Source organism: Abyssisolibacter fermentans, from assembly GCF_001559865.1.
Lineage (GTDB): Bacteria > Bacillota > Clostridia > Tissierellales > MCWD3 > Abyssisolibacter > Abyssisolibacter fermentans.
In genome coordinates this window covers 1-57,671 of sequence record NZ_LOHE01000045.1, presented here as the reverse complement: position 1 = coordinate 57,671, position 57,671 = coordinate 1, and the positions used below count along the sequence as shown (strand labels likewise).

51 protein-coding genes are annotated in these 57,671 nt (G+C 28.5%); 9 read left to right on the top strand and 42 right to left on the bottom strand.

From position 1 onward, the window contains the following. Nucleotides 1-9: 9 nt before the first annotated feature. From AYC61_RS07190 to AYC61_RS07165, 6 genes are all read right to left on the bottom strand, one after another. The gene (locus AYC61_RS07190; protein WP_066498755.1) at nucleotides 10-225 is read right to left on the bottom strand and encodes a hypothetical protein; all 216 of its coding nucleotides are present in this window, start codon (nucleotides 223-225) and stop codon (nucleotides 10-12) included. A 281-nt stretch (nucleotides 226-506) separates the two neighbouring features. Then, a complete protein-coding gene (locus AYC61_RS07185) occupies nucleotides 507-1,169 on the bottom strand; it encodes a class I SAM-dependent methyltransferase (protein WP_066498745.1) in 663 nt (220 codons plus the stop codon). Between the two features lie 545 nt (nucleotides 1,170-1,714). After that, on the bottom strand, nucleotides 1,715-2,662 hold the full coding sequence (locus AYC61_RS07180; RefSeq protein ID WP_066498743.1) for a type I phosphomannose isomerase catalytic subunit: 948 nt from the start codon (nucleotides 2,660-2,662) through the stop codon (nucleotides 1,715-1,717). 233 nt (nucleotides 2,663-2,895) lie between these two features. Next, nucleotides 2,896-4,155: a YeeE/YedE family protein gene (locus AYC61_RS07175; protein WP_066498734.1), complete on the bottom strand. Its 1,260-nt coding sequence runs from the start codon at nucleotides 4,153-4,155 to the stop codon at nucleotides 2,896-2,898. Nucleotides 4,156-4,257: 102 nt separating this feature from the next. Next, nucleotides 4,258-5,952, bottom strand: a complete 1,695-nt coding sequence (locus tag AYC61_RS07170) for an FAD-dependent oxidoreductase (RefSeq protein ID WP_066498731.1) — start codon at nucleotides 5,950-5,952, stop codon at nucleotides 4,258-4,260. 21 nt (nucleotides 5,953-5,973) lie between these two features. After that, nucleotides 5,974-7,272 carry an alanine:cation symporter family protein gene (locus tag AYC61_RS07165; protein ID WP_242866761.1) on the bottom strand — a complete coding sequence of 433 codons (1,299 nt, stop codon included), beginning with the start codon at nucleotides 7,270-7,272 and terminating at the stop codon, nucleotides 5,974-5,976. Between the two features lie 382 nt (nucleotides 7,273-7,654). On the opposite strand from AYC61_RS07165, the gene AYC61_RS07160 reads away from it, so the two are divergent. Beyond that, nucleotides 7,655-8,545, top strand: coding sequence for a LysR family transcriptional regulator (locus tag AYC61_RS07160; protein WP_066498729.1), 891 nt, complete (start codon nucleotides 7,655-7,657; stop codon nucleotides 8,543-8,545). A 224-nt stretch (nucleotides 8,546-8,769) separates the two neighbouring features. On the opposite strand, the gene AYC61_RS07155 is transcribed toward AYC61_RS07160, so the two are convergent. The 4 genes from AYC61_RS07155 to AYC61_RS07140 all read right to left on the bottom strand — a co-directional run bounded on the left by AYC61_RS07155 (nucleotide 8,770) and on the right by AYC61_RS07140 (nucleotide 10,735). Then, nucleotides 8,770-9,294, bottom strand: coding sequence for a YeeE/YedE thiosulfate transporter family protein (locus AYC61_RS07155; RefSeq protein ID WP_066498728.1), 525 nt, complete (start codon nucleotides 9,292-9,294; stop codon nucleotides 8,770-8,772). Between the two features lie 10 nt (nucleotides 9,295-9,304). Then, nucleotides 9,305-9,538 (bottom strand): sulfurtransferase TusA family protein, encoded by a 234-nt coding sequence (locus tag AYC61_RS07150; RefSeq protein WP_066498726.1) that lies wholly within the window; start codon nucleotides 9,536-9,538, stop codon nucleotides 9,305-9,307. Nucleotides 9,539-9,552: 14 nt separating this feature from the next. Next, a complete protein-coding gene (locus AYC61_RS07145; RefSeq protein ID WP_066498724.1) occupies nucleotides 9,553-10,242 on the bottom strand; it encodes a YeeE/YedE thiosulfate transporter family protein in 690 nt (229 codons plus the stop codon). Nucleotides 10,243-10,477: 235 nt separating this feature from the next. Further along, on the bottom strand, nucleotides 10,478-10,735 hold the full coding sequence (locus AYC61_RS07140; protein ID WP_242866760.1) for a DUF1292 domain-containing protein: 258 nt from the start codon (nucleotides 10,733-10,735) through the stop codon (nucleotides 10,478-10,480). A gap of 410 nt (nucleotides 10,736-11,145) precedes the next feature. Between AYC61_RS07140 and AYC61_RS21125 the strand changes: the two genes are divergently transcribed. After that, on the top strand, nucleotides 11,146-11,298 hold the full coding sequence (locus tag AYC61_RS21125) for a hypothetical protein (RefSeq protein WP_156456377.1): 153 nt from the start codon (nucleotides 11,146-11,148) through the stop codon (nucleotides 11,296-11,298). A gap of 99 nt (nucleotides 11,299-11,397) precedes the next feature. Here the strand turns inward: AYC61_RS21125 and AYC61_RS07135 are convergent, their stop codons facing one another. The 4 genes from AYC61_RS07135 to AYC61_RS07120 all read right to left on the bottom strand — a co-directional run bounded on the left by AYC61_RS07135 (nucleotide 11,398) and on the right by AYC61_RS07120 (nucleotide 18,176). Beyond that, complete coding sequence (locus tag AYC61_RS07135; RefSeq protein ID WP_066498719.1) at nucleotides 11,398-13,968, bottom strand: hypothetical protein; 2,571 nt, start codon at nucleotides 13,966-13,968, stop codon at nucleotides 11,398-11,400. A 30-nt stretch (nucleotides 13,969-13,998) separates the two neighbouring features. Continuing rightward, complete coding sequence (locus tag AYC61_RS07130) at nucleotides 13,999-15,537, bottom strand: AXH domain-containing protein (RefSeq protein WP_066498717.1); 1,539 nt, start codon at nucleotides 15,535-15,537, stop codon at nucleotides 13,999-14,001. Nucleotides 15,538-15,632: 95 nt separating this feature from the next. Continuing rightward, entirely contained in the window at nucleotides 15,633-16,472 is an 840-nt protein-coding gene (locus AYC61_RS07125; RefSeq protein ID WP_066498715.1) for a hypothetical protein, read from the bottom strand. 183 nt (nucleotides 16,473-16,655) lie between these two features. Beyond that, nucleotides 16,656-18,176 carry a hypothetical protein gene (locus AYC61_RS07120; RefSeq protein ID WP_066498712.1) on the bottom strand — a complete coding sequence of 507 codons (1,521 nt, stop codon included), beginning with the start codon at nucleotides 18,174-18,176 and terminating at the stop codon, nucleotides 16,656-16,658. A gap of 239 nt (nucleotides 18,177-18,415) precedes the next feature. Here AYC61_RS07120 and AYC61_RS07115 point away from each other — a divergent pair, with 239 nt between their 5' ends. Continuing rightward, the gene (locus AYC61_RS07115) at nucleotides 18,416-19,018 is read left to right on the top strand and encodes a TetR/AcrR family transcriptional regulator (protein WP_066498711.1); all 603 of its coding nucleotides are present in this window, start codon (nucleotides 18,416-18,418) and stop codon (nucleotides 19,016-19,018) included. 6 nt (nucleotides 19,019-19,024) lie between these two features. Further along, on the top strand, nucleotides 19,025-19,879 hold the full coding sequence (locus tag AYC61_RS07110; RefSeq protein WP_066498708.1) for a GNAT family N-acetyltransferase: 855 nt from the start codon (nucleotides 19,025-19,027) through the stop codon (nucleotides 19,877-19,879). A gap of 226 nt (nucleotides 19,880-20,105) precedes the next feature. Here the strand turns inward: AYC61_RS07110 and AYC61_RS07105 are convergent, their stop codons facing one another. From AYC61_RS07105 to AYC61_RS07030, 16 genes are all read right to left on the bottom strand, one after another. Then, nucleotides 20,106-21,092: a D-cysteine desulfhydrase family protein gene (locus tag AYC61_RS07105; RefSeq protein ID WP_066498704.1), complete on the bottom strand. Its 987-nt coding sequence runs from the start codon at nucleotides 21,090-21,092 to the stop codon at nucleotides 20,106-20,108. A 218-nt stretch (nucleotides 21,093-21,310) separates the two neighbouring features. Further along, nucleotides 21,311-22,018 carry a permease gene (locus tag AYC61_RS07100; protein WP_066498697.1) on the bottom strand — a complete coding sequence of 236 codons (708 nt, stop codon included), beginning with the start codon at nucleotides 22,016-22,018 and terminating at the stop codon, nucleotides 21,311-21,313. Next, nucleotides 22,018-22,494 (bottom strand): permease, encoded by a 477-nt coding sequence (locus tag AYC61_RS07095; RefSeq protein WP_066498688.1) that lies wholly within the window; start codon nucleotides 22,492-22,494, stop codon nucleotides 22,018-22,020. Before AYC61_RS07095 ends, AYC61_RS07100 begins: the two co-directional genes overlap by 1 nt. A gap of 239 nt (nucleotides 22,495-22,733) precedes the next feature. Next, complete coding sequence (locus AYC61_RS07090) at nucleotides 22,734-23,414, bottom strand: Crp/Fnr family transcriptional regulator (protein WP_066498681.1); 681 nt, start codon at nucleotides 23,412-23,414, stop codon at nucleotides 22,734-22,736. A gap of 277 nt (nucleotides 23,415-23,691) precedes the next feature. Further along, nucleotides 23,692-24,981, bottom strand: a complete 1,290-nt coding sequence (locus AYC61_RS07085) for a TRAP transporter large permease (protein WP_242866759.1) — start codon at nucleotides 24,979-24,981, stop codon at nucleotides 23,692-23,694. After that, the gene (locus tag AYC61_RS07080; RefSeq protein ID WP_066498673.1) at nucleotides 24,953-25,477 is read right to left on the bottom strand and encodes a TRAP transporter small permease; all 525 of its coding nucleotides are present in this window, start codon (nucleotides 25,475-25,477) and stop codon (nucleotides 24,953-24,955) included. Before AYC61_RS07080 ends, AYC61_RS07085 begins: the two co-directional genes overlap by 29 nt. Before the next feature lie 120 nt (nucleotides 25,478-25,597). After that, a complete protein-coding gene (locus AYC61_RS07075; protein WP_066498665.1) occupies nucleotides 25,598-26,635 on the bottom strand; it encodes a TRAP transporter substrate-binding protein in 1,038 nt (345 codons plus the stop codon). Nucleotides 26,636-26,717: 82 nt separating this feature from the next. After that, entirely contained in the window at nucleotides 26,718-27,728 is a 1,011-nt protein-coding gene (locus tag AYC61_RS07070; protein WP_242866758.1) for a uroporphyrinogen decarboxylase family protein, read from the bottom strand. 13 nt (nucleotides 27,729-27,741) lie between these two features. Continuing rightward, nucleotides 27,742-29,043, bottom strand: coding sequence for an L-cysteine desulfidase family protein (locus tag AYC61_RS07065; protein ID WP_066498664.1), 1,302 nt, complete (start codon nucleotides 29,041-29,043; stop codon nucleotides 27,742-27,744). Nucleotides 29,044-29,367: 324 nt separating this feature from the next. Continuing rightward, nucleotides 29,368-31,170 (bottom strand): sigma-54 interaction domain-containing protein, encoded by a 1,803-nt coding sequence (locus tag AYC61_RS07060; protein ID WP_066498663.1) that lies wholly within the window; start codon nucleotides 31,168-31,170, stop codon nucleotides 29,368-29,370. Nucleotides 31,171-31,770: 600 nt separating this feature from the next. Continuing rightward, entirely contained in the window at nucleotides 31,771-32,937 is a 1,167-nt protein-coding gene (locus tag AYC61_RS07055) for an anti-sigma factor domain-containing protein (RefSeq protein ID WP_066498662.1), read from the bottom strand. Further along, on the bottom strand, nucleotides 32,927-33,664 hold the full coding sequence (gene sigI, locus AYC61_RS07050) for an RNA polymerase sigma-I factor (protein WP_066498660.1): 738 nt from the start codon (nucleotides 33,662-33,664) through the stop codon (nucleotides 32,927-32,929). Before sigI ends, AYC61_RS07055 begins: the two co-directional genes overlap by 11 nt. A gap of 164 nt (nucleotides 33,665-33,828) precedes the next feature. Continuing rightward, nucleotides 33,829-36,975 (bottom strand): S-layer homology domain-containing protein, encoded by a 3,147-nt coding sequence (locus AYC61_RS07045; protein ID WP_066498657.1) that lies wholly within the window; start codon nucleotides 36,973-36,975, stop codon nucleotides 33,829-33,831. 342 nt (nucleotides 36,976-37,317) lie between these two features. Beyond that, nucleotides 37,318-38,091, bottom strand: coding sequence for an ABC transporter permease (locus tag AYC61_RS07040; RefSeq protein WP_066498655.1), 774 nt, complete (start codon nucleotides 38,089-38,091; stop codon nucleotides 37,318-37,320). A gap of 4 nt (nucleotides 38,092-38,095) precedes the next feature. After that, nucleotides 38,096-38,710 (bottom strand): ABC transporter ATP-binding protein, encoded by a 615-nt coding sequence (locus AYC61_RS07035; RefSeq protein ID WP_066498653.1) that lies wholly within the window; start codon nucleotides 38,708-38,710, stop codon nucleotides 38,096-38,098. Continuing rightward, nucleotides 38,697-39,029: a PadR family transcriptional regulator gene (locus AYC61_RS07030; protein ID WP_066498651.1), complete on the bottom strand. Its 333-nt coding sequence runs from the start codon at nucleotides 39,027-39,029 to the stop codon at nucleotides 38,697-38,699. Before AYC61_RS07030 ends, AYC61_RS07035 begins: the two co-directional genes overlap by 14 nt. Before the next feature lie 300 nt (nucleotides 39,030-39,329). On the opposite strand from AYC61_RS07030, the gene AYC61_RS07025 reads away from it, so the two are divergent. The 3 genes from AYC61_RS07025 to AYC61_RS07015 are packed head-to-tail and all read left to right on the top strand — an operon-like array spanning nucleotide 39,330 to nucleotide 41,894. Next, complete coding sequence (locus AYC61_RS07025; RefSeq protein ID WP_066498644.1) at nucleotides 39,330-40,307, top strand: ABC transporter ATP-binding protein; 978 nt, start codon at nucleotides 39,330-39,332, stop codon at nucleotides 40,305-40,307. After that, nucleotides 40,304-41,107 (top strand): ABC transporter permease, encoded by an 804-nt coding sequence (locus AYC61_RS07020; RefSeq protein WP_066498643.1) that lies wholly within the window; start codon nucleotides 40,304-40,306, stop codon nucleotides 41,105-41,107. The genes AYC61_RS07025 and AYC61_RS07020 overlap by 4 nt, the downstream gene beginning before the upstream one ends. Before the next feature lie 4 nt (nucleotides 41,108-41,111). Continuing rightward, nucleotides 41,112-41,894 carry an ABC transporter permease gene (locus tag AYC61_RS07015; RefSeq protein ID WP_066498639.1) on the top strand — a complete coding sequence of 261 codons (783 nt, stop codon included), beginning with the start codon at nucleotides 41,112-41,114 and terminating at the stop codon, nucleotides 41,892-41,894. A gap of 88 nt (nucleotides 41,895-41,982) precedes the next feature. Here AYC61_RS07015 and AYC61_RS07010 read toward each other — a convergent pair whose 3' ends face one another. Next, on the bottom strand, nucleotides 41,983-43,356 hold the full coding sequence (locus tag AYC61_RS07010) for a copper amine oxidase N-terminal domain-containing protein (RefSeq protein ID WP_066498634.1): 1,374 nt from the start codon (nucleotides 43,354-43,356) through the stop codon (nucleotides 41,983-41,985). Nucleotides 43,357-43,629: 273 nt separating this feature from the next. Between AYC61_RS07010 and AYC61_RS07005 the strand changes: the two genes are divergently transcribed. Further along, entirely contained in the window at nucleotides 43,630-45,231 is a 1,602-nt protein-coding gene (locus tag AYC61_RS07005; RefSeq protein WP_066498625.1) for a peptide chain release factor 3, read from the top strand. Between the two features lie 66 nt (nucleotides 45,232-45,297). On the opposite strand, the gene AYC61_RS07000 is transcribed toward AYC61_RS07005, so the two are convergent. From AYC61_RS07000 to AYC61_RS06960, 11 genes are all read right to left on the bottom strand, one after another. Continuing rightward, nucleotides 45,298-46,488 (bottom strand): class I SAM-dependent rRNA methyltransferase, encoded by a 1,191-nt coding sequence (locus tag AYC61_RS07000; RefSeq protein ID WP_066498618.1) that lies wholly within the window; start codon nucleotides 46,486-46,488, stop codon nucleotides 45,298-45,300. A gap of 102 nt (nucleotides 46,489-46,590) precedes the next feature. After that, nucleotides 46,591-46,866, bottom strand: a complete 276-nt coding sequence (locus AYC61_RS06995) for a DUF2087 domain-containing protein (protein ID WP_066498610.1) — start codon at nucleotides 46,864-46,866, stop codon at nucleotides 46,591-46,593. A 3-nt stretch (nucleotides 46,867-46,869) separates the two neighbouring features. Then, entirely contained in the window at nucleotides 46,870-47,646 is a 777-nt protein-coding gene (locus AYC61_RS06990; RefSeq protein ID WP_156456376.1) for a DUF2087 domain-containing protein, read from the bottom strand. Between the two features lie 254 nt (nucleotides 47,647-47,900). Further along, nucleotides 47,901-48,077 (bottom strand): hypothetical protein, encoded by a 177-nt coding sequence (locus tag AYC61_RS21120; protein WP_156456375.1) that lies wholly within the window; start codon nucleotides 48,075-48,077, stop codon nucleotides 47,901-47,903. A gap of 204 nt (nucleotides 48,078-48,281) precedes the next feature. Further along, entirely contained in the window at nucleotides 48,282-48,908 is a 627-nt protein-coding gene (locus tag AYC61_RS06985) for a hypothetical protein (RefSeq protein ID WP_066498601.1), read from the bottom strand. Continuing rightward, a complete protein-coding gene (locus tag AYC61_RS06980; protein ID WP_066498595.1) occupies nucleotides 48,908-49,132 on the bottom strand; it encodes a helix-turn-helix transcriptional regulator in 225 nt (74 codons plus the stop codon). The genes AYC61_RS06985 and AYC61_RS06980 overlap by 1 nt, the downstream gene beginning before the upstream one ends. A 219-nt stretch (nucleotides 49,133-49,351) precedes the next feature. Beyond that, nucleotides 49,352-50,710, bottom strand: a complete 1,359-nt coding sequence (locus tag AYC61_RS06975; protein ID WP_066498593.1) for a radical SAM/SPASM domain-containing protein — start codon at nucleotides 50,708-50,710, stop codon at nucleotides 49,352-49,354. Nucleotides 50,711-50,823: 113 nt separating this feature from the next. Then, the gene (locus AYC61_RS06970; protein ID WP_066498591.1) at nucleotides 50,824-51,408 is read right to left on the bottom strand and encodes a TetR/AcrR family transcriptional regulator; all 585 of its coding nucleotides are present in this window, start codon (nucleotides 51,406-51,408) and stop codon (nucleotides 50,824-50,826) included. 485 nt (nucleotides 51,409-51,893) lie between these two features. After that, nucleotides 51,894-53,252 carry a radical SAM/SPASM domain-containing protein gene (locus AYC61_RS06965; RefSeq protein ID WP_066498589.1) on the bottom strand — a complete coding sequence of 453 codons (1,359 nt, stop codon included), beginning with the start codon at nucleotides 53,250-53,252 and terminating at the stop codon, nucleotides 51,894-51,896. A gap of 446 nt (nucleotides 53,253-53,698) precedes the next feature. Then, nucleotides 53,699-53,938, bottom strand: coding sequence for a sigma 54-interacting transcriptional regulator (locus AYC61_RS20640; protein WP_162265448.1), 240 nt, complete (start codon nucleotides 53,936-53,938; stop codon nucleotides 53,699-53,701). Nucleotides 53,939-54,555: 617 nt separating this feature from the next. After that, a complete protein-coding gene (locus AYC61_RS06960) occupies nucleotides 54,556-55,521 on the bottom strand; it encodes an alpha/beta fold hydrolase (RefSeq protein WP_162265447.1) in 966 nt (321 codons plus the stop codon). Nucleotides 55,522-55,760: 239 nt separating this feature from the next. On the opposite strand from AYC61_RS06960, the gene AYC61_RS06955 reads away from it, so the two are divergent. Then, nucleotides 55,761-57,083 carry a helix-turn-helix domain-containing protein gene (locus AYC61_RS06955; RefSeq protein ID WP_066498585.1) on the top strand — a complete coding sequence of 441 codons (1,323 nt, stop codon included), beginning with the start codon at nucleotides 55,761-55,763 and terminating at the stop codon, nucleotides 57,081-57,083. Nucleotides 57,084-57,671: the final 588 nt, after the last annotated feature.

The window sequence follows — 57,671 nt, the reverse complement described above, 5'->3', positions numbered from 1 at the left end:
CACAGTCATTTATTTATGATTCATTTTCGCAAGCTTTTCATTACCTCTCTTAAAATTACCTGTGATCTTAGCCATTATAAGCTGCGCGTGTTCTTCATTAGTTTTTTCTATACGTTTCATAAACTTGGTACTTTCTTTACCTTTGAGTATTTTTATCTGTTTATTGTACCAGAATATAAATACTTTGTTATCCTTAGTTATTTTATACGAAAAAATTTCTTCCATCTGTAACCCAGATTATTCATAGAAAATTAAATACTTTTTATAAATGAACCTCATTCTTCGAATGAAAAAGCGATTCACATAAAATCACAGATTTTAGTTCTCTGCTCATGATTAGAAGATGTCCATTAAATTCTCGACATACCAACTCGGTATGCCTTCTAATTCACTGAAATCTTCTAATTCAGAAACTTACAGCATATTATTCAAAGTTATACGAATAATCAGGGTTTAACACTCCCCTTTATTAAATGCAAGCTTATATTTATTATCAATATATTCAATTATTTATGAGCAACTAAAATTGCTTGATTCTCTTGTTTGAGTATAACCTTTATTTTCTTAAAACCTGCTTTTTTTAAAAGTTCTTTTTGTTTTTGTAGTGTAAATGGTATGTCAATATGATATAAATCTCTATTTTCTTCTTTTACTGTATTCATTAATTCCTGGTATATTTTTAAACATTCATTTTGCTCCTCATCACTAACTACATAATCCCCTTCTATATACAATCCATCTTCTTTTAATGACTTTCTAATTTTTTTATATATTTCTATCTTTGGCTCTTGCAAAAAATGATGCATTGTCATCGATGATACTATATAGTCATAATAGTTATCAGCTATATTACATATTAAATATGAATCTACTATAATTTTTATATTAGCTGCTTTAGCTTTGTACTTTTTCATCATCTTGTCTAACATTTCTTGTGACATATCTATACCTGTTATCTTTGCATTTGGAGCTTTATTAAAAATACCTTCTAACTCAATACCTGTTCCACAACCCATATCTAATATTTCAACTTCATCATTTGTTTGTTTTATTGGCTGTGATAATAAACTGTAATACTTGTCAAAATTTTCGACTGTTTCTCTCATATAATCATCATAAGTTTCTGCCCTCTTATTAAAAAAATCACTCATTTGTTCAATATTACTCATATTTATCCTCTCCTTTTCTGATTTATACGTATATTGAGACTACTTATTTTTATCAAAAAATAAAAAGGCATACGAACATATTGTTCAGTATACCCTTTAAAATTTATATGAAATCCTATGATTTCTCTGTAAAATATATTTAAAAACAAAATCTTATAACAACGGAAGCAATTACGTAGTAATTGCAACACACCGTTTCAACGAGGCGGGAGATATGCACACCGCACTAAATCTAATCGGTACCCGTCACCTATAGAGGTTGGGGGACATCTTTCGCCTTGTTATAATAATTTTGCAGATAGACTTTGTTAAAATATATAATCAAATTAAAAATATTATTCATTTATTAAAAGGGGTTTTACTGTTGTTCTAAACTTACATAAATCTAAAATTTGCACTACAAAAAAACAGTAGTTACTGCCTAAAAGTAGTCAAAATACGTATTCAAATTTTATTAGAATTTAAGATTTATAAGTATAAAACAACCTTTTTCATAAAGATTCTCCCTTTATAATAAATTATATTTACATTATAACATATAATTACTATTTTCCCAACTCTGGAACATAACTCTTTAATATCTGTAAATTTCCTTTTATTTTATACTTTCCTAATGTAGCAGGTATCAATATGCTATCTCCTTTAGCTAACTCTACAACACCTTTATCATATGCTATTTGCCCTTTACCTTCTATACATGTATAAATATAAAATCTTTCTACGTCACTTTCCTCTTCCATTTGCGAATGTATCTCGAATTTTTCTAAAACAAAATCTTTACACTTACATAACTCCGTTTTACAGAAACCATCATAACTGATTTTTTTACCTTCTACTCTTTGACCTTTTAAATCAAGATTTACAACCTCTAAGCCTTTTTTAATATGAATTTCTCTGCCTCTATTATAGTCATATAATCTATAAGTTGTATCGCTATTTTGTTGAATTTCTGCTATAACAACACCTTCTCCAATTGCATGAATAAGTCCGCTTTGTACAAAGTAAACGTCACCTTTTTTTACATATATCTTGTTAAGATGTTTTTCTAATTCACCTTTTTCTATTGCTTGTTTTAGATCATCTTTAGTACAACCTTCTTTAGTTCCTACTATCAAATTAGCACCCTCTAATGCTTCTATTACATACCATACTTCTGTTTTCCCAAGCTCACCTTCTACTCTGTGTGCATACTCATCATTTGGATGTACTTGGACTGATAGTTTATCCCTTGCATTTATTAATTTTACAAGCAATGGGAATTTATCAAGTGAGATTTTCGTTCCTACTAACGCTTCTTTCTTTTCTTTAATTAGAGCTTCTAAATTCATTCCTTTAAAGCTTCCATTAGCCACTACACTAGTTCCATTTTTATGACATGCAACGTCCCAACTCTCACCAATGTTACCTTGCTCGAAATTGTCTCTAAAAATCTCAAAATCCCTTCCGCCCCATATCTTAGGATAATACAAATTTTCAAACTTTAATGGGTACATTCTTCTTCATCCTTTCTAGTATAACTTTTATTGTCTTAAGACTAGCATACTCAGGTATTCAATTACTATGCTTAGTATATAATAATATATTTAAGCATAGCTTTAAATATCAATTTTGTCAAAATAATAGATATTTTCTGTATTATAAAAGAATAAAAATATACTAATAACAAATGTTTTAAATACATAAAAAAGCTGTAACAAAACTTTCAAGTTTCATTACAGCCTTATTTTTATATATTTATTTTTAGTTTTTGTACTAATTTAACTCCTAATATTCCCCCTAAAGTTAATGAAGGTAGGAATACCCATCCTGATAGAGACATGTTTGATAATCCTGAGTATAATGCTCCAACGTTACATCCTAAAGCAATTCTTGCACCATAACCCATTAATAAACCGCCAATTGCATAAAATATTATATCTTTAAAATTGAACTTGAATTTAAATGTAAAATGTCCAGCTAATAATGGTGCTAAAAATGCTCCTATAATTATACCCATATTTCTCATAGAACCAGGATCATTGAAGAAACCTGCTCTCATTGAATCCATTTTATTTGCAAACCATCCCCAGTCTGATACATCAACTACACCTATAGATTGATAAAACCAGCCTGCCCATTTAGCAAATATCGCTGTTACTCCCCAGCTTGTACCTGTTGTAACCAATATTGTTACAAACATTATCATTATAAATACTGCTCCTGTATAATAAGACCATCTTTTTACAAAGAATTTATGATATGTTTCTTTGCTAAATAATTTAAAATCTTTTTGCTCTGGTAATTCTTTTTCCCATTGATCGTATTCTTCAACTTTTAATGTATTTGCTTTTCTTCTACTACTTTCATATCTTTTAGCTATATAGTAAATTAACAAATAACCTGCTAATGATAATGCAACAGTTCCCATAAATCCAAATACATCTGGTAGATATAAACGTTTGTGGATTTTGAAGAATATACTCTGAGTCCACCAAGGCATATCATGAGCTCCCCATAATGCACCTGTACTAAAGAAGAATAATACTATCATACCTCTACCATATCCTTCACCTACATCAGTAAGTGTTCCTGAAGCACATCCACCACCAAGCATCATTCCTATACCAAATAATATACCACCTATTACAGTAGCTATATTTGCTGGTTCTACATAGTCAGATCCCGGTATAACTGCTGCTCCTGATTCAACTGCTCTATAGAATACATCTCCTCCATTTACATATGAACCATAGTGTATAGCAGCTGTTATTACTAAAGTTATTGAAAATAAAAACATAAGTCCTTTTGTTAAACTGCTATCTCCAGTTACATAGATCTTTTTTATTCCACCTGCAAAACCAAATCTTGATCTTTGCATAACATAACCTATAGTAAGTCCAATAATTAAATGTAATGCTAATCTATAATCTTTGCCATATTGATAAATTCCGAAAGCTATCATTGATGCTAATATAGCAAATCCTATATATACCTGATTTTTTTTCATATGTTTTATCACTCCTGTCAAATTATTAATGTTTCAAGTCCCCCCATAGGGGCGTTACAAAATGAGTAAAGTTCAAGGTTATTTACTCATTTTGTAACAATCTTAAAGGAAATTGTAATCTGTTACAATCGCTTCTCTATCTGTAGTTTGATCATTGAAATATTCATAGAAACATAATCCCATAAACCCACCAGAAATATTATAGACATTTTCAAATCCTAAGTGTTGTAACGCTAAAGTCATGTTATAGCTTCTTTGACCACTTCTACAATGAATGTAAATCGCTTTATCTTTAGGGAATTCGTCTAATCTTTGTCTAAATTGACTAAGTGGTATATTTTTAGCTCCTTTGATATGACTGTGATCATATTCATTTACTTCTCTTGCATCAACTATAAATGCTCCCTGCTCTAATAAACCTCTCACATCTTCAGCATGAACTTGCTTAAATGAACCGTTTAATAAATTAGATCCTACATAACCTGCAAAATTGACAACATCCTTAGCTGTTCCAAATGGTGGAGCATAACATAATTCTAAATCTCTTAAATCTTCAACTGTAGCACCAAACTTAATGGCAGTAGCTATTGCATCAACTCTCTTATCTACATTACCTCTACCTATAGCTTGAGCTCCTAATACTACACCTGTTGGTTTTTCGATTATTAGTTTAAAATGAACAGGTTCGCTTGCAGGCATTAATCCTACTTTGTCATTTGGTATGATTTTTACTACTTCATAGTCTAAGTTCATATTTTTTGCTTGTCCTTCTGTTAACCCTGTAGAAGCTCCATTATAATTAAAGCATTTGATAACTGATGAACCAATAAATCCAGTGTTTCTGATGTTTTTACCATTTATATGATCTGCTACTGATCTAGCTTGCTTTTGTGCTGGACCAGCTAAAGGTAATTTTATCATAGATTTTGTTAACGCATGGTAAACCTCTATTGCATCACCTACTGCATATATGTCTTTATCTTTTGTTCTATAGTTTTGGTCTACTTTTATAGCACCTGTAACTCCTAATTCTAATCCAGCATTTACTGCTAAATCAGTTTCTGGTGCAACACCTATTGCCATAACTACTGAGTTAGCAGATACTTTTTTACCTGATTCTAAAACTACAGTATTATTTTCAAATGATGCTACCTTGTCATTAACTATAAGATTTATTCCTTGGTCATGTAATTCCTTGTGAAGTATTTGAACCATATCATAATCAAATGGTCTCATTATTTGAGGCATAGCTTCTATCAAAGTTACATTGAAACCAGCTTCTTTTAAGTTTTCAGCAACCTCTACTCCAACAAATCCTCCACCTATTACTGATACATCTTTTGAATCCATATTTTTTACAAAAGAATTTAATTTTTTGATATCTACTACATTTCTTACTGAAAATACGTTTACTTTTTCAATTCCTGGTATGCTAGGTACTATCGCTTTTGCTCCAGGAGATAATATCAATTTATCATATGTCTCATTGTATTCTTCACCTGTCACGGTATTTTTAACTTTTACTTGCTTGTTTTCTCTATCAATTGATAATACCTCATTATTTACTCTTGCTTCTATTTTGTATTGTGATAAAAATTTCTCTGGGCACATTAAAACTAAATTATCTGATTTTTCTACTACCCCGCTTAAATGGTATGGTAAACAGCAATTAGAAAATGATACATGTGGTCCTCTTTCAAACATCACTATTTGGTCATCTTCACTAAGTCTTCTTAATCTAGCAGCTGCTGATGCTCCTCCTGCAACTCCACCTACAATTAATATTTTTCTTCCCATAACTAGTCCTCCTATTTTTCATTATTTAACCTTGAATTTTTTGATATTTTTAATAGTAAACATAAACATTGCTATTATATTTATGGAACTCACTATAAACATTAACAAATCTGATGCATCAAATATTACATTAAAATTTGAAATACTAAACATCCCTGATAAAGAGATTAATATTATATAAAATAAAATTCTTTTATTTTCACTAATCTGCATAGTTGTATTTATAAAGTGAAATGACCCTAAAATAGTTGTAAAACCTGATATTATGAAGAAAATCATAATTATTGCTCCACCTAAATAACCTGTTACTGCTTTCACACTTGTAAAATACCCTGTTATCCTTTGATACCCATTCTGAGTAAGCATTATATTAGGTAAATTATATCTCCCATATGAAAAAACATATGAGGTAATTATAACTGCAACAACCACTGTCAATATTGTAGAAATTGTTTGTAATAATGCCTCTCTTCTTGGTGAATTATTACCATCTGAACTTGCCAAAGCACTTGTCCCTAAACCAGTTTCACTAATTTGTATAATCCTTTGAAAGCCTATTACTAAACCTATAGGAATCCCTATTGAAGCTGATTTAAAATTGATAAAATCTTTCCACACTAGATATAAATATTTTGGCAAGAAATCTATTGTTTTAACTAAAAATATTAAAAAGAACAAACCATATAAAATAATTATTGTAGTAATCATAGATGCTAAGCAATTTATAAAAAGCTTATGGTTTTTAGTTATAACTATTAAAGACACTATCACAATTAATGGAACAATAATGAACAATAGAACATTTAACTTGGGAAAACTATACCCAATATTTTCTGTCATGAAATTTTTAACTACACTTTGTATTCCTGTAAGCTGAAAACCTACAAATCCAAATGTATATAAAATAACCAAACATACTGTATATATTGATCCAGCTTTTGAATTTAAATTGTAATCTATAAATTCTCTAGGTGTTTTTTCTGTAATTCGTGAAAACAATACCTCACAGTATGTTATTGGCACTAATATAAACATTCCCAGAAATATCCATAGAACTATGCCTTCACCACCTACTCCATTACTTGAGTTTTTAAACATGGCTGCTAAAACTCCAATAATGGCACCTGTACCAATTTTTGATGATAGTGAAATAGATATTGAATTTTTTATTTTTGACCATTCCCACTTGTTAGCATCTCTATAACTTATCATATTTCTATATCTAATTGTTTGATAAATCACAAACATACCTAATAAAATAACTAGCGGTAAAAAAATATCCCAAAGATAACTACTAGTCATATTGATAAGATTTCCCATTATATTAAGTATGATATCCTCTCCTATCTACTTACATTCTCACTTTCTTTGTTAATTTTATCTCAATTCCATTATAATTCATAAATATTCATTAGCATAATAAACAAGAGTTATGTACTATAACTATTTCTTATAATGCATAGAAAATTATAAATTTTTATAATCGTGATAAATTAAATTTCCATCTTTTAGCGGTTAAATTCTATATAAGATTAACTAAATTTATAACTTACACTACTGATAAACATGAACATTATAGGATAAACAATATATTTATGGGAAATAATAAATATATTGCTGTATCATTAAATTTAGTTTACTTTTATTTAATTTAATGATAAACTTTTGTCTAGAACTTTTTATCAATTGAGGATGTGAGGATATGAATCTTGAATATCTGCAATCATTTTATACAACTGTCAAATGTAATAGCATTTCAAAGGCTGCTAAAGAATTGCATTTAACTCAACCCGGTCTTAGTATACAGCTACAAAACTTAGAAAAAGAACTTAGTGCTAATCTTTTAATTCGCAGTAACAAGGGCGTTGAACTAACTGAAGAAGGAAAAGTTGTATTTGATTATGCGAGTACCTTGTTATCTATACAAGGGAATATTGAAAGAGATTTGAAAAATTTAAAGCAAGAAAGACCAAAATTAATAATTGGTTCATGCAAGAGTGTTGGTGAGTACGCACTACCTTGTAGTGTATATACCTTTAAAAAACTTCATGAAGAAGTGGATATAAATATGGAAGTAAACAATTCCAGTGAAGTAATAGAAAAATTAAGAAATCATACAATAAATATAGGCATTATTCAATATGATCCTGCTATTAATGATATTAAAACTGATAAAATAATCTCAGATGAACTCTTTTTAGTTGGTAATTGTATTGGAACTCCTAATGAAATAACTATAAATGAATTAAAGGATATACCATTAATTTTACGAGAAAAGGATTCTGGTACAAGGTATTTAATAGAAGAAACATTAAATGAAAAAGGAATTGCAATTGATGATTTAAATATTCTTTATGATTTAAATTCACCTGAAGCAATAAAGTCATCGATACTTTCAGGTAAGGGCTATTCTTTTTTGCCAAAACTTACTATTCAACAAGAATTAAAAGGATGTTGTATCCAAACAGTCAAGGTAAACGACTTAATCATACCTTTTAATTATTATATTGCTTCAAGAGAAAAATATAAGTTTAACGAGTACGAAAAATTATTTGTAGATTTTATAATTTCAAGTAAAAGGGGCTTTTGTTAACAACAAATGCCCCTAAATTATCTCTGATTATTCATATAACGCCCCATAATATGCTATGAACTTCTACAGTATAAGATATCCATGATCAGAGAACTAAAATCTGTGATATTAAGCAGAGAACTAAAATCTATGATTTTATGTGAATCGCTTACTCATTCTTGGAATGAGTTTCTGATTTACCGCTTACTCATACGAAGAATGAGCTTCAATTATATTTTCTATGATTAATCTGGGATTATATATTTAATTAATATTTTACAACCAACCCAAGCTCCGATTATTATAAATAGTGCAAACACCCAAGCGTGTAATGAAAATGATGGTATACCGCTAAACAATGTTCCAATATTGCATCCAACTGCTAACCTTGTTCCATAACCCATCATAATACCACCTAATAATCCAAATATCAGTTGCTTGCTATTTTTTATTTTTCTTATTTTAAATTGGGATGTTAATAACGTTGCAACAAGAGAGCCAATTATGACTCCTAGATTTAAAAGAGTATATTGATTAATAAATACGTTACCACTTTTTATTATAGGTTCATAATAATGATTAAAATAACTAAAATAAGCAAAATCAAACGGCTCAAGCCCAACCCATTGTAATATTCCAACAGCCCATAACAAAAAACCACTAGTTATTTGCCAGCTTATACCGCTAATTGCTAATAAAATAACATTCAATAATCCCAATAATATTCCGCCTATCCAGTAAGGCCAAGGTTTTTTAAACCATGTCGGCATAACATACCTCCTATTTATCCTTTTCTTTTTCTATATAAACTTCCCACTGTCCATTTTCTATTTCAACAATCTCTATAGCATGATTATTTTTCTCAGCCCATTCCTGCATACTAATTCCTACACAACTATGATCAGTATGCACAATTAAAATATCACCTTTATCCATACTTTTTAGTTCATTTATTGCTTTTATTATTGGTACTGGGCAAGCTTCGCACACGCAATCTATCTCTTTTACTGCCATTTTTACTTCCTCCATTATATGTCTTTGAAACGTCTATTTTCGTAATATATTGCAAATCTATACAATATTATTAATACTATTATTTGCAAAACCACAACTAATTTAAAATTAAGATACTCAGAGAAGTAGATAATCTTAGCTGAATGTATTATATGTTCATACCAAAAAGAATAATCTTTAGCTCCAAGTATAGTTCCTATTAAAAAACCAACCAAAACAACTATTTGAAGCATATGTCCTTCACCGATTCTCATTAAAACACCTGATGCACAACCACCTGCTATTACCATTCCTATCCCAAACATAAATGCTCCTATAGCCACATGTATTCCTACAGCACTAACCTCACCAGGAATAAAGTTATAATTAAAATCATTACTGTCTAGATAACCTGCTTGTATTACTGCAAAACCTACAGTACTTATTATTAATGCTAATATTACTCCTCTAATTAGCCTAGTATCTCCAATTAATATAGGATCTCTAAACGCAGCTGTAAAACAAAATCTAGAATATCTTAAAACTATACCAAATCCAATACCAATAATCCAGCATACAGCATTGTTTTTATTATTTGGTAATAAATAAAAAAAGATTATTAGTGTAAAGATAATTACTAAAATCCCATACAATGTTTGCTTCTTTTTTTTCTTAACCTGTCTTTTTCTGCTTTCAATTAATTTAGCCATCTCATTTGAAGGCATATTATCATCCTTTTTAATAGTGTATTTTGTTAAAATATTTACAAATCTAATTATTAATTTTTATCTTTATTATATCTTATACATATTTTATAATCAATAATATGTAAAGGGTTTTATATATACCAATTTGATTTCTCATGAAAGACTGATAAATACTAAATCACAGTTAACTATTAATATTTTCCATTTGATAGCATAAAAAATGCCGGTTTTGATTACCCGGCATTTTTGTATATTATTGTACTTCTTCTTCCCCATCACATAAATCTAAAAAAGCTTTAGATACTTTTTCGTATTCTTCATCCGACTCAATATGAGATAATACAGGTTCATTATCTTTCTCTTCATACCCATAGATATATACATCTTCAAGTTCATTTGGTAACAATGCTATATACTCTTTTTCTTCCACCTGAAATATTCCTAACATTTTACATTCTAGTTCATTTCCATCATCTAATACCAAATGAATTACTTCGTGCTCATTAATCATCATAATCCTCCAATCATCTATTTTGATATGTTTTTACAATTTAAAGTATACAGTAAATCAACATATTTTTAAAGTAATCTTCTTATTAAAACTTTATGTTTTAAAATATAGATGTTTTATAGTAACCTATAGCTTGATTATATGCAGTATTACACAAAATTATGATAAACTTTTATATAAAATGACACCTCCACATGACAAAAAATATATGGAATTATTATTAAAATAGTACGAAAATATCAATGATTATTTAGGTATCTTTGGACATTGAAATGTTGTTCCTGCAAAGGAGAGAATTAATAAAAATACAAAGAAAATCTACATCCACAGTTGCCCGCAATGAAAAAGATGTTTAAAAACTCCACCTTCATCAAAAGTTCGGCGAGCATATTATCCCATGTATTTCATATATGAATTCTGTATTGATTATAGTTTTCTTAGTGTTTTTAGAAGATGGTAAGCATTTTGTACAGAACGGTGAAGGTTTTGTAAGTATGAACCTTGGTACTCAATATGAACATATAGCTGAAGCTTGTAATAGAATAAAAAAATTTTTAACATAGTCCTTGGAAAACTTTTGTTCCTTTGTTTCACAATAGTAGGGGTGTTATAATACTACACCCCTATGATTTCTAATATTCCTTGCTTAATTCTTTTTATATCTAAGCAAATACCAAGCTTTTATTACCTCCTGACAAATGTTGATCTATTTTCTTTTGCTTTTCAAGCCATTCTTCACTTGGTAAATCCAAGTAATCTATAAATGACTTACTATACTTATCAATAAATTCCTCCTCTGGACTTGGTGGCGGATTGCGGTGAACAAACAATGCTACAATAGCTATAACAATACCTGCCACAGCTGCAACTATACCAATAACAGGAATTACAGAGCAGACTTCTACAGATAGTAGAGCTAGTAATCCAGCACCTGCTTCTACTAAAAATGCAATACTGTCTGCTACGATCTGTAGTATATCTAAAACCAATATTGCTGTTGGCTGTCCTGATGAAAAATCTTCAGCTATCTGGAAACCTGTAACTACACATGCTGCACCTAAAGCGACAACTGTCATGCCTCGTGCGAACAACTCAGTCACTTTTGCAAATTTAGTCCATCTTGAAGCTGTACCTGCTAATTCTTCTGCTTCAGCTAGTGCTTCTCCAGCTGCCTTTCCCCCTCTAGCTAATGCAGGTGAACTAACATCAGCAAAGCCCTCATCCAATTTTACACCAATTTTATTCGCTATTTCTGTAGCTCTTTCAAGAGATACTGCATCTTTTATTTCGCCACTTGCTTTCATTAACTCTTCTATTGATTTTTCTGCTGATGTTAACGTTTTTGCTGCCTTAAATTTTACCATGTCATTAAATATAGATACACATACATCTAATGTATCTATAACTGCTTGAACCTTTTCTTGCGGTTTTAATTCATTCCAATTCATAAACGCTTGGACTGAAGCGAAAATTGAATAACCGTATACACCGATAGCAAGTGCTCTACCAAAAGACTTGCATACTTTAGGATATTTCTCAGCCAACTTATTTAACCTTTTAGGCAAAGGAATATCTTTCAAATCTCTTAATATTGATACTGCATCGGCTATAATATTCCCCATAGCACTTACTAAGGCATTTACATCATTTACCTTATATTCTTCCATTAGCTGAGCTAAATCTTCTTTTCCAGCTTTGCGTACTTCATCTCCCCATTTGTCTTCTGCTAATAACGAGTTAAAGTACTGTTTAAAAAATTCGGTTAAAAACTCAACAAAATCTTCTTCACCTGTGGCAGTGAAGTTAGATATTATTTTATTTAATCTTACGTCCATAACTCTTTCATAAAGTGATGTAGCATAAGATATCTTTTTTTTATCAGTTGTATTAATTCTAGCTATAGGATCTAATGCATGAAGCATCGTAGTTAAGTGAGTAAGCCTATTTCTACCATCTAGTGTACTTTGCATAGCAAGTCCTATTAACGTAACTTCAGTAGTACAGTAATCATAGAGTTTCTTTGCCCAGCCCTCTGGATTATCATTTATATACTTCTGTAAGCCTGATACACACTCTGTATACGCACTATCCATTAAACTTGCTGATGCAATATTATATCCTTTATATTTTGAAAAACACTTATCTGTATTTCCTTTCCAAAAATATCCTAGCTTTTTATTTACATTAGCCATTTTTTTGAATTTATCTTGAATTTTCTTATCTGTACTTTTTGAAAAAGCTTGTGTTAAATATCCAACAGCAAACTTGTCATTAAGAAATGTCTGTACGTCTTCATTTTCCAGTAATTCTATATCTCTTTCTCTTAAAGTCTCATTAGGTCCAACAACAGGTTTCTTTTCGCCAAACCATTTTCTCCAACCATCATCTATTGCATAAAGCATTAGAGCTTTTAATTTTGAAAAACTTAACTCATGTAAATTGTTCATATCAGGTGCTGGTAATGTAAATAGGTCTTCAACTGACAAGTTAACTTCTTCTATTAGTAGTTTTGCATCTTCTATTGCTTTAAGACTATGTTCTATATCATAGTTTATAGTCTTTTGATTACTAATTTCCATCTTTAACATATTAATAAATTCCGAATCTTTAACTTTGCCTTTGATTGTATATTTTTCTCCTCTATTATCTGATTTTGTGCAGTCATATTTATAAATATCACCCGAAAAAGATGTATAGTCTAATGTGAAATTAAATTCAGCACATATCCATTCACTTAAACCCCAGCTACAACTCTCTGCATCAACTTCAATTGACGAATGTAAAACTTCATGTTTTTCTTTATCCTGATTAATTGTAAATCTTATAGTTGTGCTTTTCTTTAAATCTTCCGTTCCTTCTAATTCACCAAATACGTGTAAATTACCTTCTATTATTTTAAATCCCATATCAAATTCAAGCCACTTGCCAATTCCCTCAATTTCAGTATCATATTTTACAATACAATCAGCAGTAAAATTAGCTTTTTCATTATCATATAAAACAACACCGTTACCCAGTAATCCATGAGAAAACAATTTTAAAAATCCCTTTTCTTCTTTACCATCTTCATGAAATCTATGCCAAATAACATTTATCCCAGAAGCATTTGTTTCAATTTTTGAATATACTTTCTTTCCATTGATAAGTAAATGTCCATCTATTAATGACATGAAATCAAAATTAGGTACTGTCAGATTATCATTCATCTTTATATTTAATTTTGGTATTATCAATTCATCACATCCTTATAATTAATTAGATAATTATGATAATAGTTTTGTGAATGCATCACTTATTGAAGATATCCCTTCAACTCCAAATGCTTTTTCAAATAACTCTTTATTATTTATAATATTTTGTACGAAAACGTTTTTTTCATCTTCAGTCATTCTCTTATTCATATTTGATATTATTCTATTGACTGTTATTTCCGGATAATTTAATAGATTGCAATAACCATTTGCATGATAAGATTGGTATCCATGTCTAAAATGTAAATCATAACATAAAAATGATTCTGAATTAGGAGCTTCTATTATATTGATTTTTTTAACTATCACTTTTTCATGAATAATTTTACAATTAATTATTTCTTTTACTTTCCAAACATTATCCCCAATTTCTAACTTTTTGACATTAAAGTGTGGGTTTATTCTATTAGATATTTCAGGATTTAAGCTACACCAACCTCTATCTGTCATCACTGCATGATCAAATGACATAAAAGGCTTATCCTCATTAAAGCTGTACAATTTAGTAACATGTGGATTTATCACTAATTCACTAGAACATACTGATACTTCACTATTTTCATTTATTACCCTATCATATTCTCTAATATCTTCAACAGCTTTTGAAGTGCCATCTGCCATTAAAATGGTTGTCCCTTTCAATACACAGCCTGAGCCTCCACCACCTCCAGCTTTGCTTAGCGTCTCGTTATTAGGACGTTTACCTGATCTAAAGCCATGTCCATTTGCTCCTTGATCAGAATCTATCCATTTTAAAACATCTTCACCATATATGGTTTTATGATAGTTAACATTTGCAACTATAGGTGCACCACTTGATGTTATATCAACTACCTCTCGTTTTTTTACATTATAAGGACCTGTTTTTCTCCTGCAAGCATCTAAAACATAATTTTTTATAGCCTCAAAATTTTCTGTACTCTGAGAAAAAAATGGACTTACAGTTTCAAACCAATTTATATCATTATAATTACTAATTTCTTGCCATCTTTTATTCTTGCTCCAAATTTCGATTACTTTATTATAACTATCTCCTGAACTATCAAGAATCTTCATAAATATAAGTAATGCCATTGGTGGTAAATTTGTCCCCTTAGTATCGCACTCTATTAAAAAATCTGTTATAAAATGATCTGTTGCTATTTTCTCAGTAATTGTATTAGTCCACTGACAGGAATCGTCTACATACTGCTTCATATTCAACTCTGTCATCATATAATCTATAAATAAATCATGACCGACATCTTTGCTATTAGCATTAAACCAATCATTAATATAATCATATTTTATAGCTGTTATTGTTTTATTAAAACTATAAACATCAGTATTTAAAATAACATAGCTTAAATACTTAACAGATAGATCAACAAATTTATTTATATTTTTATCTTTGTTATAATCACAATAAGCTTCTTCATTTAAACCACCAAAGAAAATTTGATGCGTATAGCTGCTTGAAAATAATATACCGTTTATAATACGTCTTGCAAAAAAATCAAATGGTATTTTATCTATTGTTTTAATGGTATTCATAAAATCATCAAAAGTCACATTAATCACCTCCTTTCATATTTTGTTATAATTATTACTTAAATTAATTTTTTAATATGAAATTCACTTAAAAAAAACTAAATAATTTCACTAAACTAAAACAATGGTCTAACTGGAAATCTACGTTCATTATCAGGATGTTTTCCCGATCTAAGTCCATAACCTTTTGACCCATGTTCGGAATCTATCCATTCTATAACATTTTTACCATATATAATTTTATTGCCAGGATTTTCTCTAGTAAAAGGCTCTGTTTCAATATTACAAGCATCTGTAATATATTTTTTCGTGTATTCAAAAAAATTTGTATTCTGAGAAAATAATGGACTTATGGTTTCAAACCAATTTATATCATTGTAATTACTTATGTTATGCCATCTTTCATTTTTACTCCAAACATCAATTATCTTATTAAGATTTTTGCCTTTTTTATCAGATATTTTCATAAATAAAAGTAGTGCCTTTGGCGGTAAGTTTGTACCTTTAGTATCACATTCAACTAAAAAATCTGTTATAAAAATGTCTGTTGCTATTATTTCAGTAATTGTATTAACCCAGTTCATAGAATCATACTGCTTCATATTTAACTCTGTCATCATATAATCTATAAATAAATCATGACCAACATCTTTGCTATTAGCATTAAACCAATCACTAATTCGGTTATAACTTATTGCTTTTATAGTTTTATTAAAGCCATAAACATTAGTATTTAAAATAACATAGCTTAGATACTTAACAGATAAATCAATAAACTTATTTTGATTTTGACCTTTATTGTAGTCACAGTAAATCTGTTCATTTAAAGTATGAAAGAAAACTTGATGAGCATAATTGCTTGAAAATAAAATACTGTTCTTAATACGTTCTGTAAAAAAATTGGCTGGAACTTTGTCTATTGTTTTAATAGTATTCATAAAATCATCAAAAGTCATATAAATCACTCCCTTAACGTCATGCTAATATTATACTATTTAACCAACTTTGTGTAAATATTTTCTTCATTTTCTTGCTTTTTATTACATTGTTTGGTGGTAATTTGCAAAAACTATAATAATTTTATATATTCAATGCTATTTCAAAATTATTTTTGATTAAATGAAAAATGATAAAATAACTTATTTAAAGAGTTTTGCGAATGCATAAATTATTGAAGCTACAGCTTCAATACCAAATGCTTTTTCAAAGAGCTCTCTATTTTGAACAATGTTCTGAATAAAAGTATCCATTTCTACTCTTGTCATTTTTTTATTCATATTTGATATTATTCTATTTACTGTTATTTCTGGATAGTTTAATAGATTACAATAGCCATTTGCATGATAAGATTGGTAGCCATGTCTGAAATGTAAATCATAACATAAAAACGGTTCTGAATCAGGAGCTTCTATTATATTGACTTTCTTTACTATTACTTTGTCATAGGTAATTTTACCGTTAATTATTTCTTTTACCTTCCAAACATTATCCCCTATTTTTAGCTTGCTGACATTAAAATGAGGATTAATTCTATTAGATATTTCTGGATTTAAGCTACACCAACCTCTATCTGTCATTACTGCATGATCTAATGACATAAAAGGCTTATCTTCATTAAAACTATATAATCTAGTAACATGAGGATTTACGACTAATTCGCCTGAACATATTGATACTTCGCTCTTTTCATTGATTACTCTATCGTATTCTTTTATATCTTCAACTGCTTTTACATTCTCATCTTTCATTAAAATAGTTGTTCCTTTTAATATACAGCCAGCACTACCTGTACTTTGGGCTTTCTCAAGTGATTCATTATCTGGATTTTTACCTGAACTAAAACCATAACCCTTCGCGCCTTTTTCAGAATTAATCCATTTTAAAACAGCTTCTCCATAAACAGTTTTGTTATAATCTACATAAGCTACTATTGGTACACCCCAATGTACAGCACCTACTGCCTCTCGTTTTTTTACATTATAAGGACCTGTTATTTTGTTACAAGCATTCTGCGCATAATTTTTTACAGATTCATAAAAATTATTTACTTGTGAAAAAAATGGGCTTACAGTTTCAAACCATTCTATTCCATTATAATTTTTTATTTCTTGCCATCTTTCATTTTTACTCCAAACATTGATTATCTTATTAAAGCTTGTTCCTGTTTTATCTAGTATCTTCATAAATATAAGCATTGCTTTTGGTGGTAAATTTGTACCTCTAGTATCACATTCAACTAAAAAATCTGTTATAAAAACATCCGTTGCAACTTTTTCAGTAATTACTTCAGTCCATGTTTCTGAATCATCAATATAAGACTTCATATTTAACTCTATCAACATATAATCTATGAACAAATCATGTCCAACTTGTTTGCTATAAGTATTAAACCAATCATTGATATGATCATATTTTACTGCTGTTATTGTTTTGTTAAAGCCATAAGTAGTTGTATTTAAAATAACATAACTCAAATACTTAACAGATAAATCAATAAATCTTTTTTGATTTTCAACCTTATTGTATTCAATATAAGATTGCTGAGCTAGATTAGAAAAGAAAACATTATGAACATCACTACTTGAAAAAAATATACCATTTCCTACACGCTTTTTAAAAAAATCAACTGGTACTTTTTCTATTGTTTTAATAGTATTCATGAAATCATCAAATGTTATATGAATCTCCCCCTTTATTTGTAACCCTTTAATATATTATTATTATGTCATATATTTTTTTAAATGTAAATATTTTACCATTTCGCCATGTAAAAATTTCCTTCCTTTCAGATTTTATAAAGAAAATCAAAAAAAATTTAATGTATTTCTTGTATATGGAAATGTTTTATGATACAATTTTTTAAAAGCACGATTGGTCTTTTTAATGCAAGGAGGTTATAATGCCCAGAATATCTGAAGAAAAAAAACAAAAAAGAAAAGAACATATTATAAATACAGCTTTTGAACTATTTGCAGAAAAAGGTTATTCCGCAACTGGGATGCGTGATATTATGAAAGCTACAAATATTAGCAAAGGAGGTATTTATGTTTATTTCAAAAGTAAGACAGCAATACTATTAGCAATTGCAGAGCGTTTTGATGATAAAAGACATAGACTTCTAAATAATATTGATTTAACACTAACAGCAGATAAAATATTCACCGAATATATAAAAAAAAGACTTGAAGTTTTTAAATATGAAGAAAATCAAAAATGGACAAGAATTGCTTTGGAATTTTGGTCACTCCCCAAAGAAATTCCTGAATTAAGCAACATCCTTAATAATCGATTCAATGCATATCATTCAGATATAAAATTCATTATTAAACAGGGAATTAATGAAGGTACATTTAGAAGTGACTGCTCAGTAAAGCATGTTATCTACCAAATTATGAGTACTATAAATGGAACTGGTATCCTGTCAAGCTCTATGGGCAAAGCCGTAACTGACAAGCAAATTGAAGAGACTATTAAAATGTATTTAAAATATTTGAAAGGGTGATTGTACATGTTTACGATTAACAAATGCTCTGAAGTATCTGACTCACAAATATTTAAGGCTTTTTCTGATGGATTTGCAGATTATATGATTAAAGTTAAAATGGATGAAGATTTTTTTATAAAAAGATTCTTCGGACCAGAAGGAAATGATAGATCTTTATCATATATTGCTTTCAAAGAAGGTACTCCGGTTGGATTGATTCTAGGAGGTCTTAAGATTGGTGAAAATTTTAAAACACTAAGATGTGGGACAATGGCAGTAATTCCTGTTTATAGAGGGACAGGGTTGTCAGATAAATTAATGGAGCTTCATGAAAAAACTGCATTAGAAATTGGATGTAGGCAAACATTCCTTGAAGTCATTGACAGCAATGATAGAGCAGTCAATTTTTATAAAAAATGGGGTTATGAAAAAGTATATAATTTAACTTATAGATCATGGAAACTAAAAAATAAAAATCCACTAGTTTTTGATAAAAATTCTATTCAACATAAAGTTGATATACTAACTTTTGATGATATCTATTTACTTCGAACAATGGACAAATCACATTTGCCGTGGCAGGGAGAGTTTACTTATTTTAAGGATTTTCCATGCAAGTTCTACGGGATAAAATCTAATGGTAATATTGTTGCAGGAATAGCTGCTACTGATACTCGTATATTCTATTTATGGGTACACCCAGAAAAACGACAAAAGGGTTATGCTAAAGCTTTACTTAATAGAGTCATTACAGATTTAAAACCAGAAGTCTTAAATATAACATATTCTAATAATTCTGAGATTCATACATTTGCTAATCACTATAAAATGGAGAATTCACCAATAAATCAATTTGAGATGTATAAGTGGCTAGAGTAAACATTTCTATTGTTACTAATCACTAAAAGATCTAGTTTATAATATGGTTATTTAAAGCGATCAATTTCTAACTTCTTTATACATCTGGTCGCTTTATTATTTACCAAAGTTTAATTTAGATTTAATATAGCTACATATATAGAACATATAATTTACCTTTTAAAACAATTCAAACTATATTCATAAAAAAACAGAAGAAAAATTTCTTCTGCTATGCCTTCATTTTTTAAAAAATAAACTGTTCTCTCTTTGGCATCAATCCAAATAATCCTCCTGTATGAATAAATAAAATATTTTTACTTTCATTAAAAGTATTTTTCTTAATTTCATTTACCATTCCATATACCGCTTTCCCGGTGTAAACTGGATCGAAAATTATACCATCATTGCAAGCTATATCTCTTATAAAACTTAATTCTTTATCCGTGCTTATACCATAGCCTTTCCCTACGTAGCCATCCATGATATTAATTTCATCTTTGCTATATTCTATATCAGCAGATATGTACTTATTAGCATCCTTTAATAGGTTTTCTACCTGATTTATAAAATGCTGTGCATTTTTTGAAACATTTACACCATATATTTTTTTATTAGCTTTAAAAACTTTATTAGCTAAAAATAGTCCAGCATATGTTCCACCTGAACCAACTGCACAGACAATTGTATCAAATATAATCCCTAATTCCTTTTCCTGTTTTAAAATTTCCTCTAAAGCCCCGTAATATCCAAATGTTCCAATTCCGTTAGATGCTCCTTCGGGAATTATATATGCTTTGATATTATCTCCTTTTAATTTAACTACTAGTTCTTCCATTATTTCTTGTCTATTTTTATATTCTTCTTCATTTACAAATATAATATTAGCTCCAAGCATCTTATCTAACAAATAATTTCCATCTATCATATCCTCTTTTTTGCCTCTTAAAATCAAATATGATTTAAGTCCAAGCTTAGCTGCAACAGCTGCTGTAGCTCTTGCATGGTTTGACTGTGTGGCTCCACATGTTATTAATGCATTACATCCTTCATCAAGTGCCTGTTTAACAGAAAATTCTAGCTTTCTGATTTTGTTACCTGACACCTCAATACCTGTATAATCATCTCGCTTTACAAAAACATTTAAGTTCTCCTTCATCTTTGAAAGGTATCTTGATTTTTCAATCTTTGTAGGCAAATTTGCCAAATTAATACGTTCTGGTATATTATTCATAGCTCTAACCCCTTTTTAAACTTTTTATCTTATTATATCATTTTTAGGCACTGAAAAAAAACAAGTCAGATTACGAAGTAATTTTGATTATTTTCTAGGCAATCAATCACATACTCACTGTATGTAAGTATGTGATTGATTAACAACAAAAAGAATTATTAGGACAAGTAAGCGCTCTAATTTATTTTCGCATTTTTTGTATATTTAACTTATACTACTTATCTTATTGCATTAATAGGACAACTTTCTTTTGACTGTTTCAATTCTTCTTCACTTAATTGTTCTATAATATTTTCAATTACTTCTGCTTTACCATTTTTAATAGTAAATATTTCAGGAAAATTTCTAACACAACTCCCACAACCAATACAAACGTGTTCGTCTACAGTAATTTTGCTTTGATTATAAGAATCATATTCCACTTTAAAATTATTTTCTTTTATCCAAACTTTCATAATTTTTGCCATAATAAAAATAGCAATTACTGTAAATATCCACCTTATTAACATATATTCAACACCCATAAATTTAGATTCATTAATAAGCATTGGTACTTTGATAACTGCCCATGAACTAAGTATTATAATGATATTTTCAATACTCGCACCTTTGTTTATAAGTGTTCTACATATAGGAAATGCTGCATATATTGGTCCTGCTGATAATGATCCTATTGCTAATGAGATTGTCATTCCTTTAATTCCAGCTCCATCTCCAAAATTTTTCATAATCACATTTGTAGGTACCCACGTCTGAATTAGTGATGTTAAAATAAATATTGCAGGTAAGATTTTTATCATTTCTACAAGATAATATGCACTTTCATTAAATGCATTTAAAATCATGTCTCCATTGAAAATGAACAATATAATATATCCTAATAACGCTAATGCTAATATTTTATTTCTTCTTATTATTTGCTTCATTACATCACCATCCCAACAATAATAGCTATTATAAGTGCAAATATAAAACTCAAAACATTTCTTTTAATTGCAAACCACTTTCCGAAGGTTTTACTCTCCAAAGGAAATGTAACAAACCCGACCATTGTCAATGTTGTTAAAAAAGCTGTTAATGTTACAATACCAGCACCATTTGCTTTTAATGAACCTACTAGTGGAAAAGCTACAAACGCTGGTATTAACGTAATAGTTCCAACTACCGCTGCTCCTATAGTAGCGATAAATCCACTTCCATTTCCTAGCAAGCTTTCTATTTTGCCAGGCGGTATAATTGTAAGTATTAACCCAATCAACAATAATACACCAATTACATCAGAAAGCATACTACTTATCATTCCCTTAGCATTTTTTATCGAATTTAAAGTTTTTTCTTTGTCCTTATACAAGGACACTATTAGAGCGATAGCTGTTAATAAAATTAATAATATTGTACTCATTAATTTCACTCCTTAAAATAATTTAAACCCATTTCATTTGTATAATATATACAAAAGCAAATATAACGTTCTGAATTCCAAATGATATCAATTTTAATATGCTACTAAAATATGAACATAGCATTTAATTCCTTTATTATCATGGGTTTTAATATAATATACATCAAAAAAAAGAAAACCGCCGTAATATATATTACGAACGTATATAGTAAATTTCTTATTTTATAACATCGGAAGCATTATTTTTCAAGTTCTTCTTCTAGTTTATTTAAATCTAGTATCTCAATGATATTATTTTTATAATCTATAAGATGCTCTTTTTTCATAATAATCATTTCTTTTGACAATGCTGGTCTTGTAACTCCAAAAAACTCAGCCATCTTTTTTCGAGTCATAGAAAGTTCAATTTTTAATGCTCTGTTTTTTCTATATTCCATTAGCAAATAATTGATAACTTTTTTTCTTATTGTACCACTAGAAATGAATTTTACCTTTTCACTTAAATATACAATTTGATTTGATAATGATCTAACAAAATTGTTAAAGAATTGTCTACTATTCATACACATATCAACAATATCCTTCTGTGATATAAACAATATATTCGAATCGTTGCTTGAAATTATAGTACTTGGATAATAATTTGAATCTGAAAATACAGTTGCATTTCCTATCAAATCACCAATGCCTAATTTTTTAACTTGAAGCATTTTGCCAGTTTCATATAGTTTTTTAACATCTACATCTCCTGACAATACTACTCCTAATGCTTTAATCTCATCTCCTTCTAAAGCAATTATTTCTCCCTTAGTATATTTTGCTATTTCATAATAGCTGTTTTTTAAGATTTTCTGTATCTTTAGTTTGTCAAATCCTTTAAATAACTCACATTGTTCTAATTGTTCAAATATGTTAGTCAATATCATTTCCTCCTGATTTATTAAATAATCATTATTAGCAATAATAATAACAATTCCTAACTATATTATAGAATAAGATATAGCAATGACACAATATAACTGGTTTAATTTAAAACATAAAAAAAAGACCTAAGTAAACTCAAATCTTCATATGTAAATTAATGACTTTAATTGAATGCAATAAAGTTGTTTATTACAAACGTTATTTATTAACAAGGAAGTATAATTCAGCACAAACCGCCCGCAAAGCGGGCTGTGCTGTTATCAAAAGGGGGTTCTAAACAAATTCAGGCATTATTAATTTTGGTATAAATAAGAATAAATCTGGGAACATAATACCGCATAATATAATTAATAATGTAAGACCAAGCATAGGTAATATTCCTACAAAAGCTCTAGGAGCTGGTATCTTACCTATTTGAGCAGCTATTAACAAGCATATACCATAAGGTGGTGTAATCATACCTAATGATAATGTTAATACTACTATTACTCCTAAGTGAACCGGATTAAAACCTGCTACATTACCTAGGTTTTGTATTATAGGAAGAAATATAATTATTGAAGTTATTGGGCTTAAAAATGTTCCTATAATAAGTAAGAATACAATTAACATAAGGTATATTCCAAAATAAGAATGAGTAATACCTAATATAAAGTTAGCAATCATTGTAGGTGCATTTAGATAAGCTATAAGCCATCCAACAATTCCTGCACTTGATACTGCAAACATAGGAAGTGCAAAGCCTACTAAAGCATCTGCAAAAACACCAGGTAAATCTTTAACTTTAAAAGATCTATATACAAAGAACATAAGTATTAACCCATATACAACTGCTACTGCAGCTGCTTCTGTTGCTGTAAATATACCAGCTGTAATTCCAACTATTATTATTAAAGGAAGAAGTAATGGTGGAAATGCTTTTACAAAAGCTTTTCCTTTTTCTTTCATTGTTGTTTTATCTTCACAAGGATACCCATGTTTTTTAGCCATATGGTATGTATAAAACATTTGAGTCAATCCGATAAATACTCCTGGTACTACTCCTGCTAAAAACAAAGCTCCAATAGAAACCTGTCCCATTGCACCGTATATAACCATCATAATACTTGGAGGAATAATAACACCTAATGTTGAAGATGCAGCTGTTATAGCTACTGTAAAATCTATATCATATCCATCTTCCTCCATTGCAGGTATAAGCATTGCACCTATTCCAGCTGTATCGGCTGCACCAGAACCAGAAAGTCCTGCAAAAAGCATACTAACAAGAACGTTTACATGTCCTAAACCACCTTTTATATGGCCAACTAAAGCATTAGAGAGAGTAACTAGTTTCTTTGTAATACCTCCATCATTCATTAACCTTCCAAGAAGTAAGAAAAAAGGAACTGCGAGAAGAGTAAATGAATTTACACCCGCATACATATTATTTAGTATTGTTGTAAAAGGTAGTCCAATATCAACTATAGTTATCATAGCTGACAAAGCTAATGCAAAAGCTACTGGTATTTTCAGGAAAATCATTACAAAGAAACTAACCATTAATAGTACTAATGGACTCATCCTCATCACCACCTTTAATCATTTGTATAAATTTCTTTGAATTATTTATTAAATGTTCTGTATTAAATAATAACATTGCAACACCAGATATTGGAATTGATACATATATATATGCTTGTGGTATAACTAGTGCTGTAGTCATACGAGAAAATCCCATTTTAGTAAAAGGTATTCCATTTTTTATCATTATATATATTAACCCGTAACAAGCAACATCAGCAAAAACATCTAGAAACGCATTGATTTTTTTATATTTTGGCGGAAAAATTTCCACAATATAGTGCTTTCTTTTTCTTAATGCAACAGCTGATCCTAAGAAAATTGACCAAATAAACGTGATCATTGATACTTCTGTAGACCATAACAATGGAATTTCAAACCAGTTTCTAACAACTACTTGAGTAAACACAACCACTACTAATATAGCTAATAAACAAATACCAATTAAAGTGAATACGTTTTCTATTAGATCGTTTATTTTTTTTAATGCTTTCATAACTACACTCCATTCATCCTAAAATGTTTGGTTTTGCTTAGGAATTAAAATTATGTTTATTATTGCTTCCCTTTTACTCTTTGATATAGATATCTAGAGTAAAAGGGAAATTATATGTTTCTATTTCATATCTAAAATCATCTTCAATATATCACTTGCACCAATTTCTTCTGCTAATTCTTCATGTAAAGGTTTAACTATTTGAATAAATGCTTCTTTATCAACTTTATTTACTTGTACACCAAAGTCTTTTTGTAATTCTTCAAGTCTTTCAACATCAGCTTTTTCTCCAGCTTCAGTACCAACTTTTGCAGCATCAACAGCTACTTCTTCGATAACTTTTCTATATTTTTCAGGTAATTTATTATATGTTGAATCACTCATTGATAAATGAGATAACATAAATAAATGTTGAGTTTCACTATGGAACTGAGCAACCTCATATAGTTTACTTCCATAATATCCACTAATAGAACTTTCAAATGCGTTTACTACACCAGTTTGAATAGCACTGTAGATTTCATTCCATGCTAATGAAGTAGGAAGTGCACCTAATGATGACCAAAGTTTTGCTTCCATTGGAGAACCAGGAAGTCTCATTTTCATGCCTTTTAAATCAGCAGGAGTTACTATAGGTCTAAGGTTGTTTGAAGCATTTCTACAGCCACCACCAGCTAAAGCAAGTAATCTGATATTCAAGTTCTTTTCTGCATATAATTCTTGGTATCTTTTAAATACAGCACTATCATTTGCTATAGCTTTTTTGAAATGATCTGCATCATTAAATAAATATGCTAGACTGAATACTTGATATTCAGGTACGAAAGATGCTGCATTTTGAGTGCCACCTAGTACAAAGTCAATAGTACCATTACGCATTTCATCAATAGTAGTTTCATCTTTTCCTAATGTACCTCCAGGATACACAGTTATTTTAACCTTATCATTTGTTTTTTTAGCTACTTCCTCTGAAAAATAGTTTGCCATTTCTATCCATGGATGTGGTGCATTAACAACTGTTGATAATCTTAATTCATAAACCTTGTCATCATTGTTAGCCTCTTGTTTATTAGACTTGTCCCCATTACATCCAAAAAGACATCCAACACATAAAACTAAAACAAGCATTAAACTAACTACTTTTAAACCTTTTCTCATTAGAAAACCCCCATTTTTTTTGTTTTTTATTTTAAACTAAATTTTTATCTTATGTATAATTTAGTCTAATTCATAATTTAAACTAACAGTTTGTCCCAAATTTTTCTATAGCAACTCTAGTAGCATAATAATTTATTGAAGGAGTATTTGGATTCGCAACACAACCTGGTCCAAGCATAAAACCTTTTTTACCAGCCATTTTGACTGCCTCTGATACATGAACATATATATCATCTACAGAAGCTTGTGCTAAAACATCTTTTTCATTAAGTCCACCAAGGAAACATTTGTCAGTCATTTTTCTTGCTTCCTCCATGTTTGGCTTAGACCATCTATCATGCCAGCTAATACAATTTCCTGGATAGTTTGCTAATTTTTCAAACATTGTATTATCTCCATGTATATGAATAACATTAAAGAATGTTTCGTCTTTGAATGCATCAAAAAGCTGTAAGTCATACTTAGTACCAAATTCATCATATTCTTCTTCTGTCATCATATCGTATGTAGCACATTGAGTAGCAAAGAAGAAACCACTAACTCCTTGCTCAAGGTTAGCTTTTATAAAGTTTATATTAGTATATGTTATAGTTTGTAATGCTTGATGGAATATTTCTGGATTTTCTTTCATATCCTTGAATATTCTATCACCTGCTAGTTTCAAAGCTGTTGTTAATGGACTAAATATAGTTTGCACAATTGGTACATCTTCATTTCTCTCTTTTAACATCTTATTTACGTGTTTAACTAATTGCACCTGCTTACCAAGAGTACCATATGTACCAGGTAATACTTCTAAGCTTTTCCAGTCATCTACACACTTAATACCATAATCATCCACGATTGGTGGTTGGTCAGGTGTTCCAAATATTTTAACTTTACAACCATAATCTTGTACACTATATAATCCAAATGGCATTAATTTAATAAAATCTAAATCATATTTTTCCATGAATTCAATTTGTGTTTCGGCTAATGATCTAGGGTCTTGGTCTTTATGTGGATAGTGTAACCATAAGCTAACTGGTACTCTATCTACTTCCTGTCCATTTAAAGCAGCCATTACTCTTTCTTTTTTTGTCATTTTTTTCATGAAAATCTCCTCCTTATTTTGCTGTTTGTTGATCAAACATAATATCTATAATAGTGTTGTCCATACTTTTCATACCATCTGAAGCAAATTTACCTAAGTATTGTATTGTATCTTCTCCTTTATTACCTACTATACCGTCTAAATTTGAAACAATAGTATTGTTTACTGCAAGATGAGCATGTAATGTAGCCTCTGCCGCTGCTGTAGAAAGCTTAAATGCGCATCCACCTTTAGCACCATCACACGCTAAGCCTGAAATGTTCGATACCATATTTTTAATTGCACCTGCAATTTGAACTTCGTTTCCTCCTAATACCCATGTCATAGCAGATGCTGCTCCTATACCCGCTGCAACAGCACATCCACATACTGGAGAAAGTCTACCTGTATACAATTTTATATAAGATGTTATTAAGTGACTAAAAGCAACAGCTCTTGCTATTTTTTCATCATCATAGCCATGTTCTCTACAAACAACTGTTACTGGTATAATTGCAGTAATACCATGATTTCCACTTCCTGCACTACTCATAACACTCATGTTTACACCTGACATTCTTGCATCACAAGCAGCAGATGTAATAGCTCTAACTTTGTTAACGATATCGTTTTCAATAATTTTATTGTTTATCAATTTATTAATACCCTGACCCAAGTTAGCACCACAGTTATTATTTAATCCGTATTCTGCAATGTCCATGTTCATCTTAACACCGTCTAATAAAAACTCTATGTCTTTAAATGGTACATTTTCTACGAACTCTTTCATATCTTTTATGCTTACTTCTTTTAATCGATCTACTACACTAGTAGTTGTAGCAGCAGCTTCTTCTTTTCCTTCTTCTTTTTGAAATAAAACATCACCGTTAGCTTCTACATATGTTATATTTGTATGATTGTCCTTTATTATACATACAGCATTACCTTTGCTTGTCTTCACATTTGCTTCTATATAGAAATTAGCCTTTTCATTTTCTATGTCAATTTTTGTTTTTTTATCGTTAACAATTTTTTTAGCTTCCTCAACATATTGGTCATTTACATTTTTAAAAACTTCAAGTTTTAAGTCAGGATCACCACAAATAGCGGAAAGAGCTATTGCAAAATGTAACCCCGTTTCTTTAGTCCCTGGTATGCCTACCCTTAAACCATTTTTAAATATATTAGGACTAGTTTTTACATATATCTCCTCTATATCTCCACCTATTTGTTTATATGCATTTGAAACAGCTATTCCCACTGCTACTGGCTCTGTACAACCTAATGCTGGCTTTACTTGTTCTTTTAGTACGTCTACCATAAAGTCGTTTGCCATAATCATCACTCCTTATCTTTTGTTGTATGCATATTAATAATGCAAGGTATATGCCAATAACAATATATTATAAAAATATTTCTAAATATTTAAGAGTGTGATGAATTAAAGGTTTATTTAGATAATTAATTAAATCATATTATGCATTATGCTATGTCTATGTAACTAAAAAACAGATATAATTACATGCTAGTAAATTAATTTTCATTTCTGAAAAACGTTTTTCTCGTATATGAAATTGAGGCAAATACAATTGAAATAAAGTTTTTTCAATGTTTTTTCAGATTCGATTTTATTCATTTTTCATTTTTGAAAACGTTTTTTCTAATATGAAAAATTTTTTCCTCTTTTACTATCACATTGATAGTCATTTAATTTTCTATAAAGCGTGGTAAGACTTATATCTAATTTTTTAGCAATAACCTTTTTAGCTTGAGTACTGTCTCCCAATTCGTCTATATATTTTTTAAATATTTTTTTCTCAAAATCCTTTGTTAGTTCCTCTAAGCCTTTGTTCTTAATATACTCCATATCTACATTTTCGGTTGAATCATGACTCCAAAAATAATTCGGCAAATCATGTGTTGTAATTTCTCGTGAACTAGAGAAACTCACTGCATATTCTAGAACATTCTCTAATTCTCTAATGTTACCTGGCCAATCATATAGAAGTAGTTTTTCTTTAACTTCATTTGATAAAAATTTTATATCTTTACTCATTTTTTTACATAATTTCTTCAAAATAAATTCTGAACATAGAAGAACATCAGATTCTCTTTCTCTCAAACTGGGTAAATATATTGGTATAACATTTAATCTATAATATAAATCTAGTCTGAAATTCTTTTCTTTAACAAGCTGTATAAGATTTTTATGTGTAGCAGCAATAATTCTTACATTAACTAAAATAGGGGTATTGCCACCAACTTTCTCAATTGTTCTTTCTTGAATAGCTCTCAAAAGCTTTGATTGAAGTTTTAATGGCAAATCTCCAATCTCATCTAAAAACAGTGTACCATTGTTAGCTAATTCAAACTTTCCAATTTTTCCTTTAGGATTAGCACCTGTAAAAGCTCCTTTTTCATATCCAAAAAGTTCAGCCTCTAATAGATTTTCAGGTATGCTAGCACAGTTAATAGCAACAAATTTGTTGTTTTTTCTGTTACTTTCATTATGTATAGAGTTGGCAAAAATCTCCTTGCCTGTACCACTTTCTCCTTCTAAAAGAACTGTTGAATCACAGTGGGCTGCAATTCTAGCCATATCTATAGCATTTAGAATAGTTTTACTTTTCCCTATTATACTTGAAAAAGTAATTTTTTCTTTATTCTCATATGTCATTGCAATTTTAGTTATATCGCTTAAGGCATCAAAGCTTATTAAATATGCTAAGCCTTGTTCTTCTAATACTATTTCATTTACCTCATAAACAACTCTGATATCTTTATTTTTGAGCTTCCAATAACCAACTGTTTCTTTATTATTAGAGTTGTTAATTTTTAAATTTTTAATGATATAGTTTATGTCTTTATTAATAATCTTTTGATAAGTAAAATTTAAATTCAAAATACTCAATGCTTTGCCATTTATATGTAAGATTCTATTGTTATAGCTAATTATAAGAATGCCTTTGTTTATACAATTAATTATTTCATTTATTTCAGCATTCCCTTTTATTAGTCTATTTTTATTGTTTATTATTATAATATCGTTTGCAATCATATTAGAAATTTGCTTGAGCATCATATGATATTGCTCATTTTTTTCATTCATTGCTTTTTCTTGTTCTGAGTTAAAACATGCAAAACTAACTACTCCAATACATTTTCCTTCAAAGTTAATTGGATATGTCATACTCTTTTTTTCATTGCACTTATGATAATTGCGACAAGATTTACATGTTTCATTGTTCTCTTTAACAACATTGAGTTTTGGTAATCCTGTTCTAATTACTTCTTCAAAAATACAATTTTGAGGACTATTTTTATCAATCTTATTATAAAAATTACCAGTACCAGCTATTCTAACTAAATTTTCATCTGTTACCGTAACATCTACATTAAGCGTAGAAGAAACTGTTTCGGATAATTCTTGTATCTTATTTTGTAATAATCTTAAATATGACATGAAGTATCCCTCCTAGGTTTATCATATCTGTAAAAAACGACTGATATTTATACATTTATATTTATGCATATTTTATTCCAAATAAAAAGAGAGAAAAAACAATATTACAAATAAATGATACTCCTATTAATAATTTTTCACAAAACATTTACTGTCATTTTTGATATGAGTTGCATATATTTTGTATGTACATATGCTCATAATGATTACAAAATACCAAATCACATAAATTATTAGTTATAAATATTAAAAATAATTAATATTTTCTAATTTATTTATAATACTTATTAGAAACTTAATATTAAAATAGCTATGCAGTATAGATATTTGTAATTATGTGTATTAATGTATATTATTAAATATTTCTTATAAATTTACAAAATACTTTATCAATTTACTATTTTAGTGAGCTTATGCTGATAATACAGTGCTGTAATATTTTGCTTAAAACCCCTAAAGGATTAAAACAAGAACCTTCCTAGTAATAATCAATTCACATAAAATCCAGCTTTGAATTTTCTGCAAAAAAAAGTCTAGGTATGATTAACTCAACCTAGACGTTTTGTTACAAACTCCAGTACTATGCAGCAATGGGACTAATTATTTTTTATTATGTCCTTTATTTTCTTTATGCTTTTTATTTTCATTTCTATCTTTAACTATTTCCTTTTCATTTTTATCATCTTTCTCATCATCTTTCTTACTATCTTTCTCATCATCTTTTTTATTATCTTTAGCGTTATCTTTTTTATTACCTTTAGCATTGTCTTTAGCGTTATCTTTTTTATCTTCATTCTTTTTTTCAATTTCATAATCATCATTGTCGTCTATATTTTTCTCATTATTAGTCGTACTTTTTTTAATAGCTTTATTGTGACTATATCCTTTATTTTCATTTTCTTTGTTTTCTTGCTCCTTTTTTTTATGTTCTTTATTACTATTAGTTTTTTCTTTTGGTTCTTTTTCGAATTCTTTTTCTATTTTTATATTTTTCTTATCTTTTTCTTTTTTCTTACTTCTCATTGTATCATTGTTAGCAAATTCCTTATTTTCTTTAACAATCTGACTGACTTTTTTATCTTTTATGTCCTCAATTTTTATATCTGGATTGTCGTTTGAAAGGATTTCATAAACTTTATATTTACCAACCGAAATATTATTCTCTCTTGCCTTTTTTAGGTCTTCTTTATCTGAATTTATACATATAACATCTATATCTTGGAATTCTTTTTCTTCTTCTATTCTGTCATATATTGTATCTTCTATTGCGTCAAGAGAATCATAAGTATCATCTATTATTACGTTTGAAACCAAAACTACATTATTTTTATTATTTAAATACTGCTTTTCTATAGCAGTTTTCATACCAGCAATAATTGCATCTTCAATCTTCATACCAATCATATTATCCTCTATAAGTTCTTTACCATCTATATTTAGCGAATTTACTTTTCTAACAATATTCTCTTCATCTATTTGAAATTCTACGCTTGGATTTATATCTAAACTTACTATAGCATACGCTTCAAACCTTTCTACTCCAAATCTACCAACCATAGTAATTATTGCTATAATAATTGCAACAGCTATTCCTATTAATGACTTAAAAGATTTATTGTTTTCCTTTATAATATCCTCTTCTAAGAATATAATCTTTTTACCAATATCCACATTACCTTTATTCTTTAGTTTAATATAACAATTATCTTCTGTAATGACTATTATATGATCATTTTTAACTTCCACTATCAAACCCTTATATACCATAGTTATCCCTCCCTTCTACACCAGAGATATACTCAATTAACAAATCTAAATCACTACTTAATAATAAAACTGTTGCAATAATAAATTTTCTATTACCTTTTAAAACCTTTTTACTTACACCTATTTTCTCTATAATTTTTTTAGCAGGTAAAGTTTTTTTTCTATATAGCTCTTTCTTTATATCTTCATTTTCTATTATGCTTCTTGCTATGTATATAGAATTTAATCTAGTATCAATGTGCTTTGGTGATTCTTCTATTAATTCTTTAAATGTAATATCAAATTTTTCTAAAAGAATCCCGAATTTTAATATTTGCTCTTTCATTTCATATTGCTCTGTAAAATCCTTATTATCTGAAGTTCCTTTAACTTTTCTGTTTATTGAATTGTCTCTATCTATTGACACTACTTTATTTAACTCTTTTGTTTTTCTTAGAAAATCTATTGTTCTACTCTTGATAACTGTTTCTGCATATTTTATAAAGCTTCCCTTTTGAAAATCATATTTATCAATGGCTTCGTTAAAGGCTTCAAGACCAATACTGAATTCATCATTATTCTCTATCTCAATATACTTATTTGTCACTTTTGTTATACTTTTAATAATAAAAGGTATGTACTCATTAATAAAATTTTCTCTTTCTAATACATCTCCGTCTTTAATTTTTTTAAGTTTATCTTCTATATTAACCTTTTTTCTCTTAAATATTTTTAAAACAGAGCCCAAACTCTCACCGCCTTTTACATTACAGTAATACGTAATGATTTAATATTTTAGGTACTTAATTATATTATAATTGATTTTGATTACAAAAAAAAGCACTGAATTTTTCCAATGCTTTTTTTAAAATTTATTTAATGTTTTATCTAAGTTAATTTAAATAATTGTTACTATCTATATGCTCTTATTTCTTCTACTTTACTATCATCTATAATAAGATTTACATTATCATCTTCTTCTAAATCTGATATTTCAGCTTCATCGTCATTTATTAAGACTTTAACATCATTATTATAATCAAATATTTTTATTTCGTTATCTTTCTTAATTGCAATTTGATTTATATCTTCATAAATATTTTTTAGTTTACCAGAAATCAATTCATCATTATAATCTCTATCTACTTCAACCCATCTAATCTCATCATCATCTTCTAGTGTTACCACTTTAACTGAATCACCAACTATTAAATCATCTAGATCTCCTTTTTTATCATTAAATATCACCTTTACATCTGAATCCACTTCAAATTCAATTACTTCTTTAGATGTAACTATTGATAATTTTTCATTATCTATTTTTTCAAAAAGACCTTCATGTATATCATAATCTAATGTCTTATATACTTTAATATATTCAACTTCATCATCATCATCTATTCTTACTTTAACTTCGTCACCTTCTTTTATGTCCTCTATGCTTCCTCCTTCATTTTTAAATTCGACTTCAACATCTTCTTCTAAATCAAAGGTTACTATTATACTATTTACTTTTAATGTGATTTCATCTTCGTCAATTTCCTTAACTATTCCTTCATATACTGACTTATTTAATTCTCTATCTAATTCTATATATTCTATTTTCCCATGATTATTTACTCTAAACTTAGCTTGATCTCCAACCTTTATGTCTTCAATGCAACCATATTGGTTTTCAAATTTAACCTTTACATTACTAGCTAAGTCCAAGGTTAATCTTATCCCATCAACCTTAATTGTGATATTATCTTCATCAATGCTGTCTATCTTTCCTTGATACTGAAAGGTATCTAAGTTTCTATCTACTTCTATATATTCAACTCTTTTATACTTATTTATTCTTATTTTAACTACATCTCCAACTCTAATATCTGAAATGCTTCCTTCTCTATTCTTGAATTGGACCTCTACTTTATTTGCATAACTAAAAGTCATTCTTATATTTTCTACCTTGATTGTAATGCTTTCGTCATCTACTTTCTCTACTTTACTTTCATACTGCCATGTATCTAAGTTTCTATTTACTTCTATATACTCTATTCTTTTATATTTGTTTGTTCTTACTTTTACTGAATCTCCTTCTCTTATATCTGTAATGCTTCCTTTTCTATTCTTAAATTGAACCTCTACTTTATTTGAAAAACCAAAAGTCATTTTTATACTATCTATTTTTATTGTAACACTATCTTTATCAACTTCTTCAACTTTTCCTTCATAATACAATGTATCTAAGTCTCTATTTACTTCTATATACTCTATTCTTTTATACTTGTTTATTTTTACTTTTACTGAATCTCCTTCTCTTATATCTGTAATGCTTCCTTCTCTATTCTTAAATTGGACCTCAACATTATCTGCAAAATCAAAGGTCATATTTATTCTATCTATCCTTATCGTAACACTGTCATCATCTACTTCTTCAACTTTTCCTTCGTACTGCCATGCATATAAGTCCCTATTAACTTTTACATATTCAACTTTTTGATATTTGTTTATTTTTACTTTAATTGAGTCTCCTTCTTTTATATCTGAAATACTTCCTTGTCTATTTTTAAATTCAACCTCTACATCATTTGCAAAATCAAAAGTCATTTTTATTCTATCTATCTTGATTGTAACACTGTCATCATCTACTTCTTCGACTTTCCCTTCATACTGCCATGTGTCTAAGTTCCTATTAACTTCTACATATTCAACTCTTTTATGTTTGTCTATTCTTACTTTAACTGAATCTCCTTCTCTTATATCTGAAATACTTCCTTCTCTATTTTTAAATTCAACCTCTACATCATCTGCAAAATCAAAGGTCATTTTTATTCTATCTATCTTAATTACAATACTATCACTATCTACTTCCTCTACATTTCCACTATACTCTCTACTATCTAATTCTCTATATACCTTTATATACTCGACTTCATCATCATCATTTATTCTAACTTTGACTTTATCTCCTTCATTTATATCATCTATACGTCCTTCTTTGTTATTAAATTCTATTTTTACATCATCTTCTATATCGAATTCCATTTTTACATTATCTGCTTCTATCTCTATTTCATCATCATCTATTTCTTCTACTATTCCTACATACTCATCAAATATTTCTTCATCATACTCTTTAATCTCAATGAATATAATTATTCCATTTTCATTTAGCTGAATACTTATTTTCATTCCTATTTCTAATTTATCTATAGAGGTATACTTGCCATTTTCAGTATACACTGGAGTGTTGTCCAAAACTGTATATACTTTAGATCTATTACCGCTTCTTAATGTTAATTTGTTACCATTAATATTTACTATCTCTGCTAATTTCTCATTTTCATCAATATCGCTGTCAACTTCATCATCCAATCTAGCAATTAATACAGCCATTTCTGCTCTTGTAACAGCTCTATTTGGTCTAAAAGTCTCATCTGGATATCCTGTAATAATGCCTTTTTTATCTGAAAGATATACATAACCTACTGAACCAAGAGGTACAGCGCCTGCATCAATAAATCTAAGTTCCTCTTTCATATAGCTTTGAGCTTCTTTTTCATACCCTAAAGCTCTTATAATATATTTAGCTACTTCGTGTCTCTGAGCAGGTTCTTTTAAATTTAATTCTATAAGGTCAACCTCTTCTAATATCCCTTTATCTAGAGCAACCGCAACATATCCATAAGCCCATTCTTGAATATTATCCTTGTTTTTTAGCTTTTTAGTACCTCTTTTAACCTTATCCAAGTTTATTTTTGCTTGTTCTTCATAACCCATTACTCTAAGTGCCATTATAATTGCTTCTAGCTTTGTTACAGAGCTCTTTGGAGCATATATCCCCTCGCCATAGCCTTTTACAACACCTTTTATAGCCATTTTTTCTATAGCCTTTTTAGCCCAATCATAACCATCAATATCATTAAATTTTTTCGCAATTCCTGGTGGCATATAGCCCTTCTTAGCAAGCCCAGGTGGTAATCCTTTACCATATTTACTCATCGCATACGTGTCTGTTATTGATGCTGACATTATTAACAATAATGCTAATGCAAAACTTACTATTCTTTTCATAATTTCCTCCCTTTTTCCGAATAAATTTTTCATTATAGTATACGCCTGCTTTATAAATTTTAGGTGCCTAAATCTTTAAAAAATCACATTGTAATGGTATTGTAACCTTACGGTAATATCAGCTTAACAATTGGATTTTATTTCATGAAAAATCACAAAAAAATAGATGTCAAATTATTATTAATGTCATCTATTTTTTATGAAATAAGCTATTTAACTTTTTTTATTTCAAACCTAGATTATTCGTAGAAAATTGAATACTATGAGTAGAGAACTAAAATCATCTAATTCAGAACTATAAAGCATATTATCCAGAGTTATATAAATAGCTCAGGTTAAATTTTAATCTAACAAAATATCATATTCATCAAATTTACTAACTGATGTAAATAATATTGATAATATAGCACTAAAATACCTACTTATTAAAATTGCTATCATTATAGCTATTTGATATTTTATTGCTGTTACAGGTATGACTCCGCCTAATATTTGCCCCGTCATCATCCCAGGCAATGCTACTAATCCTATTGTCTCTATAGATGCTATCGTAGGATTTACTGATGCTAATATAGCATTTTTAAAATAAGGTTTTAAAGTTTCTAGCTTATTTCCGCTAAGACTTAAGTTGTAAAAGTATTCATTTTTATTTTTTCTAATTTCCCTATAAAAGCTATTAACACATATTATGTTACCACTTAAGCTATTACCTAATAACATTCCACCAATTGTTATCATGTACTGAGCATTAAATAAATTATCTACTTTTGTAACAAACGTATTAAAGTATAGCAATACTATTAAATTTGGGATAATAAATGCTAAAAATAGTGGAAGAATGGATTTTTTTATATTGATATCACAAGCTTTAATTGTTGAAAAACTCGCTACAGTTATCATAAATACTAAATAAGTTAAATTTAATATTGGATTATTAAGATTAAATATATATTGAAGAAATATACCTACTAGGCTAAGCTGTATTATCATTCTTGTTATAGCATATAGCATTTTCTTATTTATTTTCATGCTTAATTTGTAGTTTATAAAAAACATTGGGATTATTAATAAAAATAAACTACTAATAGATAGATATGAAATTTCTTGTGAATTCATTTATTTACCACTCCTCTATTCTAACAACATCATTTTTTCTCCAAATTTTATCATGCGAAATTATCAGTATTGTTTTATCTTGTTTTAAAACAAAATCAACTATCTTTTCTTTAATATTCTTGTCCAAACCCGAAGTAATTTCATCTAAAAGCCATATTTTTCTATCTAATAAGATACATATTACTAAACCTAATCGTTGTCTTTCTCCTCCTGATAGCTGAAATACTTCCTTTTCGTCTATATTAAGTGGAAGCTCAAAATACTGAGCAATACTTATAAATTTATCTTTAGTAATGTGTATATGTTTATTATATTTATAAGAAAAAATTTCAATTATCAAATCCCATATTTTCAAATTTCTCAAATCTACATCTTGACTAACATAGCCTATATTTGTCCTGAAATATGGTAAGTTCTTTTTTTCTAGAGTTTTTCCCTTTAATAGTATTTTCCCTTTATCTGGAATGCAAAAACCTAATAGCAATTTAAATAAAGTTGTCTTACCTCTCCCTGAAGGGGCATTTATAAGTACTTTTTCCCCTCTTGTAATATCCATATTAAAATTATTGAATATCACCTTATTATTAAAGCTTAAACTTATATCTCTAAATTGAATCATTGTTATCACCCTTTGTTTTAATCTCATGAAACAGCTCAGCTGCTTTTTCAGTAGCTTCTTTTAGTACTTCCTGCCCAATTTCTGTTGTCTTATATAGTTTTATTATTCTACCGTCAATATTTTTTTCTGCCTTTGACAATAACTCTTCTTCTTCCATTCTTTTTAGTAATGGGTATAATGTGCCCGGACTAATCTTGTACCCATGTTCTTCTAATTCTTTCATCATCCAAGTTCCGTATATAGGTTCCTTATCAGCATGATATAATATATGTATTTGTATAAATCCTAAAAATAATTTTCTAATTATCTTGTTTTTCATTAGTTATCTCCTTCTGATTTATTTATATCGTTTTCCGATATCTGTTTTCGATATTAGAATATAACAATATTTTCACTTTGTCAAACAGGATATATATTACAAATACTTAATATTTTTTCTCTAATAGATTTACCGATGATTACTCCTTTTATTATTTATATTAGCAAATATCAATTTATTAATTACCTAAGTTATATTTTTATATTTTAATTTATTGACATTTATTTGTTAAAGATATATAATGACTTTCTTCTCTAAATTTATTCAATTAATTCTTACTATCTAAAAGGAGGGTATAGAATGATCAAAGTTGAAGCCTTGAATAAAAGCTTTAAGGTTGCAAAAAGAGGTGCTGGTGTTGGCGCCGCACTTAAATCCTTGTTTAGTCCTCAATATTCCACAGTTCAAGCCTTAAAAAACATCTCGTTTGAAATTGATGAAGGTGAAATCGTTGGTTACATAGGTCCTAATGGTGCTGGAAAATCAACTACCATTAAAGTTATTAGTGGTATTTTAGTACCTGATAGTGGAAAATGTAATATCCTTGGATATACACCTTGGAAAAACAGAGTAAAACATGTTAAAAATATTGGTGTAGTGTTTGGTCAACGCTCTCAGCTTTGGTGGGACGTTCCTGTAATTGATTCCTTTAATTTATTAAAAGATATTTATAAAGTTCCTCACAATGATTTTAATGACACTCTTGAATTATTAACAGATACCTTAGATTTGTCATCATTGCTTTCAACACCTGTTCGTCAATTAAGTCTTGGACAAAGAATGAGATGTGAAATTGGTGCTTCATTAATACATAATCCTAAGATACTGTTTTTAGATGAGCCAACTATAGGTCTTGATGCAGTTTCCAAAATAGCAGTTCGAAATTTTATAAAAACAATCAATAAAGAAAAAAAAGTTACTGTCATTTTGACAACCCATGATATGAATGATATAGAAGCCTTAGCAGAGAGAATTATGCTCATTGGTAAAGGCAAGCTCTTACTTGATGGTACATTGACAGAATTGAAAAATAAGTTTATAACTCATAAAACATTAACTGTAAATTTTACTGAAAATAATGAGACTATAGATATTAAAGGGACAACTATCCTTTCAAAATCTAAGGAAAGACTATCCTTGTCTGTGGATTTAGAAAAAATAAAGGTTTCAGAAGTTATAGGATTGCTATCAAATTCATTAGATATTACTGACGTATCTGTAGAAAGTCGTCCTATTGAGGAAATTATAGTAGATTTATATAAGGAGTATCAAATATGAAAGCATACTATTCTTTATTTAAGATGAGATTGCTAAAAGGATTACAGTATAGAGTATCAGCTTTAGCTGGAATTTCTACACAATTCTTTTGGGGATTTATGCATATAATGATTTTTGAAGCCTTTTACAATAGTACTTCTGTAGTTCAGCCAATATCCTTTAGAGAATTAATCCAAGTAATTTGGCTTCAACAAAGTTTTTTAGTATTTGTAATGCTTTGGTACAGAGATAATGAGCTTTTAAATCACATAACAAGTGGTAACATAGCCTATGAACTTTGTCGGCCAACAGATTTGTACAATTTTTGGTATGCAAAGCTTATAGCTCAAAGGTTATCAGGAGCTATGCTTCGGTGTTTCCCGATAATTTTCATCGCTATATTATTACCATATCCATATAATTTCTCTTTTCCACCAAGCATATTATCTTTCATACTGTTTTTAGTTGCATTAATACTGGGTCTAATACTAGTCGTCGCAATCTCAATGCTAATTTATATTTCAGTTTTCTACACCATGTCTCCAACGGGTTCATTGCTTATTTTTAGTGTGTTGGGTGAATTCTTTTCAGGTTTAGTTCTCCCGGTACCATTAATGCCAAAAGCACTACAAAAAATAGTATACATACTACCTTTTAGATATACTTGTGATTTGCCATTTAGAACATATGCAGGTAATATTGGAATAAATGAAGCTTTAATTGGAATAGGCGTACAATTTTTATGGATTATTCTTTTAATTGGAATAGGCAAGTTATGGATGTCTAAGGCTTTAAAAAGAATAATAGTACAAGGAGGTTGATTTAATGAAGCTGTATTTCAGGTACATGTCTATTCTTTTAAAGAGTCAAATGGAATATAGAGTCTCCTTTATTTTACTTTCTATCGGACAGTTTTTTGTGCCTTTTTTGATTTTTGTATCTATATTTTTACTCTTTGAAAGATTCCCTAACATAGGTGGTTGGTCTCTTTATGAAGTCGCTTTATGTTATAGTGTTATACATATTTCTTTTTCGCTAAGCGAATGTTTTGCAAGAGGATTTGACTCTTTTTCATCTATTATTATAAATGGTGATTTTGATAGGATTTTAGTCAGACCTCAAAGCACAATACTCCAAGTACTTGGTTCAAAGTTTGAATTCACAAGAATAGGAAGGCTTTCGCAAAGTATTATTGTATTAATATATTCAATATCTAACCTCACCATAGCTTGGGATATATACAAAATAATAACCTTAATACTTATGATTATAAGTGGCATCTTCATATTTACAGGTATATACATGCTAGGTGCTGCATTATGCTTTTGGACTACTGAGGGTTTAGAAGTAATAAATATATTTACAGACGGTGGTAGAGAAATGTCTCAATATCCTTTAAATATTTATAAGGAATGGGTTAGAAAATTTTTTACCTTTGTTATTCCTTTTGGAACAGTAAACTATTTACCACTTATGTTTATATTAGATAAAATAAAGGGAAACAGCTTTAAATATATGCTTACCCCTTTATATGGAATAATATTTATTATTCCTTGCGTAATGATATGGAATATAGGAGTAAAGCATTACAAATCTACAGGTTCTTGATGAACATTACCTTATCTTTGAAATATTTGTACTAAAGGAGCTGTCTCAAATTCCTAGACAACTCCTTTTATAAATTATTAATAAGTTGCTATTTTGTATTAATTATTGCTGTATCCGTTTCACTATCAAAGCTTACTTCACACCCAAAAGCTTCCATGACAGCTCTTATTGGTAAATATGTTCTTTCATTTTTTATTACAGCATTAGTATCATTTTCTATCTTTTCTCCGTTTTTTAATATATATTTTTTATTTATTGGAACTTCAACTGTTATATCATCTTTTATTGCTACCGCTGTTAGTAAGTCATTATCCCACTTTACTGTCGCTTCAAATTTTTCTAACGTTGCTCTAAATGGTACTTGCATGCGGTTATTTTCATCTATGAATGGATGACCAAGCTCATCATTAAATCTAACATATTCATCATCAATTTTTATTTGTGCATACATTTTAAATTCTTTGAATGTTCCTTTAGTTAAATTAACTACTCCGTTTACATTATCACTTATATAATAAATTTCATCATCTCTACTTAAATAATAGTTATGATACTCATTTGTATATTTTTCATTTATTATTGAAATATCTTCTTTTCTTTTTATTATTTTTTTATCTGCATTTACATTATAGAATCCATTTATTTTTTTGTCACTTTCCTTACCTTTTTGGGTTACAAAGAACACAAATAAATCATTATTTATTCCTACTTCTTCTTGTAACATAACCCACTCATCTTCTACATTTTCAATTAAGTCATGTGCAATATATTTATCAGTATCTACATAATATATCTTGCTATTGTGCATCATAGGATGTATCTCCTTATACCCTACCATCAATATTCCATTATTATTTGTTAATATTTTGTCTAGGTCAAAATCTTTTTCTATACTTATTCCTTGAATGTTATCTTCATTAACTATAACGTAGTCTGAATAAGAAGGAGTATATGGCGCTGATATAGCTAAACAAGTCTTAGTTTTTACAATATACAGAATTCTTTTATCATCTAATATATATTTATATAAATAATTAATTATTGGTTTTCTTTCAACATCAGTATGCTCCTTGTAAAATTGATTATCTTCATCTATGTATTTTTTTATATCTAAAAGCTTTAAACCATTGTAATAAAGAATATTGTCTTTAATTTCAATATACTGACTATCTATTTCTTCTCCTTCTATTTCAAAACATTTTTCTTTATTTTTTAATAATTCTATTTCGTTCTGTTCTTTTTCAGTTAGTATTTCAAATTCTCCTGAAAAATCCTTCTTTAATCGTGCCATTTGCTTGCCTATTTCAAAATAAACATAATTTTCATCATCATAGCATATGTTGTTAATATTTATTTGGTCTTCTTTTTTGTTACATCCTTCACCATATATAACTGATGTTGACACAACAAAACATAATGTAATAACTAAAAAACTAATTAATGTTTTATTTAACCTTTTCATGAATTAACCTCCATAAGATTGTGATTTTATATAAATATGATATTATTTTTTCAATAATATTTTACATCACGGTATATATATTGTAAACTTTAAAACAACCTAGTTTAAAACCAGTTAATATATTCTATATCACATTTTTTAACACTTTCTGATTAATATTGTTTTTTGTCCTAATAACAATTGACAGATTCACAATAAAAGTATAACATGTAAAAGGTTACACTTTTATTAGAATAATAATTAATAAAATAATTTAGATAAAGGAAGATAAAAATGTCAGAAGAAAATCTTAGCTTTATACAAGAGGTTAAAAGAAGAAGAACCTTTGCAATTATTTCTCATCCGGATGCTGGTAAAACAACTTTGACTGAAAAACTACTATTATATGGAGGCGCTATTAGATCAGCAGGATCGGTTAAATCAAGGAGAGCTAATAAACATGCTGTATCAGACTGGATGGAAATCGAGAAAAAAAGAGGGATTTCTGTAACCTCTAGTGTACTTCAATTCAATTATAATGATTTTTGTATTAACATTCTTGATACACCAGGACATCAGGATTTTAGTGAAGATACCTATAGAACTCTTATGGCTGCAGATAGTGCTGTAATGGTAATCGATTGTGCTAAAGGTGTTGAAGATCAAACAAAAAAACTATTTCAAGTTTGTAAAATGAGAGGTATTCCTATTTTTACTTTCATCAATAAAATGGATCGCCGCGGTAAAGATCCTTTTGAGCTAATGGAAGAAATTGAAAAAGTGCTTGGGATTCGTTCTTATCCTATGAACTGGCCAATACGTTCGGATAGTAATTTTAAAGGCGTTTTCAATCGTCAAAAAAACCAAATTGAACTTTTTAATGATGGTAACCATGGTCAGTCTATTGCAGAAGTAGTCACTGGAGATATCAATGATGAAAAATTCAATGAACTACTAGGTGAGCATCTTCATCAAAAATTACAAAATGACATTGAACTACTGGATATTGCAGGAGATGACTATGACCTTGAGCAAATATTAAATGGTGAACTCACACCTATGTTCTTCGGTAGTGCTCTTACTAACTTTGGAGTTGAACCATTTCTAAAATCTTTCTTAGAAATTACAACACCTCCAAAACCTCGTAAAAGTAATTTAGGAGATATTAATCCTGAGTCTGAAAATTTTTCTGGCTTTATTTTCAAAATACAAGCAAATATGAATCCTGCGCATAGAGATAGAATTGCATTTCTAAGAATTTGCTCAGGTAAATTTGAAAAAGGAATGCTTGTAAACCATGTGCAAAAAAATAAAAAAGTAAGACTCGCCCAGCCTCAGCAATTTTTAGCTCAAGATAGAGCTATAGTTGATGTTGCTTACCCTGGTGATATTATTGGAATTCATGATCCAGGAATATTTAACATTGGCGATACATTATGTGAAGATCAATCAAAACTACAATATGGAGGTATACCACAATTTGCTCCGGAGCATTTCGCTAAAATATACACTAAAAATTCTCTTAAAAGAAAGCAATTTTTAAAAGGTATTACTCAATTAGCAGAAGAAGGAACTATACAAGTATATAAAAGACCTCATATTGGTATGGAAGAGTTAATCGTTGGCGTAGTTGGTGTTCTTCAATTTGAAGTACTAGAATACCGTCTCAAAAATGAATATGGCGCTGATATAATTAGAGAAAATCTTCCTTATCGTTATATTCGTTGGGTTGAAATGCCTGATTTTAATCCAGATACTTTTTCTCTTCCTATGGATACAATGCTAGTTGAAAATAAAGATAAAGAACCTGTTTTATTATTTCAAAATGAATGGTCAATAAAACATGTAGAAGAACGAAATGAAAATGTAATATTAAGAGAAACTTCTTTAAAATAAACAATAACGTCTATGTACAAAACTTTGTTCATAGACGTTATTATTTTTAACTCTATATAAAACTTCTTAATTTATTTCTATAAAAACCACTTTGAGGTAATCCCCCTCTTTATATTGCTTTATCGTCTTAAAATCAGTTGGCAATGAAAACTTCTCTACAATTTTATACCTTTTGCTTGTTTCCTTGAAAGCATCATTTATAAATTTTAAAAATTTATCCATATTGAATGAACTACAATTTGTAGATGCCACAATTGTTCCTTTTTCTTTTGTTATGGCTATTGCCTGTTTTAATAAATCTTTATAATCTTTTGATGCACTGAAAGTATATTTTTTTGATTTTGCAAAGCTTGGTGGATCTAGAATAACCATATCAAATTTCAACTGTTTTTTAGCAGCATATTTAAAATAGTTAAAAATATCCTCTACTATTATATCATGTTTGTAGTAATCTATATCATTTATACTAAACTGCTCTATTGTCTTCTCCTTACTTCTATTCGCAAGGTCAACACTTGTTGTTTTCTTTGCACCACCCATCGCACAAAAAACTGAAAATGCACCTGTATATGAAAAAGTATTTAATACTGTTTTGCCTTTTGCATAGTTTTCTTTTATTGTTTTTCTTACTTCTCTTTGATCTAAGAAAAAACCAACCATTGCTCCTTCATTAAGGCAAACTGCAAAATCAACTCCATTTTCTTTTACGATTATAGGAAATTCTCCTCTTTTTCCACATATAAAATCATCATCATCTATATATTTGCCACCCGTTTTAAATCTTTTTTTCTGATATATTCCTTTAAACTCTGTCAATTCATTTAATGCTTTAACAACCTGATTCTTATATCTATAAATACCTTCACTGTACCAATTTATCAAATAATACCCATCATAATAATCTATTGTCAATCCACCTATACCATCACCTTCACCATTGAATACTCTAAAGGCTGTAGTATTATTGTCATTGTACATTTTTTTTCTAAAGCTTATTGCTTTTGCTATTTTGTCTCTAAAATAATTGTAATCTATTTTTTTATTTTCTTTTAAAGTTAATATCCAGCCTATACCTTTATTTTGTTTTCCGTAATAGGCTTTTGCAACAAACTTATTATTATGATCAACAAGTTTTAAAACATCACCTTCATTTTTAAGTTTGTTTTTATTGATAATAGCATCTTTCTCTATCAATGGATATCCATTTAGTATTTTACTAATAAATTTTTTATTCAATCTGACAATTACTTCATTCATACAATACCACCCTAATATGTGTAGTTAATTTATTCTTATTGTAACCCTTTCTAAACATAACTACAATATTATATCATCATTTGTTAATAATACTAAAGTTTTTTATTTATCAATTTCTTCGTGTTTGACTTTCCAATACTTTTTGCCATCATTTGTACGTGCTAACAGCTGATAGTCAATCATCCCTCTTCTAATCATAAGATAATCACCAAATGAGTGCCACTGATTAATAATTTCATTAACTTCCTTTTCACTATAAAAACGATCACACTCAAATTTGTCTGCTATATATTCTAAAACTTTTATTTTTAAGTTATACTTTGCTGGCCAAGCCTTCACTTTCCCATCTTTGTCTAAGAAATTTTTAAATTTCGCCATTTCTCACACCTCCTTTATTTGTTTAATCCAATAACTTCTACAATCATTGGTTCTTTCTAAAAAACCATATTCTATAAGGTATCTTCTAATAGTAGCAATATCTTTTGGATAAATGGATTTTAAAATCTCATTTATCTCTTTTTCAGTATATTTTTTTGATTTTTCAAACTTACTTGTAATCATCTTAAGCACAGTTATTTTCCTTTTTTCTTTTGCCGGAAAAGCTTTTAATTTCAGGTTCTCACCAGCTTCAAAATAAGTTCTTAATATCTTCTCCTCTTCTTCATTAGTGATAATATATCTTTCATCTACCATAGTAGCTCCACTATGAGGTTTTACTAATTCTTTTTTATGTTCAAGCTTAGAAAATGCTTCTACAGATTCATAGATTGCAAGATACAACTTCGCTTGTTTAGCTTTTTCTCTAAATTTAAATCTCTGATGTCTCACAGTTGCAGGAGATGTATTATTTTTGTTTGCTATTTCTTTATCTGATAATCCATTTGCTATATCTGTTAGTAAACTCTTCTGATTCTCAGTTAAGCCAGTAAATTTTTTATCAAATGTTAACAAATTATCTAGTACACTATTATGCTCAAGTTTTATATGTTCTTTAACTGCTCGAAATGCTTCGTACAATTTGCCTCCTATATCGTAAATCCTTCCGACTTCAAAAATTTCATTGCAAAGTAGACATACATAAACACCTTTTTCATAGTTAAATATATATCCATCTTTTATTTCTTCTAACTTCGCATCCATAATTCTATAGTTATTCATAACTTATCCCCATTTTGTTTATTTTATTTATAAACATTATATATTATTGTTTATATTATTTCAAGTATAGTATAATCATTTTGATGATTTGTTTATTTATAATTTCATTAATACATAAAATTTAATATTTTTTATACTTTTAGAAATTCCAGCTTGTTTTTCAGTAGTATATAATATTTCTACATTAAAAAAGAACCTTTGCATTAGGTTCTGTTGTATATTTTCCTATGATATTGATGAATAATATATATTGTTTATTTTCTTTTTTCAATTAAATAAACATACGCATAAGCACTAATATTTATAATAATAATAAGTACCAATGCTTTTACTCTATAAACCTTTGCTATAGTATTAACAAATATTAATAATAATGCCGATATTTTAGTTATAGCTACAATTAGTTTATGTTTCATTATTTTTTTTGACAAAGCAATCATCCCCTCTATTGTTGCATTTTATACAAAACAATGAATATACACTAAATAATACCATATAACTAATAAAAATTGAAGCTAGAATAGTACCAATTTCCAAATATATTTCATTCAAACTTTGTAGTAGCTAGCTGTCCAAATAAAAAAGAATTTTTTGAAACATTAAACAATATTAGAAAGCTTACTCTAATTTTAAATTTACATCATTACTTTTTGATTGAAAATATATATAATAAATAGTAACATTAATACTCCATATATCAAATATATTATATTAAATTTCTTATCAATTTCTCTTTTCATTTTCTTATACTCTTGTCTGCTAAGTTTTTTTCTCTTTGGAAGTAGTGGTATTACTAAGCCTAATAAGATTACATTAATCAATATAGCTAACTCATCAAATCTGATGTATCCAATTTCATTATTAAAGAATTCAAATTCAAACAACATGCTAATTGTCGCAAGTACACTTATTATTATAGAAATATACAGTAAGGTGTTAGCAATTTTCTCATTTTTAATTTTTATCACAAATTCTATTTCTCTTAATCTTATAAAATATAATATTATAGTTAATGCACCTAAGCCTTCTACTGCATAAAAAATAGCATTAATACTTATCTCCGTCTGTCCAATCATTAACATAAAAAACCCGTATCCAAGTAGAAAAATAATTGTTACTAAAGCAGAAATTTTCAATGCGCTATTAAATGCATATTGCTCTAATTCATCTTTATCCATAAGTAATAGTATGAAAAAAACTGCACTAATTATTGCAGCTAAAATAGGCTGCATCCCTAATAACTTTACTCCTAAATCATTCATTATTCAGTCTCCTCCAATATTTCAAAAATTTCATCAACTGTCTTATTAAAGTATTTTGCTATAGAAAAAGCAAGTTTAAGCGAAGGATTAAATGTACCTCTTTCAATTTCGAGTATTGTTGATCTATTTACCCCTAAATCTATAGCTAAATCTTCTTGAGTTAAATTTCTTTCAGCTCTAAGAACTTTTATTTTTGTATTAAATAACTTTTTTCGCTTTGCCATAATTCACCTCCACTTCTTATTATAACACAATGTTGTATATAGTCAACATTTTATTGTTTATAGTTAACATATTGTTGACTATATAATACTAGCTAATATAGCATATCTTATGATACACCAAATAGATATCTTTGATTATTCAAAAAACCAAAATGAGCTATATTAAATATTTTATATAGCTCATTTTACTGTATATTATTATTCTAAGTATTATCTTTTTTATTTATTACATTGACAGCAACCGTGTGAACACTCCCATAATTTATCTGATACTGGTTCCCAATTTTTAGCTGCATCTAAGCATTTTGCACTCAAATCCCTTACATCCTCAGGATTTATTATATCTGTTGAATGTGCATTTGACTTTTCAACCATGTCTGCTAATCTTCCCGGATTGTCAAGTAACGGACATGGGCTAAGATGATTGTTATTAAATGGTTGATTTTGTTTATACTGCATAAATAGAGGAGATTTCAATGCCTCTAATAAAGTGTTTTCTTTGATATTTATATTTGAATAATGTATAAATGCACAAGGCTCTACGTCACCATTTGCATTTATATGTAAATATCTACGACCTCCAGCAATGCATCCTTCCACATATTCGCCATCATTCCAAAAATCAAGAGTAAACAATGATTTTGTTTTTCGGAAATTTCTAACTTGATAATACATAAATTCACGCTGCTCTGCTGTTGCTAAAAGTTCAGGTACAGCATCACAACCAACGGGCATATATGTGAATATCCAACCAAATTTACAACCTTTCTCGATCATTTTATCAAAGTATTCTTCACTCCCAATTACTTCTGCATTCTTACTATGATAGCAAGTAGAGAATCCAAATGGAAGTTTCTTTTCTCTAAGTGTATCCATTGCTTTGATAACAGCCTTATATGTACCTTGTCCACGTCTCATATCAGTTTCTTCTTCAAAACCCTCTACACTCATAGCAGGAATAAAGTTTTTGACTCTAAGCATTTCGTCTGCAAATTTTTCATCAATCAATGTTGCATTTGTAAAGGCAAGGAATATACAATCATTATGTTTTTCGCAAAGCTCTATTATATCTTTTTTTCGTACAAGAGGCTCACCGCCAGAGTAAATATACATATATGTACCAAGCTCTTTGCCCTGCTTAATTATACTATCAAGCGTATCAAAATCCATTGAAAGCTTATTTCCGTATTCTGCTGCCCAACATCCTGTACAATGAAGATTACATGCAGATGTTGGATCCATCAAAATAGCCCATGGTACATTGCAGCCATGTTCTTTTCTTGATTTATTCTGACGTTTAACTCCTAATATTGATGCATTTATTATAAAATTTTCAAAGATTTTTTTTCTTACCCCGTCATCAATGTCGATATAAAGGCTTTTTATAAGCTTGTACCAATTATTTTGCTGCTCAATAGCCATTCTTGTACTATTATATGCAGATTCATAATATCCGTCTTTGTCGAATTTTTCCAACCAATTAAGTAATTTAGGTATATTCTTGTCTGGATCAGAGTCAAGATATGAAATTGCTTTTTTAAGACCAAATTCTTGCACTTTTTCGCTTAGATTTTTCATATTAATTCCCTCCAAATATTATAATTTTGTCACTGACTATTTCGTGAATAAAAGTCAGTTAGTTGGTAAAAAAAAACTTTATGTCTAATTTTTTAATTAAATTTTTTTATATCTTAACCTGTCAGCGAACCTATCTTTAAATTAAGACCTTGCTCGACAAGTTTTAATATCATTTCTCTGCTTACAGTCATTCTATAAGCCACTTCACATATTCCAGACAATATCATCAAGAACATTTCATTTGGATATTGAAGGTTTATTATTCCTTCTTTGGTGCCTATCTCCATAAGTTGCTTTACAACCCGCTTATTTAATTCCCTTATATCATCTTCAATATGCCTATATATCTTAGCATTTGACAGCAAGTCTATTTCTTGTATTATCTGTGGTCCAACTTGCCCAATAGATTCAAAATACAAATCAACGTAATCAGTAAGTTTTTGATAAAAATTTCTTTTTTTATTGTTTACAATTGCATCCATTTTACATTCCATCTCAGTAAAGACTTGGTCTATAACTGCATTTATAACATAATCCTTTGACTTGAAGTAGTAATAAAATAATCCCTGTGCTACACCTATTTTTTTAACAATCATACTTACTTTTGTTTTTTCAATTCCATTTTCAGCAAATAGCTCTCTAGCAGTTGTAATAATTTCTGCTTTCCTTTCTTGAGGTGTTTTTATTATTCTCGTCAACAGCACCACCTTATCAAAAAAAATTATATTTATTAAAGTTTAATATTTATTATTATTATAATGACTGACTAAGATTTTGTCAATAGTCAACATATTTATCTATTATACCTTATAAATACAATTTTTAATGATAAAATCATCAGCATTTATAAGAGTTATATCCATCCGACTTCATATTTTACATTATATATATCAGTTTTTTTCATTAGTTAGCCCTGAACTTTCTGTTTACATAACAATTTTTTTTAAAATTATTTAATAGCAAAAAGAATATAAGGTACACTCAACTCTATCAATTTCTCTTTAGCATTAGCTGTTTATTATATTTGACTTTTATAACAACAGAAGTAATTACGTAGTAATTGCATGGTTTCTTTGCTGTTGAAAAAATTTTTGAAACACCATTGATTAATCAATCTTAATATTTTTTTATCTATAACTAACATCTTAAAAAAGAGGTGCTTTACTTCATTTTGATGATTTTTTTAGTCATTATTTTGGTAGCAGCCCTGTGAACATTCCCATAATTTAGTTGCTACTGGTGCCCATTTATTAGCTGCATTAAGACATTTTGCACTTAAATCTCTAACATTCTCAGGATTCAATATCTCTGTTGATTGTGCATTAGATTTTTCAACCATATCGGCTAATATTCCCGGATTGTCAAGTAACGGACATGGAATAAGATGATTATCATTAAATGGCTGATTTTGTTTGTACTGCATAAATAGAGGAGATCTTAATGCATCTAGTAAAGTACATTCTTTGATGTTTGAGTTTGAATAATGTATAAATGCACAAGGCTCAACATCACCATTAGCATTAATATGCAAATATATACGACCACCAGCAATACATCCATCTATATAATCGCCATCGTTCCAAAAATCAAGAGTAAATAGTGGTTTTGTTTTACGGAATCCTCTAACTTGATGATACATATATTCACGCTGCTCTGCAGTTGCTATAAGTTCATGCACAGCATCACATCCAACAGGCATATATGTAAATATCCACCCAAATTTACAACCTTGTGCAATCATTTTATCAAAATATTCTTCACTCCCAATTACTTCTGCATTCTTACTATGATAACAAGTAGAGAAACCAAATAGAAGCTTATTTTTTTTAAGTATCTCCATGGCCTTGATAACAGCCTTATATGTACCTTTTCCACGACGCATATCGGTTTCTTCTTCAAACCCCTCAACACTTATAGCAGGAACAAAATTTTTGACTCTAAGCATTTCATCTGCAAACTTTTGGTCAATTAATGTCGCATTTGTAAAAGCAAGGAATATACAATCATTATGCTTTTCACAAAGCTTTATTATATCTTTTTTTCGTATAAGAGGTTCGCCACCAGAATAAATATACATATATGTGCCAAGCTCTTTACCTTGTTTAATTATACTATCAAGAGTATCAAAATCCATCGAGAGTTTATCTCCATATTCTGCTGACCAACACCCTGTACAATGAAGATTACATGCAGATGTTGGATCCATTAAAATAGCCCATGGTACATTGCAATCATATTCTTTTCTTGATTTATTCTGACGTTTAACTCCTAAAATTGATGCATTTATTATAAAATTTTCAAATATTTTTTCCCTTACACCGTCGTCAATGTCGGTATATAAGCTTTTTATAAGCTTGTACCAATTATTATGTTCAGAGATTGCCTTTCTTGTACTATTATATGCAGTTTTATAATAACCATCTTTATCAAATTTTTCTAACCAATTTAGCAATTTTGGTATATTTTGATCTGGATCAGAGTTAAGATATGAAATTGCTTTTTTAAGACCAAATTCCTGCATTTTTTCACTTAAATTTTTCATATTAATTCCCTCCAAATATTATTATATTGTTACGTACTAGATTGTTAAGTTAATTGACAGATAATTTTTCCATCTAATCTTTATATTGGTTTCTATTAATATTTTAATCTGTCATCGAACCTATTTTTTAATTAAGCTTTTCAACAATTTTTAATACTATTTCTATGATCATATCCATACTACCTACGACTTCACATGTTTCAGACACTATCATCATAATCATCTCATTAAGATAATAAAAAATAATATTTATATTTATTAAAGTTTAAATATTCATTATCATAAATTATTGATAACTCATTTAAATTTATACTGTTTCTATTTTTTATGCTTCTAATACCAATACATGATGATATCTCCACATTTTAAGAATATCAGTTTGATTTATTTTTTATTAATTCCTTTTTTATATATATGTGACTTTTCCATCATTTATTCTGTTGTCTTTAAATAATTTTTAAAATTGCAATAATAACAAATGCCAGCATAGCCTCCATCTGCTTCATCCATAAGCCCCTTTTATACTTTACTACACCTGTAAAAGCACCTTCAACATGTCCAAAATGTACAGATGAAAGAAGTTCAGGATTGTCTGCATAGTCAGCACAATTTAACTCCACAAATTGTGTATCCTCCTTTATCACATTTTGACTTACTGCATACTGGTATATAAGTTCTTTTCCCAACACCACTACTACCGTTTATAATAACGGGCAGGCAATCATGAATGTAAACAACAGCCGATTTACACTGTTCTACCTGTATTCTTAGACTACCATTAGAACCAATAAAGGAATTAAAAACATTATCTTTACCTTTTTATTTCTGAACAGTTATTTCTTGACCTAATAAACAATACCTTACAGGTCTAGTTTTTGTTTTTGATATTCTTACTTCAGTAAATAATATATTTAAATAGTGACTTATCAAACTTCATTTTACATTTAAAAAGCTTTCTAATTCATTCGCTGTTACTCCCTCATCATATCCAAAATTATTAGCTATTTTTTTACTGTGCATAAACCTTATCCTTGCTCTTCATAAATTATACCTCAAGCAATATAAAATCAAACATCTTAATTTCGTGCAAAATGTTATACTATCACACTCATTTATTTAATTATATAAAAAAATCCTATATGGTAGACTTTTTTAAAATATCGTCTACTCTATAGGATACATTACATTTTTAATAATGATTTTTTTATAATGCTACTATAACTAACATTTTTAATTAATTAAGCTTATTGTAATCTAATATATAATGGAAAAAATAGATTGAAAATAATATAAAAGAAGTTGTTTAATTATACGTTTCTTCTAAAATTCTTAATAATATCTCGTAAAATTTATCTGTTTCTTCATACTCTGGAAAATGTGCTGAATTTTCAAACCAGATGCTTTCTTTTTTAGGTGCTTTTAATTGTCTAGCGTATTTTTCAACAATTATTGAAGGCGTTGTATAATCATATCTACCCATACAAAAATATACAGGTGCTTTTACTTCTTTTATACTATTGAAAAAATTAATATTCTTTTCAATAAGATCAGTAAATAAATATTTAACGCTAAATTCACTACCATCCATAATTGTTTTAAATTCTTTATCAGTACAGTTTTTTATTAAATCTTCATAAATATCACTATTTCTTTCAACATAACCAAATTCATTTAGCCATTTTCTCTGTATTGATATATCGGTTAAACAATTTTTATAAGGTGGATGTCCTATTTTTTCTAATTCTTTAATCGCTAAAATATGATTTTGTTTTTTTGCCTCATCAAGTAAAAACTCATAAGATATTTTTTCGCCTTCTTGAGAATTAACTATCTGTCCTATTCCAATATAAGCATAAAATTTTTCTGGATAATTATTAATAGTTATCAATCCAAATACACTCGCAAATGACTGCCCTACTAAATACAGTTTATTTTTATTGAATTTTTTTAAAAGATAGTTAACTACCTCAATAGTATCTGAAGCTAACTGTTCTAAATTCATTGAATCTTTAGGAATGTTTTCATTATATGATTTTCCTGCTCCTCTTTGGTCCCAGTTTGCAACAATAAAATTTTTTTCTATCTTGGATTGAAATTCAGATATATTTGGGCTATAAGGAATCCCAGGTCCTCCATGTAAAAAAAGAATTATTGGATTGTTTTTATCATTCCCACGTACAAGTATATATTGATCTACACCACCTATCGTAACTATTTCTGACTCATTTACAAAGCATTTATTTGTTTTCTCTAAAAAAGTTTTACTCACCACTATGTTTCCTCCTTATTATATTTTTGTTCTATATATTATCATAATTCAGATTCTGCTAAATGTAAGTTTAATTGTATTTAACTTTATAGATTTATAGTATACTATTTTATTTTATATGTCAATGTTTGTTTAATATAATTTAACTTTTTACTATTCCTTCACCTTGTAAGTTAAATATGTTTATACTATAATAGAATCGTAACCCATAATTCGTGTTAATTTAGGAGGTTTTGCAATTGTCTAAATCTATAGGTGAAAAAATTAAAGAATTAAGAAAAGAGCTTAAAATTACACAATCTAAATTAGCCGGAAATGATATGACTAAAAGTATGTTAAGTCAAATTGAAAATAACCTTGCAACTCCTTCAATGAAAAATCTTAAAATTATAGCTAGAAAATTAAATAAGCCAGTATCCTATTTTATAGAAGATGATTCTTTATCTAAAAATAAATTACCTTTACATGAAATTCAAAATAAGGTAAAAGAAATTAACACATTAATTGATACTTATCAATACGAAAAGGCAAGGAAAGAATTACATGGTTTATTATCCAAATATAATTTTAGTGAAAATAATAAATTGCACGGTGATATTCTGTATAAGCTTGGAGAATGTCTAGGATATTTAAATTTATATGATGCTAGTGAAACACAACTTGACAAAGCTATTAGTATATATAAAAAAAGCCAACTATATTCAGATGCTGCAATGGCATATGTAGAAAAGATGGCTAGATATATGAATGATTTTAACTATAAACCATGCTTAAACATTATAGATCAGGCAACTGATATATATAGCTTATCAATAAATAAAGACTATTTTTTTGAAATAGATTTAATGTACATAAAAGCATTAGTATATTCAGGATTAGGAGATTTTCATAAAGCTCTTTTAATTCTTAAGAAAGCTATTTCATTTTCTAATAAAAAAAATATTTACTATAACTCTGACTTGCTATATCAAATAACAGCTTCTCTAAATCTTATTTTAAAAAATTATGATGAATTTTTATATAATATAAAAAAAGCAGAACAATTTGCAATTTTTACCGAAAATAAATTTTCATTGTCTATCATTTATTTAAATTATGCAGAATACCACAACCTTATTAATAATCCTAAAAAAGCACTTGAATATTTAAACAATATAAAATATAGTATTTCAAAAAAAGATTTTAATATATTTTACACTATGGAAAAAGCCAAAGCATTATATCTGTTAGAGGATTATGAAACAGCTCTGACATTATTTAAAAATATAGATTTTAATAATGTAAATGTAAAGTTTAATAAACACGATTATCTTTTTATGTGGTCTGCTAAAATATATCATGGTCTTACGCTAATGAAATTAGAAAAATATAACGAAGCTTTAAAGCAAATGATTATTGGTATTGAAAAACTAGAAGTTTGCCAAGATTCTATATATCATGTTTTTGCTTACAAAAGCGTAAGCCAGTTATATTCTATATTTCAAGATTTTGAAACAGCATTTAAATATTTAAAAATGGCAAACGACATGGAAGAATCTCTTAATGAACGGCCCTTTAAATAGAATCACCTAATCAATAAGATTCACCCATGCATTCTTCCTAATATGTATCCTACCATATTCAAATGTAAATCTACTACATTTTTAATACTAACTCTTTTAAAACAATTCCAATGGTTAATCTTTATTCATTAATTTTATTGGTTTATTAAACTAAGAATTTTAGGGGATTCAAAAGTTTTACCCTAAGGAATGGAAGTATATAGAGGAAAAAAATTTTTAAATAACACTTATTTGAAACTAATAAAGTGGGATTAAAGCAGGGAAATAAGAAAAGATATTTATCCTAGAGTGTCAGTCTTGTATTAAATAAAGTTACTAATAGCTTTTTAGATCACGAGTTTTTAAATGAAAACAATTTAATTATAAGTCAAGTAATAGAAGAATGAAAAAATAAGCTATAAATTGCAATATTAAATGTCGCATTGAATTTGTTAAGTTATACCATGTATAATTTTGTAAATAGTATGTGATGATACTATCATACATTAATGCTAACTTTCTCGTAATTGCTATTTATTTGGTATATATGGCTTTGTCAAGGACTTTGCCACCAGGCGGTGGTGCGTAGCATCCTTTACAAAGTTATAT

Bases quoted from the DNA above. Each gene is read 5' to 3' on its own strand.
- AYC61_RS07155 (WP_066498728.1), bottom strand. From the start codon at position 9,294: ATGCCGACATGGTTTAAAAAACCTTGGCCTTACTGGATAGGCGGAATA.
- AYC61_RS07180 (WP_066498743.1), bottom strand. From the start codon at position 2,662: ATGTACCCATTAAAGTTTGAAAATTTGTATTATCCTAAGATATGGGGC.
- AYC61_RS07175 (WP_066498734.1), bottom strand. From the start codon at position 4,155: ATGAAAAAAAATCAGGTATATATAGGATTTGCTATATTAGCATCAATG.
- AYC61_RS06995 (WP_066498610.1), bottom strand. From the start codon at position 46,866: ATGGCGAAATTTAAAAATTTCTTAGACAAAGATGGGAAAGTGAAGGCT.
- AYC61_RS07110 (WP_066498708.1), top strand. From the start codon at position 19,025: ATGTTTACGATTAACAAATGCTCTGAAGTATCTGACTCACAAATATTT.
- AYC61_RS07185 (WP_066498745.1), bottom strand. From the start codon at position 1,169: ATGAGTAATATTGAACAAATGAGTGATTTTTTTAATAAGAGGGCAGAA.
- AYC61_RS07040 (WP_066498655.1), bottom strand. From the start codon at position 38,091: ATGAATTCACAAGAAATTTCATATCTATCTATTAGTAGTTTATTTTTA.
- AYC61_RS21125 (WP_156456377.1), top strand. From the start codon at position 11,146: ATGAATTCTGTATTGATTATAGTTTTCTTAGTGTTTTTAGAAGATGGT.
- AYC61_RS07005 (WP_066498625.1), top strand. From the start codon at position 43,630: ATGTCAGAAGAAAATCTTAGCTTTATACAAGAGGTTAAAAGAAGAAGA.
- AYC61_RS07070 (WP_242866758.1), bottom strand. From the start codon at position 27,728: ATGAAAAAAATGACAAAAAAAGAAAGAGTAATGGCTGCTTTAAATGGA.
- AYC61_RS06985 (WP_066498601.1), bottom strand. From the start codon at position 48,908: ATGAATGATTTAGGAGTAAAGTTATTAGGGATGCAGCCTATTTTAGCT.
- AYC61_RS07190 (WP_066498755.1), bottom strand. From the start codon at position 225: ATGGAAGAAATTTTTTCGTATAAAATAACTAAGGATAACAAAGTATTT.
- AYC61_RS07140 (WP_242866760.1), bottom strand. From the start codon at position 10,735: ATGATTAATGAGCACGAAGTAATTCATTTGGTATTAGATGATGGAAAT.
- AYC61_RS07085 (WP_242866759.1), bottom strand. From the start codon at position 24,981: ATGAGTCCATTAGTACTATTAATGGTTAGTTTCTTTGTAATGATTTTC.
- AYC61_RS07025 (WP_066498644.1), top strand. From the start codon at position 39,330: ATGATCAAAGTTGAAGCCTTGAATAAAAGCTTTAAGGTTGCAAAAAGA.
- AYC61_RS07030 (WP_066498651.1), bottom strand. From the start codon at position 39,029: ATGAAAAACAAGATAATTAGAAAATTATTTTTAGGATTTATACAAATA.
- AYC61_RS07165 (WP_242866761.1), bottom strand. From the start codon at position 7,272: ATGGGAAATCTTATCAATATGACTAGTAGTTATCTTTGGGATATTTTT.
- AYC61_RS06990 (WP_156456376.1), bottom strand. From the start codon at position 47,646: ATGAATAACTATAGAATTATGGATGCGAAGTTAGAAGAAATAAAAGAT.
- AYC61_RS07100 (WP_066498697.1), bottom strand. From the start codon at position 22,018: ATGAAGCAAATAATAAGAAGAAATAAAATATTAGCATTAGCGTTATTA.
- AYC61_RS07000 (WP_066498618.1), bottom strand. From the start codon at position 46,488: ATGAATGAAGTAATTGTCAGATTGAATAAAAAATTTATTAGTAAAATA.
- AYC61_RS06965 (WP_066498589.1), bottom strand. From the start codon at position 53,252: ATGAAAAATTTAAGTGAAAAAATGCAGGAATTTGGTCTTAAAAAAGCA.
- AYC61_RS07020 (WP_066498643.1), top strand. From the start codon at position 40,304: ATGAAAGCATACTATTCTTTATTTAAGATGAGATTGCTAAAAGGATTA.
- AYC61_RS07045 (WP_066498657.1), bottom strand. From the start codon at position 36,975: ATGAAAAGAATAGTAAGTTTTGCATTAGCATTATTGTTAATAATGTCA.
- AYC61_RS07160 (WP_066498729.1), top strand. From the start codon at position 7,655: ATGAATCTTGAATATCTGCAATCATTTTATACAACTGTCAAATGTAAT.
- AYC61_RS07060 (WP_066498663.1), bottom strand. From the start codon at position 31,170: ATGTCATATTTAAGATTATTACAAAATAAGATACAAGAATTATCCGAA.
- AYC61_RS07080 (WP_066498673.1), bottom strand. From the start codon at position 25,477: ATGAAAGCATTAAAAAAAATAAACGATCTAATAGAAAACGTATTCACT.
- AYC61_RS07105 (WP_066498704.1), bottom strand. From the start codon at position 21,092: ATGAATAATATACCAGAACGTATTAATTTGGCAAATTTGCCTACAAAG.
- AYC61_RS07075 (WP_066498665.1), bottom strand. From the start codon at position 26,635: ATGAGAAAAGGTTTAAAAGTAGTTAGTTTAATGCTTGTTTTAGTTTTA.
- AYC61_RS07095 (WP_066498688.1), bottom strand. From the start codon at position 22,494: ATGAGTACAATATTATTAATTTTATTAACAGCTATCGCTCTAATAGTG.
- AYC61_RS06975 (WP_066498593.1), bottom strand. From the start codon at position 50,710: ATGAAAAATCTAAGCGAAAAAGTGCAAGAATTTGGTCTTAAAAAAGCA.
- AYC61_RS07145 (WP_066498724.1), bottom strand. From the start codon at position 10,242: ATGCCTTCAAATGAGATGGCTAAATTAATTGAAAGCAGAAAAAGACAG.
- AYC61_RS06980 (WP_066498595.1), bottom strand. From the start codon at position 49,132: ATGGCAAAGCGAAAAAAGTTATTTAATACAAAAATAAAAGTTCTTAGA.
- AYC61_RS07125 (WP_066498715.1), bottom strand. From the start codon at position 16,472: ATGACTTTTGATGATTTTATGAATACTATTAAAACAATAGACAAAGTT.
- AYC61_RS07010 (WP_066498634.1), bottom strand. From the start codon at position 43,356: ATGAAAAGGTTAAATAAAACATTAATTAGTTTTTTAGTTATTACATTA.
- AYC61_RS07015 (WP_066498639.1), top strand. From the start codon at position 41,112: ATGAAGCTGTATTTCAGGTACATGTCTATTCTTTTAAAGAGTCAAATG.
- AYC61_RS07170 (WP_066498731.1), bottom strand. From the start codon at position 5,952: ATGGGAAGAAAAATATTAATTGTAGGTGGAGTTGCAGGAGGAGCATCA.
- AYC61_RS07115 (WP_066498711.1), top strand. From the start codon at position 18,416: ATGCCCAGAATATCTGAAGAAAAAAAACAAAAAAGAAAAGAACATATT.
- AYC61_RS07055 (WP_066498662.1), bottom strand. From the start codon at position 32,937: ATGGTATATAAGGGTTTGATAGTGGAAGTTAAAAATGATCATATAATA.
- AYC61_RS07150 (WP_066498726.1), bottom strand. From the start codon at position 9,538: ATGGCAGTAAAAGAGATAGATTGCGTGTGCGAAGCTTGCCCAGTACCA.
- AYC61_RS07035 (WP_066498653.1), bottom strand. From the start codon at position 38,710: ATGATTCAATTTAGAGATATAAGTTTAAGCTTTAATAATAAGGTGATA.
- AYC61_RS07065 (WP_066498664.1), bottom strand. From the start codon at position 29,043: ATGGCAAACGACTTTATGGTAGACGTACTAAAAGAACAAGTAAAGCCA.
- AYC61_RS07120 (WP_066498712.1), bottom strand. From the start codon at position 18,176: ATGAATACTATTAAAACAATAGAAAAAGTACCAGTTGATTTTTTTAAA.